Source organism: Flagellimonas abyssi, assembly GCF_019457905.1.
Classification (GTDB): Bacteria; Bacteroidota; Bacteroidia; order Flavobacteriales; family Flavobacteriaceae; genus Flagellimonas; species Flagellimonas abyssi.
On record NZ_JAHZSV010000033.1, the window covers coordinates 1 to 54,943 of the forward strand.

Sequence of the window (54,943 nt, forward strand, 5' to 3'; positions counted from 1 at the left end):
CGTTTGCTGACCTTAAGGCAGTACTTTCCCTATTTTGACAAGGAAATAAGAAAGACCGGGGTTACCCGACAGTTGCTCTGGGAGGAATATCATGCCAAGCACCCCGATGGCTTCAAACTCTCACAGTTCAAGTACTGGTACGCCGAATGGCGCAAGGAGACCTCTCCGGTAATGCACATGGAGCACAAGGCCGGTGACAAGCTGTTCATCGATTTCACGGGAAAGAAACTCCATATCGTCGACAGGGAGACCGGTGAACTGAGGGAACTGGAGGTGTTCGTTTGCATACTGGGTAGCAGCCAATACACTTATGTAGAGGCCTGTGCAAGCCAAAAACTGGAGGACTTCATCCGCTGCACCGAGAACTCCCTATGGTTCTACGGCGGCGTACCAAAGGCCCTGGTGCCCGACAACCTGAAGTCGGCGGTTACCAAGAGCAGCCGTTACGAGCCCAAGGTCAACGAGGTGTTCGCCGACTTTGCCGAACACTACGAAACGGCGGTACTGCCCACACGTACCTATAGGCCAAGGGACAAGGCCATAGTGGAGAACGCCGTGAAGATAATCTACACCAGGGTGTTCGCCCCTTTACGCAACCAGGTATTCCACAGCATAACGGATCTCAACATGGCGATAAGGGAACTGTTGGAAAAACACAATGCAATGTCGTTCAGGGGAAGGGAATATTCCAGGCGTTCGCTTTTCATGGAAATCGAGAAGGGAGAACTGATGCCCCTGCCAGGGAAACGCTATGAGGTAAAACGCTATGCCCAGGCCACCGTACACAAGAACAGCCATATCTATTTCGGGAAGGACAAGCATTATTACAGCGTGTCCTACAGACATATAGGCAAACAGGTCAAGCTGGTCTATACCGACAGTATCGTCGAGATCTACCATAAGCACGAAAGGTTCGCCGTACATACAAGGAACAGGAAAAAATACGGATATACCACCTTGGCCGACCATATGCCATCGCACCATCGTTTCGTAAGCGAGTGGAGCAGCGAAAGGTTCATCGATTGGGCGGGCAATATCGGCGAATACTGTAAAGGGTACATCATTGCCATCCTGGAAAAAAAGCAGCACCCCGAGCAATCCTACAAATCCTGCCTCGGCGTGCTCCACCTTGCCAAAAAGTACGGAAGGGAACGTCTTGACGGTGCCTGTAGGCGTGCCTCGGAATATGGGGCGTACAATTACAATATGGTAGAGCGCATCCTCAAAAAGGGATGGGACCAGATCGATGACCATAATGATGAAGGAACGAAAATGCCCGAACACAAGAACATAAGGGGCGGAAAATATTATGAATAAAAACACTTAAAACTGGACATATGAACAAAAAAACAATGCAATTGATGAAAGAAATGAGGTTCTTTGGAATGCACAGGGCCTTTGCAACAACAATGGAAACCGGAGGTGCCGATACCGACTATACCAATGACGAACTCATTGCCTATCTCATCCAGAGCGAATGGGACGACCGGCACAACCGTAGGATAGAGCGATTGACCAAGTCCGCAAGGTTCAGGTATATGGCCGTCATGGAAGCTATCGACTACCGACCGTCACGCCAACTGGACAAGAACCTGGTCCGGCGACTAGGCTCTTGCGACTTCATCCCAAAAAGGGAGAACATACTTATTACAGGTAGTACCGGTGTGGGAAAAAGTTATCTGGCCTCGGCCATTGGCCACCAGGCCTGCTCCTTGGGGCGAAAGGTCATGTACTTCAACACCGCCAAGCTCTTTACCCTGCTCAAGACATCAAAGGCCGACGGTTCCTATCCAAAACAGATAAACAAACTTGAAAAACAGGACTTGCTCATCTTGGACGACTTCGGCCTTAAACCATTGGACAACATCAACAGGCATGCGCTTATGGAGATCATCGAGGACCGTCACGGCAAAAGGTCCACTATTATAGCATCACAACTACCAGTCGAAGTATGGCATGACATCATAGGTGAAAAAACACTGGCCGATGCCATCCTCGACCGTTTGGTGCACACGGCACACAGAATCGACATAAAAGGAGAATCAATGAGAAGAAAATTGAAAAATAAAAACTAAGTTTAACCCAAGGATAGATCAAATCTAGGCAGTTCGTTTACCCTGGTCAGTTTCATCCGGCGAAGGTGGGTCAGTTTACCCGGCTTATCCACAGCTACCAAGAAATTTAATGACAACTTAAAATCTATAGCTAAAAAGGCGAAAATTGATAAGAAAATTACAATGCATATTGCGAGGCATACCTTTGGCAATATTGCTGGTGATACCATCCATCCCTTTATGCTGCAAAAATTGTATCGTCATAGCGATTTAAAAACCACATTGAACTATCAAGCTAATTTTATTCACAAAGAAGCAGATGATGCTTTGGATAGTGTGGTAAATTTTTGAACTATTATCAGCCATCTGCAAATATTTTAAAGTCATATTTCAACATATTCAATTGCCATTCCCTTACCTTTACCAACATAATTTTATGTTTATGGTGTTAAAGGTTAAATGGACTGAATTTAAAAGTAGTCTTGAAAATTTTCAGTCCGAAGGAAATGCGCTTATTAAAAAATATAAAGCAGCAAGAACTGAGGATTTATTAAATGAATTGAAAGAGGAAAAACAATCGTGGGAAAGCGATGTAATCAGTTATGTAAAGGCTTCTTTTGACCCTGAACACACCAATTTTGCATACGAGTTTAAGGCTCAACAAGGATATAATTTCGGAATGAAATTAGGTATCGACCAAAGAGTCAAAAACACTATTCAAACCATTAAAGATGAAATTAATGGGCTTGATTACTATTTAAAAATATTATTCATTTCAGATGCTATTGTGCGAGCTGATGACATTGATTTAGAAGAGCGTAAAAACCTTGATACCGAAGGCATTCTTGATCTTATACTTTCTAAACTATATGAACTGTATAATGATGGGAAATACTATTCTATTAAGTGGATTCTTGAAGGTAACGGCCTAAAGTTAGGTGGGCGTAGCGAAGATTGGGACTATGGTAGAATGCTTGAAGAACGAGGCCTTATTGAGACTATGAATGGTCGTGAGGTAAATGCCAAACTAAAACTTGAGGGAAAGTATGCCATTGAACAAGCCAGAAAATCCCAAGTGCCCGACTACTCAAAAATTAGCGATTCTGATGAAGAATTAAAAACACTTCTCAAAGAGGTACTTGCCGAAGTTAAAAGATCAGGATATGGTCAGCAAATCATCTTCGATGAGTTTGATGAGCTGCGCAAAGACATTCCGCATCTTAGCAAAAAATCGTTTGGTCAGTTATTAAAATCAAAACTTGGCGATTTGGTCGCAGCCAAAGCCTTTGACAAAGCTATCGCCAGCGACATATTCAAACAATTTACTAACCAAATATTTCCATTTTAACGTATGAGAATATGGGCAGGTATTAAAAATAGAATAGTTCAATTCTTCCGAAAAGAACCACCACCAGAATATGAGGTGACAGAATATGTGTTTTCGGATAGACAACCTCTTGATGGTTCTTCGACCATTTCATTTTTCGTAAACAATCCCAAGCCAGATGTAAGTGTTACCAGAACTTTTGATAGCGAAGACCAAGCCGTTAATTGGCTTATGGAAAATCGAGATTTCAAAAAGATGTTATTTAGTAATGTATTTCCATCCGCAAATTCGGTGAAATACCAATGTGGCGTTAAAGAACCTATCACAATCCCAAACAAAATGCCAGGGGATATTGACATTCTTCTGTATGAACAAGGAAAGGAACAAAATGCGGTTGGAATAGAATGTAAAATAGTAAAAACCGAATCGCTTGAAAATCAACCACCAAAAATAAACAAGATTACAAGCGTTCAAAAAAAGGGAACTATTCAGGCAAATGGATATACCGAAATTGGATTCAACAGGGTTTATCTGCTAATCATACTATTGGATGATGGCCGGCATTACAAAAACCCCAATGTTATGTTCAGAACTACACCTTTTAAATGGTTGAAAGAATTGTATGGTTTTGACTGGCAAACCCGAATGAGTGATGATATTGGAATTATTTACGTTCACATAAATCAATTTACTACTAACCATATAAATCAGACCAAAGGATTGGGATTGCGTGTAGAACGTGAAGCAATACCAATTTTACAACCTGAAGAACTAACTGATAAAATCAAAAAACTGGATTCATAGGATAATTTGAAACGTAAAGGAACTTGCAGGATATGCGGAAATCATAGTAAACTAACGTTTGAGCACGTTACACGAGAGTGTAAACTGAACTCTCTATAGTTTGCCTGATTCATTTTCTCAAGTGCTCGGTTCTTGCCTAAAACATTCCACCAACATCCCATAAAGTTCTGGATGTTTTCTTTTTAGTAAATCCGCTCGTTCAAAAAAATACTCTGAAGCAACCGCAAAGAATTCAGCTTGATTTGTTCCACCATATTTACGAATATCTGAATGGTTATCGTTAATCGCTTCCATTTCTTTATGGATTAAGTTTAACCAAGGTATGGCATATTGATGTTCCATTAGCCGCTCTGGCACACCGTCTGTTCTATCGTCCAACTTATCTATAAGGTGCACAAATTCGTGTATGCCAGTATTGCTTTTATCGGTTGTATTTTTAAAGCCGTGGTACAATGCTTTCTTGGAAAGTATCATCTGTTTCTCGAACCTTCCATTTCCAACTATTCCACCAATATTCCGTGAGTTATCCTTACTGCTAAATTGCATATCCTCATTAAAATTATCAGGATATAAAAGGATGCCACTTAAATTTGTGTAGTGCCATTCCTTGAAGCCAAAAACTGGAATGACGGCACTTGCTGCAATTAAAACCTTATCCAACTCTTCCAGTTCAAACTGCACAGCATCGATATAGACCTCACTTAAAAATAGCATCATTTTTTGCTGAAAAATTAGCTGTGCGTCTTTTGATAGATTTCTATAAAACAGCACATTATCCGTCAATAATTTATGCCAATGTTCTGGAAATGGCTTTACACTATGACGTTTTGCTTTTCTATAAAAATGAACAGCAAAAAGAACAATCACAACCGAAATAAAAATATAAGCCATATTAAAAACGTATTAATCTACAGGTTCGGCCTTAAATCCCACTTTTTGCAAAGTCGCCTTTACATCTTCTTCGGTTACACCATCGCTTTCAATGGTTAGGATTTTATCAGGATTAGAGGTATCTACTTCCCAACTTTCTACACCTTCTTGTTTGTTTAAAAAAGGGGTGACTTTTGATACGCACCCACCACAATTGATATTTGTTTTAAATTTTAAAGTTTTCATAGTATTGAATTTATTTATTATTAAAGTTTTACTCGTTTAAGTCTTAAGCTATTTGCAACTACGGATACACTACTGAATGCCATTGCTGCACCTGCAATCATCGGATCCAACAAAAACCCATTTACAGGATAAAGAACTCCCGCTGCAATTGGAATGCCAATAATGTTGTAAATAAATGCCCAGAATAAGTTCTGACGTATGCCCAACACGGTTCTTTTTGATAGTTCCAATGCTTTTGGGATAGATTGTAAATCTGATGTTATCAAGGTCATTTTTGCTACATCCATTGCGATATCCGAACCTTTGCCCATAGCAATACTCACATTGGCTTGCGCCAGGGCGTGCGAATCGTTGATACCATCGCCCACCATTGCTACTATCTTTCCGTCCGCCTGTAATTTTTCGACAAAAGCCGCTTTGTCCGAAGGCATCACTTCTCCTTGGTAATTTGTTATTCCTACTTGTTTTGCGACAGCAGATGCGGTTTTATTGTTATCTCCAGTAAGCATATAGACCTCAATGCCTCGTTCTTGAAGTGTTGCTATGGCCATTTTTGAAGTTTCCTTAATCTTGTCTGCAATGGCGAGTATCGCCAGCACTTGTTTTTCATTGCCAAAGAAAATGACGGTTTTCGCTTGCTCTTCGAGACTTTCTGCTGTTTGCATCAAGGAAGCATCGATTTGAATATTTTTCTCAAGCATTAGTTTATGGTTTCCAACATAGTATGGTGAACCATTTTCTGTTTGAGCTTTCACACCTTTTCCTGTAATACTTTCAAAAGAAGCAATTTCAGCTTTTTCAATATTTTCATCTTTTAAGTGATTGACTACAGCTTCCGCCAAAGGGTGTTCTGATTGTGCTTCAATAGCTAGAAGAACTTTTTTGTATTCGTTGATATCTTCGAGTTTATCCTTCCAAAATATATCAGTTACTAAAGGTTTTCCTTCTGTAATTGTACCTGTTTTATCAAGAATGACAGCATTCACTTTATGACCGAGTTCTAAACTTTCGGCATCCTTTATAAGGATATTATTTTCTGCGCCTTTACCAATTCCCACCATAATGGCGGTAGGTGTTGCCAATCCCAAAGCACAAGGACAGGCGATTACCAATACTGCTACAGAGGTCAATAAGGCTTGTGAAAAGGCATTATCGCCTCCTAAAGACATCCAGACAATGAAGGTTACAATGGAAATACCCAATACCACAGGAACGAAAATACCGGCAATCTTATCGACCAGTTTTTGAACGGGTGCCTTACTCCCTTGCGCTTGCTGAACCATTTTAATGATTTGGGAAAGCAGGGTTTCTCCACCTACTTTTTCAGCGGTAAATTGAAAACTTCCTTTTTGATTAACGGTACCAGCGAATACCTTTTCCCCTTGGGATTTCTGAACTGGAACGGGTTCTCCAGTAATCATACTTTCATCTACATATGAGCTTCCCTTGGAAACTTCGCCATCCACGGGAATCTTTTCTCCGGGACGCACCAAAATGGTCTGACCAACCTGTACGGATGAAATAGGGATTTCCCTCTCTTCCCCATTCTCAATAATTTTAAGGGTTTTAGGCTGAAGCCCCATTAGTTTTTTAATGGCTGAAGATGTATTTGATTTTGCCTTTTCTTCCAATAGTTTCCCCAAGGAAATAAAGGTGATAATCACGGTAGCCGCTTCGTAATATACGTGAGGCTCGATGCCACGACTTAACCAAAATTCAGGAAAAAAGGTATTGAATACACTAAAGAGGAAGGCGATTCCGGTACTCAACGCCACCAAGGTATCCATATTTGCTTTACCGTGTTTGGCCTGCTTGAAGGCATTGATGAAAAAACTGCGCCCAAACCAAAAAAGAATTGGAAAGGCCAATACCAATGAAATCCATTTGCCTGGTTCCCATTGCATATAGAACATTCCCAACACAAAAATGGGTAGCGTAAGTATCGCCGACCAGATGGTTCGGTTTTTTATGTCCTGATAATGCTTTTGCTGAAGTTCTTGCTGTACTTCCGAAGGGTCTTCGGCATCAATTATAATATCGTAACCGACCTCACGAAGCGCGTTTTGAAGTTGATTTGGACTCAACTCCTTGTCATATTCCACAAGAACGGAACTATTGGCAAAATTAACACTTGCATCAAACACACCTTCTGTGTGTTTTAATACAGATTCAACACTCGCTGCACAAGAGGCACAGGTCATTCCCGTAACTGGAAATGATTCTTTCACACCCTGTTTATGATTCTTCTTTTTGGTTTCAAATATGTTGATTGTCTCCATAAATCCGTTCTTATTTGTATGTTACAAATTTCAGGATTAAAAGACTGTAATGTGTTACGTTATATGCTGAATGATTTGTAGAATTTACTCTTCACGAATTATTACATACTACCCAATTGGAATAATTTATGTCTCTTATAATCATAATGGGGACGTGTCTATCGGTCTTTAGTATTTGTAATCAAATACCCTTTTGATTGGATGACCTTTTTTATCTCATCGATATTCGTTTTAGTGGTATCAAATTCAATAATTGAAGTCCCTTCTTCAAAAGACGTAGATACATTTGTAACCCCGTCAATTTTATTTACAGAATGGTTGATATTTTCTTCACAACCAGAGCATACCATCCCTTCAATATTCAACTTTACAGTTTGAATATCGGTATTGTTTGTTGCAACAATTCCTACTTTCTCCGTTGAATGAAATACTTGTGGATAATAAGAAACCAATGTCATTACAACAACAAACACTGTAACCAACCACAAATAGAATTTCGACTTAAAAAATGATGGCTTAGCCATATCACAGTTACCACAATCGTCCACCTTCTTTTTTTTATAAACCTGATAAAAGGCCAGTCCCAATGACAAAAATGCTATAACCAACAGATAAGGTTTCAAGGCAATAAGCCAAGAAAAATACACCGAGCTTCCACCAATACCAGCTACACTTGTAAGTAGCAAAGGACCCCAGCAGCATAGTTTAAGGGAAACTGCTGAAAATACAGCAGTCCCCATAGATGCCTTTTTGTTCAATTTATTAATTGCCATACCTAACAGTTTCCTATTCCAGCATTTACCAAATCATCTTTTGTGATTTCGATGTTGGTGCAGCAATTCAGAAGTTTTCCGTTAACAGCAATGGCAGGAACTCTTGTAACCCCATATTCCTTCATTTTTGAAACACAGATTTTACTTTCGCATTGCTCGGACAGATTATGAAGTGTGATTTCGCAGTCCTTTCCTGCTGTCTCCTTTACTAATTGTACCACAGGCTCGCATACCGGGCAACCTGCTGTAAAAATCTCAATTTGTCGTTTCATCTTATGTTATGTTTAAATTAATAATGGAACAAAGATGAGAACGTTAGGTAGGGGGTCACCAAACTTTTTTTAACCTTTTTTTTCGTTGTAGTTTTTTAATCGAGTTTCAATGGCTTGAATTTCTTTTAACTTGTTAGTTAAATCGGATAATTCTAAGTTTGGGAATTCACTTTTTAAATATTCAATTTTATCTTCATTGCCACAATTGCCTGGGCAAGAGTCCACGGCCTTTACAATTCCAATAGCAAGTGCTTTTCGATAGACTTCATCCAGCAGTAAGTAATGTGCTTTTTGAATCCCCTTATCAATGGATTTGAACTGTATGTTTATTTGTTCGGGGTCCTTTCCTTCATCAAGCATTTTAACAATGCCGTTTAATTGACCACTCAAAGTTTTTAATCTGGATTTAATATCCAAGATTAAATCAGTAGGTAATTTGTACTGTTCTCCTTTCATAACTCAAACTTAACTCGCGCAGCAACTTAATTTGGAAACATCTTTCCCAAAGGTAATCGCTGCCAGTTTAACAGATTCTCCTAAAGTTAAATATGGATAAAAGCTTTCTGCTAAATCTTTTACAGTGATTCCAAATTTAATAGCCATACTCAATTGTTGTATCAGTTCACCACCTTCAGGTGCAACTACTCTTGCGCCTATTAATTTATCGGTTTCAGTGTTGCGTATCAGTTTTATGAACCCTCTGGTATCTTGAGCTGCCAAGGCTCTTGGAACGTGAATTAAATCAAGTTTACTGACTTCAAAAGGAATTTCCTTTTTTTCTGCTTCAATTTCATCTATACCTGCTCCTGCGATTTGAGGGTCTGTAAATACTACCCAAGGTAATGATGAATAATCAATACTTGTTTTTGTTGATGAAAACGCATTGTGCACTGCTGTACTACCTTCGGTTGCTGCTGTATAAACAAATGCCGGTGTAATGGTGACATCTCCTGCTGCATAAATATTGGAAATATTGGTTTCCATTTTTTCATTTACAATAATATGGCCGCTTACTGTTAACTTTAGGCCGATATTCTCAAGCCCTAATTTAGAGGTGTTAGGCTTCGTCCCTGTAGCCACCACAATATGTCCTTTTTCAACAATTTGAGTTGTGGAACCATCAGGACAATTACAATGAATAATTGTATCGTTACCTTTCTTTTCAAATTTAAACGCTCTAAAGTTTGGAAGGATTTCAATCCCTTCACTTTTCATTTGTTCTACCAAAACATCTGTAATATCTTTTGTTTGACTGCGTAATGGCCTGTCGGTAAATTCAATGATACGTACTTTTACACCCAATCTGTTGTAAGCCATCGCAATTTCCAAACCAATATAACCAGCTCCCATAATGGTCAAACTTTCAGGTTTTTCCTCTAAATCGAACAAGGTCACATTGGTTAAATAACCAACCTCATTCAGTCCTTCAATATTTGGAATATTGGTAGTTGCTCCTGTTGCCATTAGAATGTTGGTTGCTGTGTAGGTGTCTTTTCCATCCACAAGGATTGTTTTATTATCAACAAGTTCAGCCCAACCTGTACGCATTATCAGGTTTTCAAAATCACTTACCACATCCATATATTTTTGTTGCTGAAGTGAAGCAACCAATGCTTTTTTATCTTTTATGGTTTGTGTAAAATCAATGTCTGCTCCTTTAGGTTTTATACCCTTAAAATTGGAATGCGTAGCGAGACGTACCGTTTCGGCAGCCCGAATAAGGTTTTTAGACGGTACACAACCCACATTTACGCAAGTGCCACCAAAATCTAATCCTGCATTTACCATAAGTGTTGTGAGCCCTAAACCTTCAGCTTTAATGGCTGCTGAAAATGCAGCTGAACCACCACCAATAATTATTAAATCGAATTGATTTTGGCCTTTGGAATTTACAGCGGAAACCTCTTCCTCGTCGACATTATTTACAACCGAATAATCACCAACGCTGTTTATAGCATCTATTACATTTGCCTTACTCATCTTATCAGCATCAAAATTAAATTCGCCTTTTCCGGTTTCGTGGTTAACTGTGGAACTTAAAACTCCTTCAGTTGCGTTCATATCCTTTTCGATATGTGTTGCACAACCTTCACAGGTCATACCCTCAATTTCCAATGTAATGGTTTCTCTATTTTGAGGCATTTTGATTTTCATTTTAGCTGTATTTTTCATTGAAATCGGTACTGTTTACTTATTAAAAATTAGACCTTCCCTTTAATTACTTCGGCCTTAAACCCTTTCTTTTCTATGATAAGTTTTAGGGCTTTGATACTTGTTTTTGAACCATCAAACTCAATAACAGCAATATCTCCAGGGTATTCAACCGAATGTTCCAAAACACCATCTACTTCCTTTAATGCATTATAAATAGCATTGGAACAACCAGCACAAGTAATGCCTGTAATTTTAAATTTCACCGTGGTTGCATTGTGTTTCTTTGAAGCTACTTCCACAACTTGATTTGTAACCTCCTTGCTTTGTGATTTGGCCTGAAAAGAAAACAGCATTAAAGCCAAAATAGGCACTATTGATAGTTTTTTCATAATGGGTAATTTTGCGTTTATTTATCTTTTATAACTTTGTATCCTGTTGAATTAATTGCCTTTTCAATAGCTACTTTAGAGGTTTTAGACTTATCAAACTCTACGATGGCATTTCCCTTTTCATACGAAGGGGTTACATTTATAATACCGTCCAATTCATTTACAGCGTGTTTTATGCTTTCTTCACAGCCAGCACAAGTCATTCCTTGAACATTAAAGTTTACAGTTTGAATATTTGATTGGTTTACAATGACCACTTCTTTTTTATTATCCGGATAAAAAATGGATGAATAATATGGAAATGCCAGCATTATAATTGCAAATGCTGTTACTATTCCCAAAAAGGTTTTTGACTGTATAAATTTTGATTTTCCTTCCTTACCGGCAGGCAGGTCGTCCGTATCGCATTCACAATCGATTTCTTTTTGAGGTTTTAGTTTTTGATACCAAGCAAAGCCGAGCACTAAAATTGTTAGCCCGATTAGATAAGGTCTAAAAGGCTCAAGCCAAGAAAATGTTGAGGCAATTCCACTTGTTCCCGCGATTAAAGCCAAAACGGGTGTAATACAACATAAAGAGGCTGTAATTGCAGTTAACAAACCTGCACCAATTAATTTGTTTTCACTTTTCATATCGTTTCTAAAACTTTGTTTTTATCGAGTATTTCAAAAAACGGATTTAATAATGTTGAATATTCAGGGGTTAGTGAGTAAAAAATCGTTTGAGCATCTCTTTCGGTTTCCAATAAATTTCTGTCCTTCATTTTTCTCAAATGTTGAGAGATAGCAGAAATATTCATTTCGAGAATATCACTTAAGTCGCAAACGCAAAGTCGTTTCTCCTCAAAGAGTAGGTAAAGAATTTTTAGCCGAACATTATTTCCGACTAAAGAAAGTCCATTTGCCAAATAGTCAAACGATTCATTTAATTCTGAAACTGTCTTTTTACAACGGTTTATCTGTTCAATATCTGCCTGTTGTCTAATGCAAGAATTATTTTTCATAAGGCAAAGTTACAATTATTTCTTATTTAAGCAAATACTTAAATACAAAAAAGAATGATATGTAAATTTTGATCATTATGTTCCTTTTGTTTTGATTTGTGTTTTGCAAAAACTAAAACTACCGAAATGTACATCTGTTCTTTTAGCTTGTAGGTGAAGGTATTGCTGGCTTTACAGTTAATTGTCTTTTAAAACTACAAAACAGAAAATTCTGTATGGTGTTGAATGGTGTTGTGTGGTCCTCTGATACACAGCGAATTTTGTCAAATCCTTTTTTTAATTCCGATGTTAATTCCTCTTCATTGTATTGTTTTATTTCAAGTCCGCTACATTTTTTTGGTCCGTTTTGTGAAAAGGTTCCTATTATTAAATAACCTCTTACAAATATTGTCGCTATGTTAGTATATTTTTTAATCTGGTCATCTGTTGTAAGAAAATGAAAAGTTGCTCTGTCGTGCCAAACATCGAAAGATGTATCTGGTTCAAATTCGGTAATGTCGCTTACAATCCAATTTACTTTACTTGCCTTTTCTCCCAGTCTTTTTTTAGCTTTCGCAATTGCTTTTTCTGAAATATCAAGTACAGTAATGTTATTATACCCTTCCTTAAGTAAATAGTCAACAAGTTTACTGTCGCCACCACCAATGTCTATAATTTTTGCCTTTTTATTTAGTTTGAACGAACGTATAAACTTCAGTGAAGTTTTTGGTATTTCTTGCGTCCAACTTACCTGGTCTGGATTTTTAGTTTCGTGAACTGTTTCCCAATGTTTCTTTCTGTCTAATTTCATTTTGATATCTAAATTCGGTTCATTGGTAAATCAATATATCATCTATTGATTTAAATATCCCTTTAATAGTGGTAAACACACCTTAAATCTCATCCAAGGATTTTCGGTTTTTGTCTACAGATTTCTTGAACTGCGTAGGTGTCATTCCAGTTACTTTTTTGAATTGATTGCTTAAGTACGCAACGCTACTATAATGTAATTGAAAAGCTATCTCACTCAAGGTTAATTCATCATAGACAATAAGTTCTTTTACACGTTCAATTTTTTGGTTGATGATGTATTGCTCGAACGTGATGCTTTCTACCGACGAGAATAGGGAACTTAAATATTTATAATCCAAGTTAAGTTCGCCAGTAACAATATCTGCCCATTTTAATTCGGTCTTTTCATTGGAATAATGTATTTTCTCAATTACCAAATTTTTCATTTGCTCGATAAGCAGACTTTTACGGTCGTCAATCAAACTAAATCCTGCATTTTGTAGCTTTTTTTGCAAAGATTTTTTTTCGAATTCATTGAGCATCGAAACCAATTCTACTTCTCCTAACTTGACAGCTTTGTAATCAATGTTCAATCCTACCAAAATTTGGGAAACTGCCGATATACATCTCGGACAGACCATATTTTTTATGTGGATGGTATTATTCATAGGTTGAACAAATGCCTAATAAAATCTAAATTTAGATATATGATTAGTATTACAGCAGCAATAAATAATCCTATCATCGCTGAAATTCCGATAACCTTATCTTTTTTTGTAATCGGATTTTTCTGTTTATATGTATTTTTCTTGTTTTTTCTTCTATTTCTTCTACTTTCACTCATCATCTTTCTCCTCTTTAAAATATTAAAGGCTGAAGAATCCGCTTTTACCAATTAACTCTAACCCTGATTATTTTAACGTATCTCTAACCTCACCACAGGTTAACATTGCTTCGCCATAATATGGGTTACGGACTTCTTCCTCTAAACTTATCCAGTACGCTCCCTTATTATTGTCTGCCATTGGACAAAACTGGATATAAACATTTTCATTGACCCCAAAGAGCTGTACACTACTTATCATATGCGCAGACAAATGCTTAAAATGCCCTCTTTGTTTTGAAATATCCGTATTACTTGAAATAGCATTTGCCGAAGTATTTAATTCCTTCTGAATGGTCATCCAATGGTTATGTGCTTTTTCATCAGACAACAACTTCATATCTACATTTTTCAGGGATTGTATTATTTGCATTCCTGCTTGTTGTGCATTTTTGGCATCATCATTAACCAAAGCATCTTTCAAAAGAATATAATCCTCAAACACCTGTTTTAACTGGCCTTGAAATTTGTTTGAAACAGCTATCCTTTCTTTCATTTCTGAATGGTCAGTATTCCCCTTACTATCATCAGAATTGTTTCCTTGCATACCTAAATGCCCTTCGTGACCGGTCATTGTTTTGCCACCAGCAGTGTTCATCATAGATTTTTTGCCTTGTAATTGTGCAGCAGCATCTACTGTAAACGTGCCATTAGTTACCACTTCATCACCATTTTGAAGACCTTCAATTATGGTATAGGTGTCTCCATTGGCATTACCGAGTAAGACCTCTCTCATTTCAAAAACAGCTTCGTTAGGATTAGTTTTAATATAAACTACAGAACGTTCACCAGTCCACATCACAGCTGTAGCAGGAACTGTTATTTTACTTGAAGTGCTTTCTTGAGCACCTTCAATTTTACCTTCGACAAACATACCTGGTTTAAATAGGTCGTTCTTATTATTAAGTACTGCTCTAACTACGACGGTACGTGTAGAAGAATTTAATAAAGGGTCAATAAATGAAACTTTTGCATCAAATACTTCATTGCGATACGCATTGGTAGTCACTTTAATGGTTTGACCAACTTTCAAGGAAGCAATCTGATTCTCATAGGCATCAAATTCTGCCCAAACCGTATTGAGGTTGGCTATTTTATATAAGGGCTGTCCTTGTTTTACATAGTCACCTTCTTCTACCATTTTATGGGTCACTGTTCCTGAAACTGTAGCAAAAACCGGAAAATATTCTTGCACTTTTCCAGCAGCTTCTATGGCATTAATTTGCTTTTCTGAAAGTTTCCATAATTTAAGCTTGTTTTTTACAGCCTTATACAATTCTGGTTGCGATTCTTTTATAGATGAGGCTGTAAGTAACTCTTGCTGAGCTGCAACTAAATCTGGTGAATATATGGTGGCCAAGCGTTGACCTGCACCAACACGTTCTCCAGTAGAATTAACATATAATTGTTCTATTCTACCACCAAAATAGGTTACTTGTACAGCATTGGATTCTTCATTGGCTTTTATCTTTCCAGATAACTTTAGAAAATTATTCCCGATTTCACCCTCACCAACAATGGATGTTTGAATGTTGGCCAATGCCATTGCATTATCTGTCATTTTAAACTGATCTGCCATAAGACCATCTGCTCCTGCTTCAGCAGGTATTAAATCCATTCCACAAATTGGGCAGTCACCAGGTTCTGGTTGCATAATCTGTGGATGCATAGAGCAAGTCCACATTTGATTAGAAGCAATTTCTTCTGAATGATTGTGATTCTCCGTAACCTCATTTGTTGCACTATCAGCAGAATCTCCACCAAAAATTAGAAAGCCACCCAATAGGCCAACAATCAACGCAACACCTATGTAAATGATGTTTTTATTCATAATATTTATTTTTTATTTTTTTTACTAATTTTTCTAATGGTCGGTGATGACGTATACCAGAGCAAAAATCCACTCAAAACAGTAATTAAGCCCAAAAGTGAAAATGCTCTTAAAACAATGGTGTTAAAGTTGTCCCTGCCTTCATAATCCATTGTATGTGTCATCCATAAAAAGTCAAACCAGCGCCACGCCCTGTGCCTCACCGTTTGGAATTTTGCATCTGTTATTGAAACGTAGGCTTTCAACGCTTCATCCGTATCATAAGAGATAACATAGGCTGGCAACAATTTTTCACGATATTCGTGATGGTCACCCACTTCACTTATCCGTTGGATATTGGCCACTTTTAAATTCTCCATCATCTGGTTTTTAGCAATGTACAAGGCTTCATCTTGAGAAATAGTCTTTTTCGCTTCGCCAGTTCTCGCATTATACAATTGCTGATTGTTAATCCAATAGTACGGTTCGTTATTGATATCCCTGATTTCTATATCACGAATGCCTTCATTACCTTTAATAAGTGAAGGACTAATAAGGTTGTCAAAGGTTTTTGGCGCATATTCCATATTACGGAATTGGTCGCCGTGAATGTCATCAATGTTTGTCCAACTGAAGTACATCCCGCTAATCGTCCATATCAAGAACTGAATACCTAAGAAAATACCTAAATAGCGATGAACTCTTCTTATTTTTAATGCTGTATGTCTATTTACCATATTACTGATTTACCTTAAAGTTGAATTTTATAGAGACCTTCTCCCAACTCAATGAAATTGCACCTTCATTGTCATTAATCTTGTTCACTTGATATTCCAAGTGTTCGGTAACTTCATCTGAAATGATGGGTTTAACTTTGAAGCGCAAGACATCATCCTTCTCCTCATACTCGTCCTTGCCATGTTGGTCCCAATTTGAATTAAAAATTATGGTCCATTCTTCTTTTGATGGAATAGTAAAAAACCCATATTTACCGGCAGGTAACATTTTACCATCAATAATTAAATCCTTATTAGTTTCTATCCAGGTAGCCATATGTGCACCCGCTTGCCACAACTGGTCATAAGCCAACAACCCACCAAAAATGATTCTATTTCTTACGCCTGGCGACGAATAATCGATATGAATATGGGCATCGCCTATCATTGCCATCGTTGATGTATGTGGGCTCAAAGGTTTCTTTTTATCTGGTTCTGCAGAAGTTTCTGTGGCTTTTTCCTCAACAACTACCTTTTTCACATCTTGTTTGCAAGAGACGATTAGCAAAACGATTAGTAATACAGAAAGGTGGATATTTTTTTTCATAAGATTTTACTTTGTATTTCTTGACGAAGAATGTGTTTTAATAATCTTCCATTTACCATCCATCTTTTTTAAGATTGACGTTGCCACTCCTTTTTTCTTTATCGTTCTACTTTCGCCTTTTTCATCTGGATTGAGCACGATAGTGTAGATGTAGGTTTCAGTAGTAAATGCATAAGGCAAATCTACTTCCGCATCAATTTCATAATCTGAAAATTCAAATTTCTTAAAATGCCCTAATTCTGGTCCTAAATGATGTTCTATGTAGTTTGCATAGGTACCCTCTATACCACCTGATTCAAATACTTCGGAATCCTTGGCAAATAACTCGAACGTACCTTCTGTCGTTAGGTTTTGCAGGGCATCTTTGTATGATTTCATTACTTTTAGAACAGCTTCTTTCTCTGTTCCTGAATCTGCGTTTTGGCTAAACAGTTGGCCTGTGGCAAACATAATTAGCATTAGGATTGTTGTTAGTTTTAGTGTTTTCATAATTTTGGTTTTATAATGTTTTATTTATTGACGTGTATTCTATTTATGTTGGCTATACCAAATACGAGTACCAAAAAGCTTAAAAAAACTTCCATCATCACTAAAAGTTTTCCCGAAATAGTTAATGGTACTACATCACCAAACCCAACCGATGAAAAAGTAATTAAGCTGAAATATATAAACTCGAAAAATTGAGGTATAAATGATCTGTTGAGTGATGTAGTTGATTTAAAATTTTCCGAACTTAAAATATATAATGCTTGGTAGTCTGCTGAAAACGAAAGAACAATCAAAATAATTAACACAGCAAATAATGTTAGAACGTGTGTAAGTTGATGACTTTCGCCTATTATTTTACTTAGCTGTATAAAAGTGAGCCTGACAATAAAAACCGTTTTCACCAAAGCCATACCAACAATTATAAGCGCAAGAAACTGGTTATCAGAATCTAAATCTGCCCATAAAGTATAACTTAATGATAGTGCAGTGATTACACTTGCAGTAAACAATACCTTTTTAAATAGTTGTTTGTAAAACCCTGTACTTTCAGATATTTCTATTATGTTTTCTTCAGCCATTTTTATTTATTTGCTTAACTAAATAATTGAAGTGCCAATGCACCACTAACTATTATAATAAGTATTGTATAGACTATATAATTAATCCATTTATTAGCAACCGATTTTTCAGTTGTTTGTTTGCAACCATCTTTGCAACAATCTTTCATCGTTTTTTTAAATTAAATTTTTATTTCTTCTTTAAATAGCACTTGACAATGAGAGTTAGACTCTATCCATCAATCAAAAAATTGGCCTCCCTCCCATAATCAAGCACTTTTTTATTAGCCTCTCTTTTTCATTTTCCATTTTTACCTGACTAAGGAAGAGAAGTGCTGTTAATCAATTATTAGGGAGAATTTAGTTCCCTTCCTTCTTCAGGCTGCTATTAATTATATCAAATCTTGCTTTTTAAAATTTGTTGTGCCTGACAAGGGAAGGAGTTAACACTAACCATCAACATTTTTTTCCTTCCCGTGACAGGACTTAATGACTATTAATATTTCCTTAAGACTGGAACCGTTCTGTTAACTAATAAACCAGAAAGATTCCAAAACTTAAGGAAGGGGATTATCTAATTAATAGTCTTTTTTACTTTACCACATTTAAGCATCTTACTGCCATAATATGGGTTTCTCACTTGGTCACTGCTACTCAACCAAGAGCTACCACCATCATACATTGGGCAAAACTGCTCGTACAGCGTGTTTTTTGTACCTGTAATTGCTATCAAATCTGACATATCCTTACTTAAGGTTTTAAAATGCTCTCTTTGATGGCCCATATCACTTTTTGCAATATGTTCGGCGTGCTCTGTGGCATCTTCAATTATGTCAGCTAATTCTTTTTGTTCTTCTGCCGTATACTTTGAAGCATCAAAGGCTTTTAGTGAAGCGGCCAATTTAGAGCCTTCTTGGGCTGCCTTTTTGGTATCATCTGCAACCAAGGCATCCTTTAGGTTGAAGTAATCATTTAATATTGCTTCAGCCTTTGTATCACTATTCATATTCATCATTTTACTATGGTCCATTTTACTATGGTCCATTTTCATTTTTTCCTTTTCCTGTGCATTGGTAAAAGAAACTGCTAACAATAGCATTGTTGCGATACTCATTTTTAAATTTTTCATTTTTATTGTTTTTAATTGTTATTGTTTATATACTATCTTTTAATTGTTCTATCCAACGGATTAGTTCCTGTTTTTCAGCTTCAGAAAAGCTTGCGTCTTTATGAATCAAAGTGTAAGAATATAAAGGCATTTCGTCACTTTCAATCTGTTTGATGATTGACCTTAACTTGCTCTTTTTTCTTCTGTTTGATAACGAATCCCATTCATTAAAATTCAATTCAGCCTTGCCTTCTTTTATATGGTCTTCCAGAAACCAAGCAACAGGCTGAACTTGGTTATACCAAGGGTATTGCGTATTATTGCTGTGACAATCATAGCAGGATACCTGTAACTTTTTTTGAATATTCTCTGGCACATTATTGACCAACATAAAATCGGTGGAAGGAACAGAATCACTTTGGTTGCGCGTTGTGGGCATAAATTGAATCCCCACAAACGCTACCAATAACACAATCGCTATGATTTTTACTACTTTCATTTAGTTAATTTCTCGCTGTACTTTACCGCATTTCAACATTTTGTCACCGAAATAAGGGTTTCTAATTTCTTCGTTCATACTAAGCCAAGCACCACCCTTATTGTTATCATACATTGGGCAAAATTGCTCGTATATTTTCATCTCTGTTCCAGTAATGGCAACCATATCTGTTACATCCTTACTTAAAATTTTAAAGTGCTCTCGTTGGTGTGCTATATCACTTTCTGCAATATGTTCTGCGTGTTCTACAGCATCCTCAACAATGTCCTTTAAATCAGATTGCTGGGCATCGGTATATTTTGAAATGTCAAGCTTGCCTAAGGATGTTGCGAGGATTGCACCCAACTCTTTGGCTTTAGCATTATCATCTGCAACCAACGCATTTTTAAGATTAAAGTAGTCCTTTAATACAGCTTGTGAATTACCATCGCCACTCATTGCCATTTCCTTCTTATCTCCATCGTGGTGTTCATCACTATTATCGTGATTCATTTTTGAATGGTCTTCATCAGCACTCATTTCAGAATGGTTCCCATCTGCATTATTTTGTTCATTTTTGTTGTCTTTGCAAGACATTGCTGTTAAGGTTATAAATGCTATTGCAACTATACCTAATGTTGATTTTAATTTGCTCATTTTGTTTTAATTTATGTTTGTGTTTATTTGTATTACTTTTTGAAATGTATTTTATAGTTTTTCAATTACGTTTTCTAGCATTGCAGTTATTTCATTGGCAACCTCATTCAACTTCTCATTCTCCACTGCCTGCATCGATGCCATTGGGTTTACTGCTGCTACTTCAATGGTGCCTGCTTCAATTTCCTGAACTATGACATTGCAAGGCAACATCGTTCCAATTTTATCTTCTGCTTGCAAAGCTTTGTGAGCATAGGGAGGATTGCAAGCCCCTAGAATCCTATACTTTTTGAAGTTTATATCCAGTTTGTTTTTTAAGGTCTCTTTGACGTCAATTTCTGTGAGTATGCCAAAACCTTCGTCTTTCAATCCTTGTGTCACTTTCTCTATGACCTCTTCGAAGGTTCCATTGATTGTTTTATTAAAATAATAGTTCATCTTTTTTTAATTTTTAGTTGTTTAAAATCTTGCTAATAGTCCACCACCCAATCCATATCGGTTATTGTAGTTAGCTTGGATTGAAAAATTGCGCGAAAGAATGTATGCAACCCCTACCAACCATTGTGTTTCGCTTTCAAATGATTTATTATTCTCTAAATCATTGACCCATCCAAAATCTGCTCTGTATTCGTATTCGCCTTCCAAAAAAATTCTTGGAAAAATCAATAATTCTCTGTCCAAACGTATTCTTGGGCGTAGCTGATGGTCCATACTCACATCTACATTAAATCTATAAGGCGTAAAATACTTTACACCAACCAATCCTACGGTATTAAATGTATCGTAAGAATCTGGTGTTGACGTTTCGGTATTTACTCCTGCATAAACACGTACCCAATCGTTCAGATACCTATTATAACTTATTTCGGCTTCAAGGTTTTGGTCGTAATCGAACTCTGCCCTTAATCCAAATTCGTTACGGATATTGCTCGATGTTAATAAGAGTTCATTAAAGTTTGAACCTATACGAGCCAATCCCCACGAATAATAATGGTCTGTCTCATCAACTAGTTTTTGAACCGGATAATCTGCCATTCTTTTGTCCCTTGGTGTGTCATAACTAAATACGCGTGCCATACCACCCATCATATGATACAGTATGTGACAGTGGAAGAACCAATCGCCATACTCTTCGTTATAAAATTCGATAACAACTTTTTGCATAGGCGGCACATTAACAGTATGTTTCAACGGGGAACGTTCTCCATTTTCGTTAATCACCCTAAAGTAATGCCCGTGAAGGTGCATTGGGTGGTGCATCATTGTCAGGTTATTGAGGGTAATTCTTGTTACCTCGCCACCCTTGATTTTTATTTTATCCGTTTCCGATAAGGGTACACCGTTCATACTCCAGACGTAACGCTGCATATTTCCAGTTAGGTTCAATAAAATGTCATTTACCGGTAAATCTGCTTTATATGTGGTGTTTTCTTTTGCCTTTAAAAAATCATAGTTGAAATAGGTCTTTCGGGTGTTGTAATCAAACGAAGAAGTGTCTTTTTGCATCATTTGGTCATTATGGTTCATATGGTCATCCATATTCATTTTATCATTCATTGCGCCATCCTTCGTAGAACTATTATCGTTCATATTCATTTGCCCATCTTTCATATCCATCTTCATCCCGTACTTCTGCATCAAAACTTCGGGTGTGTTTTTCTTTTTGTTGCCTACCATAGAGGGAGCTCCCATTTTCATATCCATTTTAGCCATTTGCTTCATCATTTCCACTTTATCTGGTCTGTCAATTCTTTCTGCGGGATAAAGTGTTCCTTGTCCTATACGTAAAGAGGTGTCCCCAGAACCATCCTGTGCCGTGGCAGTAATTTCTACTGTACCTTCTGGAATGGTGACAATTACATCATAGGTTTCAGCAATACCAAAAAGGAAGCGACTTTTTGATATAGGTTCCACATCTATACCATCACTTGAAACAACCATTGGGTTACCTCCTCCGAAATCCATCCAATAATAAGTAGATGCCGATGCATTGATAAAACGAAGCCTTACTTTTTCACCTGGTAGAAATTCTGGATAGTCTGCTTGTTTTTTACCATTTGTTAAAAATGCAGGGTAGTAGATATCTGCAATATCTGCGCCTTCCATACGGTCTCGCCAAAATTTGAACTGTGCTCCCAGAGCACCTTCTTTAATTACCCTACTCAACGGTACTGCTGTACCCTTTTTAACTTGATACCACTCGTTACCCCTCTTTAAGTTACGTAGTACATTCATTGGTTTTTCATTGGTCCAATCAGACAATACCACTACCAAATCTTTATCATAATCCAATGTTTTTTCTTTAGGCTGAATGATTATGGAGCCATACACACCCTTTTGCTCTTGTAACATTGTGTGTGAATGATACCAATAGGTTCCAGACTGATTGATTGGAATTCTGTATTGGAATGTCTCCCCTGGTTCAATAGGTGGTGTTGTTAAATATGGAACACCGTCATAGAAATTTGGAAGTATTAATCCGTGCCAATGCACTGATGTTTCCTCATCCATTTTATTAGTCACATTGATTATGGCAAGGTCTCCCTCGGTAAATTCCAAGACTGGACCAGGAATTTGGCCGTTTATGGTCATTGCATTGGCCGTTACGCCTCCAAGGGTCATCTCCTTTTGTTCTAGGGTAAGGTTATACTCTTTGACGGGTCGTCCTTCTTCTTTCCTGTCATCACCATTTGTGCCTACCTGGGCAAAAGTGAATGAGGTAAATAATAATAAGGTGATTGTTTTTAGTGTCTTCATAATTAATTACTTAAGTAGTTTATTATTGCTGACTGGATATAATAACTTTTGACCGATTCAATAAGGTTTATTTGAAACTTCAATTGTAATTCTTGTACGTCTAACACGTCATTAAAATTGATAGTACCTGTCTCATAATTTTTTATCAATATTTCTTCGGCATCATTTGCCTGTTTTAAATTATCGGTTTGTACATTAAATTTAATCCTCGTAGCATTTCTGTTATGTTGGGCTTGTGCCAAAAGCGTTTCAAGTTTGTTCAACCTGTCTTCCTTTTGAGATTTAATTTCCAATTGTCTTAATTCATTTTGCTTTGTGACAGATTTATACTTGTTATTAAATATTGGAATTGAGATAGATACCATCGGCATTACAATGTCTTTTCCGTTGTCAACAAAATTCATATCAGGACGTTCAGAAACTGGCACATAATCCAAACCAAAACCTATATTAGGTGCACTTTCTTTTTGGTTTAACAACTCCGATTGTTCAACCGATTCAAATAGCTTATCATACTTTATGAGTTCTGGGTTTAACTGAAGGTTTTCAGTTAAGATTAAAGCATCCTCATCTGGAATAAACATCTCTTCAACTACGGTTACTGCAATATCCTCATCCCGATTTAAAAGATTGTTGAAAGCTGTTTGTTCTGCCAAATAATCTTGCTCCAATACTTCTTTTTGCTGTACAAGTTCATTTTGCCTTATTTGCAGGCGAAGAACATCTACAGCAGATGCCTTACCAACTTCTACTGAAGTTAACGCCAAACGCTCATAGGTTTCTAAAAGCTCAATGTTCTTATCAAGCACTAATTGTTTTGCTCTGATGGCGTATAGCTCGTAATAAGATTGAGAAACTGCAAGTGCAAGTTTTCGCTTTGCAATCGCAATATCTACATATTGAGTTTCTGCCATTGAACTGGCATAATTTTCCCTTGCGGTAATAGTTCCAAACCAAGGCAGCATTTGTGATACCGAAAAGCGAGCACGTTGTGCACCTGTTCGGGTTTCGGGTTCGCTTACAAAATAACCTACTCCCACAACGGTATTTGGCAACCAATCTGCTTCATTAACTTTTTCTTCAGCTATATTATACCGCAATTCAAAAGCTTGAATCTCTGGATTATTCTTCTCAGCTTCCTGAATGTACGTTGTCAAATCTTGTGCATTCGTTTTGGCTAAAGCAAAAAAAGCAAGTACTATTACAATTACATATCTCATTTTGTAGCTCTTTTTAATTGAAATTCGTGTTTCCAGCTAAATAATACTGGTACAACAAATAGGGTTATAAGCGCAATTAACATTCCTCCAAAGGATGGAATTGCCATCGGAATCATAATATCACTACCTCGACCTGTTGATGTGAGTACAGGTAGTAAAGCAAGAATCGTGGTTGCCGTTGTCATTAAACAAGGTCGAATACGTTTTTCTCCTGCTTCGACTACGGATGCTCTAACCCCAGTTTTATCTGTTGGTTTGTTTTTATCAAATGTTTGAGTGAGATAAGTTGCCATTACCACACCATCATCTGTTGCAATACCAAACAGGGCAATAAAGCCCACCCACACAGCTACACTTAAATTTATAGTGTGCATTTGGAACAGGTCTCGCAGGTTTTCTCCGAAAAAACTAAAATTCAGGAACCAATCCTGTCCATAACCCCAAATCATTAAGAACCCACCTGCAAAGGCTACGGCAATACCAGTAAATACCATTAGCGATGTACTTACCGAACGAAACTGAAAATAAAGAATTAGGAATATGATAATGAGAGCTAATGGTACTACAACACTTAAAGTTTTTTCAGCCCTTAATTGGTTCTCATACGTTCCTGTAAATCGGTAGTTGATTCCTTTTGGCACAATTAACTCGCCGTCATCAATCTTTTGCTGAATTAGGGCTTGGGCATTCTCCACTACATCAACCTCTGCATAACCGTCCAGCTTATCAAAAAGCACATAGCCAACTAAAAAAGTGTCCTCACTTTTAATGACCTGAGGCCCTTGTTCGTATCTTATAGTAGCCAACTCACTTAACGGAACTGGACTTCCTTTTTCTACAGGCACATAAATATCTTTTAAATCGTTTGGATTTGCGCGTAATTCTCTGGGGTAGCGCACACGAATACCATAACGCTCCCTACCTTCTACTGTTTGCGAAAGCACCATACCACCTACAGAAACCTGTATAACTTGCTGTACTTGCTCTATGGTTATGCCATAGCGCGCAAGTCGTTCTCTATCAATATCAATAAGTAAATAAGGTTTCCCCACAATACGGTCGGCAAAGACAGCTTCGTCTTTAACGCCTTCGGCTTGTTTTAAGATATCTTCCAATTGTACCCCAAACGCCTCAATTTCTTTTAAATCCTGTCCTTTCACCTTAATGCCCATAGGTGCTCGCATACCAGTCTGTAGCATCACCAAGCGTGTTTCTATGGGTTGTAGCTTTGGTGCTGAAGTAACACCTGGAAGCTTTGTAACCCTTACGATTTCTTTCCAAATATCGTCTGGCGATTCAATTTCAGGTCGCCAATTTCTAAAGTACTCTCCATCGTCATCTGGAATGAGCTGTGAACTTGTCACAGAGAATGGGTCTGTAATTTTTGAGGCTTTATAGTCATCATCTTCTACTTCAATTTCGCTATTAGGGTTGGTTACTAAACTGCCATCCTTTAAAACAAATAAGCCGTCTTCGTTTACCTTAAAGCGTTGTCTTTTGCGATTTTCATTTAAAATATATTCAGATTTATATTGAATAACATTCTCATACATCGATAACGGTGCAGGGTCTAATGCTGATTCTGTACGCCCAGATTTACCGACTACAGTTTCAATTTCTGGAATGCTCGCAACGGCCATATCGAGTTGCTGTAGGACGCGTTTATTTTCCTCCACACCTGCGTGTGGCATTGAAGTGGGCATTAACAGGAATGAACCCTCATTGAGTGAAGGCATAAACTCTTTACCAGTATTACGCATAATCATCACTCCAAAAATTACAATGGCAGTTGGTATCGAAAGAAATAACAGCTTATTACGCAATGCCCAATTTAAAATTCGAACATAATAATTTCTAAAAAGTGTAAATACACCCAAAAGACCAAAACAGATAAGACCAACGAAGATTAAGTTTATAAGGATACTTCTATCTACTCCCAGTGGTCTCCAATATTCCGCCAATAGGAATATGATAGCAAAAGCCGAAACAAATATATTGATGATGTTGGCGCGTTTTGACGTAATCTTTTCCTTTAGTGAAAGGAAGCCAACAACGCCAAATGCAACTAATATTAATCCAAGCGGATAGCCTAAAATTAAAGATAAAACGCCAAAAACAATCAATGCTCCATTTAGCATATAACTAAAAGAAGTTTTTAAATTTCTCTTTTTAAATAAATAGGCCGCAAATGGTGGAATTAAAAATAGGGCAACAATAAGAGCTGCGGTGAGTGCTGCCGTTTTTGTAAATGCCAATGGCCTAAACAATTTCCCTTCTGCACCAATCATAGTAAATACAGGAATGAAACTAATAATAGTGGTCATTACTGCCGTTAAGATGGCGCCAGAAACTTCGGCAGTCGCATTATAAACTACCGTATTCATAGGTAGCTTTTCTTCATTTTCATCAATATGCCGCAAGACATTTTCCGAAAGGATAACGCCCACATCGACCATAGTTCCAATAGCAATTGCAATACCAGATAAGGCGACAATATTTGCATCTACATTGAACAGTTTCATAGAAATAAAGACCATCAAAACCGCAACAGGCAATAATCCGGAAATCAATACGGAAGCCCTTAAATTGAAGACCATTATGATAATCACAAAAATGGTTATCAATATCTCTAAAGTTAGCGCTTCATCAAGTGTGCCCAAGGTTTCTTGGATTAGTTCTGTTCTGTCATAAAAGGGTACGATGGTTAATTGCGAAGTCCTCCCATCGCTTAATGTTTTTGATGGAAGCCCAGAACTTAACTCGTTTATTTTTTCTTTAACATTGTTGATGACTTCCATAGGATTGGCCCCATAACGAGCCACTACAACACCACCAACAACCTCGGCTCCTTCCTTGTCCAATAAGCCTCTTCTTGTAGCAGGACCGTGTGTTACTTTCGCAATATCCTTTATACGGATGGATGTAAAATCTTTTGAAGTAACTACCGCGTTTTCTAAATCAGATAGTTTCTTAATATAACCCAATCCTCTTATAAGGTATTCAGCTTGGTTGATTTCAAGCGTTTGTGCACCAACATCTTTGTTGCTTTGTTTTACTGCTTTTACAACCTCACTCAAGCCTATGTTGTATTGCCGCATTAATTCGGGATTAACATCCACTTGATATTCCAAAACATATCCGCCGATGGAAGCCACTTCGGAAACACCACTCGCCGAAGACAGTGCGTATTTTACGTAGAAATCCTGAATGCTTCGTAATTCCTGTAAATCCCATCCACCTGTAACATTACCATCTTTATCACGTCCCTCAAGGGTGTACCAATATATTTGCCCTAATCCTGTGGCATCGGGACCTAGAGCTGGATTAACGCCTTCTGGTAGAAGTCCGGCTGGTAATGAGTTTAATTTTTCAAGTATTCGGCTTCTGCTCCAATAAAATTCAATATCTTCTTCGAAAATGATATAAATGCTCGAAAACCCGAACATAGATGAACTACGTATTGTTTTAACCCCTGGAATACCAAGAAGCGATGTGGTTAGAGGATAAGTAATTTGATCCTCAATATCTTGAGGGGAACGACCATCCCATTTAGTAAATACAATTTGTTGGTTTTCGCCAATATCTGGTATGGCATCTACGGCAACAGGGTCTCGAGGAAGTGAGCCTGTATTCCATTCAAACGGGGCGTTTACGACTCCCCAAGCAATAAAAAGTGCAAGTAGTAGAACGGCTACTAGCTTGTTCTCGATTAAAAATTTGATGCTTTTATTCAGCATGTGTATTGATTGTTAAACAGTTAAACATTGAATAAGATTCTGATGCAATCAGAAAATTAAACACAACGAAATGACCCCAGAATGGTTATAACCATTAGGATAATCTTTCCGATAGTTATCGGAAACTGTTTAAAATCAAATTAAATACGTCTCGTGCAGTTTTTGTATATCCCGTATGAGAAAGGGAACCGCATAATCTCTAAATGGTACAATGTGTGAATCAAGAGTCTCAAAGAGATTGATATAAGAATGTACAAAAGAGACAACAAAGACTTGTTGCTCAAAATTTAAGGTGTTAAAAGACATCTTCAGGTCGTCCTGACCTTCAACAACTAATTGCTTATCTGAACAGCAGGAATCATCCTGAACTTCACTTTGACAATCATTTTTGGATAGTTGCTTATCCATTCCGCAAGTTTCAACGTGCCCAAATAAAGAAGAATCCACTAAAGTATCGCCACAGTAATGACTATCAATAGTAAAAGAAACTGTTGACAATAGCACGATAAGTGCCAAACAAACGGATGATATTTTATGAAAAACTTTTTTCATTAATGTTGCAAATTTATAAAAAATTTATCTCAATTTGTTTATTTAACAATTTTTTTTGATTTATCAATGTTTATTTTGCACGAAACCGCTTAAATATTATTTGCAAATAAAATTCTTTTGCAGCTTCCTTTATATGATATAAATCATAGTTCTGTTGAACTTTTAGAATTATATTTGTACTGATTAATTTTGTTGTTTTTTTGTAAAAAACTGATAATAAAATAATTGAACAGTTGAATTTTATTTTCCAAAATCCTTTAATGTTAATCAAAATTTATTAATTTTTGTGAAATCTTTTTTTACTAAAATACTGTCCTTCTTTTTAGCAGTTTTTATACTGTTTTCCACCACATCCTTTACGGTAAATATGCACTTTTGCTGTAATAAAATGGTGGATTTGGCTTTTTTTAGTAAAGCAGAATCTTGTATGGAGACTGCACAGAAAAAAGATAATAATTCCAAGCAATGTACTACAATACAAGAGAAAGACTGTTGCGATAATAAGACCATCTTGAAAGAAGGAGATGACACCTTCAAGAAGGCCAATACAATTTCAGAGATTGAAACTTTAGTTTTCTTAAACAACTTCGTCTATTCTTATATCAACCTTTTTGAAGGTTTAGAGAAAAACACAGTTTCTTTTAAGGCTTATAGGCCACCTTTGCTATCCACAGACCTTGTAATCCTCAACGAGTCCTTTTTAATTTGATTTTCTACTTCGCAGGTTAAAATTAATCTGCATTGCCTCTATAGCCAATATTTCACTTCTGGCTAACATTTGTTGTACCCTATTCTCAACAACGCTACACAATATTAATCCTGTTAGGCTAAACCTATCAGACCATTGAGCTAAACTCAATGACAATACATTATATACTATGAACAAACCAAAAGAATTTTGGATTAAGAATATGGTCTGTAACCGCTGCTTAAAAGTAATTAAACAAGAATTACAAGAACTTGAAGTTACAGTGCTTTCCTTGGAATTAGGAAGGTTGCTGGTAGAAGCACAAAAAAAAACGAACAATGAAATTATCGATACCGTTACAAGTGTACTTCACGCCAATAATTTTGAAATTGTTCAGAATGAAGAAGAAATGCTCACAGAAAGAATCAAGATTATTCTAATAGAACAATTGCAAGAGCTACCGTTACATATTAAGGTAAAAACATCTGAACTATTGGCTTCAAGACTTCATAAAGATTACAAGACATTGAGCAGATTGTTTTCAGCAAATCAACAGACAACCATTGAAAAGTACTTTATCAAATTAAAAATAGAAAAAGTCAAAGAGCTCATTCAGCTTAAACAACATTCCTTTTCAGATATAGGATATTTATTGGACTACAGTAGTGTCAACCACCTGTCTAGACAGTTTAAGGAAGTGGTGGGAATGAGTATGACCGATTACAAAAACACAGGAAATTGGAAACGGAATTTCTATGATGAAATTATATAGATATCAACGAAAGTTATGCAGACAAAAGCTTAAGGCAATGGTTAATTTCATCAAATTAAATTAAACAAAATGAAAAAACTACTTATCACATTAGTATTAATTCCCTTTATAGGAATTGCACAAACCTTTGAAAATTTAGACTACATCTCGCCTTTTAGCAATGGCGTCGCTGCCATTAAAAAAGGGAACGAATGGGGTTTTATTGACCCAGAAGGAAATTTAATCGTTGATTTTCGAAATGATTTGGTGGCAACCAAAACAGACAATGCAAGCTACCCTATATTCAGTAACGGAAAATGCCTGATTGCAAACCAAAAAGATGGCGTGCTCTATTATGGCTATATCGATAAAACTGGAAAAACTGTCATCACTCCACAATTCCTCAATGCCAACAACTTTCAATATGGCAAAGCCTTGGTGTTAAAAGTTGAAAAAGAAACCATTGGCTATAATGACATTTTCAAAAAAGACGTGGTAAACTACCATTATTTTGAGCTTGTTATAGATGAGAATGGTAATACCATTGACCATTTAACGCAATTGGCCATTCACGTCTCGCCAAAAGATAAGAATGATAAAAATCCACCTGCCATCACATCAAAATTGATTTCGGAAAATTTGGTGGCAGTTAAAGGTAATAATAAGAAGTGGCGTATAAAAAAAATCTAATAATATTGAAAATACACATAACATATAAGAAATTCAAAAAGATTATAACCTTTTTAAAATCTGCGAATTAATAGTTGATAATCCATTCCCTCAACTATAAACATTTAGATTGTTGGGAATGGGTTTATAAAAATTAAAATAAATGTTTAACTCAAAAAATAAATTATGAAAACACTACTAATTGTTTTATCGGCAGTTGGGCTTTTAAGCTTAAACAGTTGCAAACAAGAAACAAACACTCAGGCACTAATGGAAAACCCTGAAACTCGCACAGAAGTTTTTAATGCCATTTCCAAAAATCACGACTATATGACCGAATTTATGGAAAGTATGCACGACAACCAACACGCAATGCAAATGATGCAGGGCAACAAAAAAATGATGAGCTCAATGATGCAAGGAGAAGGAATGCAAATGATGATGAAAGACAGTACAATGATGCACTCAATGATGGACGGAATGATGAATGACGGCAAAATGATGGGCACTATGATGAAAATGATGCACGAAAAAGGGATGATGAGCGAAGACTGTATGGAATCCTGCTCAAAGATGATGGGCGAAAAAGGAATGGATATGCAGGGTATGGACAAGATGGACGATATGGATAGTCCAACCAAAGGTGAGCATACCGAGCATCATTAATTTTAACTTTTAAAATAAACAACAATGAAAAATAATCACTGGATATGGATGGTCATCGGTTGTGGATTACCATTACTGTTTATCTTTTTTGCACCATCATTAGGTATAGGAAGCAGTTCGTCTCTATTCATCTTCATCCTCTTTATGTTTGCTTGTCACTTATTTATGCCTCACGGTTCACATCGCCACGGTGGGCACAATCATTCACAGAATAGACAAAGAGAAAACGAACACGGTAAAGATGTTTCAAAAACAGAACCAAAAGATGAACACAAAGGGCATCATCACCATTAAATACTAAATGATGAAACAAAAATTTCAAATAAGCGGAATCAGCTGCGGTGGATGTGTATCAAGAGTAAAAAAGACTTTAGAAGAACATCCCAATATAGAAAAAGCAGAGATCTTTTTGGCACCAAAAGGTGCTGCACTTATCACGATGAATGAAGCACTTTCTGTTGCCGAATTACAAAAGCAACTTGATGGGCTCAATGGTTATACAATTACAGAATTAAATTAACAACAACTTAAAACCAAAAATTATGCATTTTTACGAAGGACATTTTGGAGGTATGCACCTAATATGGTGGATTATATGGATTATTTTATTGGCTTGGATATTCTTTAACCCAGCAGATATCCCTTATCAAAAAACAAAGAAGGACAGCCCACTGGATATTCTTAAAAACCGCTTTGCAAAAGGCGAAATATCCAAGGAAGAATTTGAGGAATCAAAAAAGATATTAAAATCAGACAACTAACTCAAAACTTTAAAATTATGTATCGATTAAACGTAAAAAAACTCGGATTTGCTTTCGGTCTTACGGGGGCACTAATTTACTTAGGCTGTATGATAGTTATGTCAACAGCAGGTCGAGAAGCCACTATCGATTTTTTCAACAGCCTATTGCACGGTTTAGATACCACAAGCATTATCAGGATGGATGTGCCACTATGGGAAGCTGGTTTGGGAATAGTACAGATATTCATTTTAGGATGGCTAATAGGTGCCTGTATTGCGGCTTTTTATAATGCGCAAATAAAAGTCAAAAAATAAGAGAGTAAAATAAAATTTATGCAATATGTCTGGTTCATATGGTCTCTTATAATTCTTGCTCTTTGGGCAATAATCTATTTGTCAAAAAAGGGGTATAGAAAAGAAATGCTCAAAATGAGCCTTATTACGATGCCCTTTGGTTTAACAGAACCATTATTTGTACCAGAATATTGGATGCCACCTTCCTTATTCCATTTAGCGGAAAGAACAGGTTTTGATATTGAGAGCCTTATCTTCTCTTTTGCCATTGGCGGAATAGGGACGGTATTGTATAATCTGATATTCAAAAAAGGCTATATAGATATGCCTCATACCGAACGGAGCCACCAAAGACATAAGCTACATATTTATATACTTTTTGTTCCAGCCATTGTATTCGTCATATTTAGTCTTTTCACCACGCTTAACCACATCTATTGTGGCATCATTGCAATGTTTTTTGGTGGTTTGGCAACATTGTACTGTCGCCCAGATTTAAAAGGAAAGATATGGGTTGGAGGAATCTTGTTTACCATACTGTACTTCATTTATTTCGGAAGCATCCTTCCGTTTTATCCGCAATATGTGGAGCTGTACTGGAATCTGGACAACCTGACCCATATTCTTGTTTTGGGAATCCCAATTGAAGAGTTACTGTTCGCTTTCACCTTTGGTATGTATTGGTCTGGATTATATGAACACTTGTATTGGAGAAAACTTATAAAATCGAAAGAAATGTCAACCAACTAAAACATTCAAATTATGAAAATATTATTGGCCATAGATGGTTCAGATTTCAGTAAAGTAGCCATTCACGAACTTATAAAAATGACCCTATCCTCAAATAGTGAAATTCATATTATAAATGTTTATGAAGTTCCGAAAACAACCGGCCTGGGATTGCATACTATGGGCGGCAGGATAGGAAATTACATAGAAGAAATTAGAAGTAACGCTCAAAAATTGGGAAACAAAATCGTTTCAGAAGCTTTCGATAAAATCAAGGCCGAAAACAAGGCACTTTCCATAACCACAAGTGTTGTTAGTGGCCTGCCCAAAAGTACTATTTATGAAAAAGCAGAAGATTGGGGTGCAGATTTAATCGTAGTAGGCTCTCAGGGTCACGGTGCACTTTCACGCTTAGTATTGGGCTCTGTATCCCAATATTTGACCACAAATGCCAAATGTTCAGTACTCATTGCAAGAGATAGAAATAAAAAATGAAAGAAAAGCAAACACATAGCATTCCGTTGGAATCCACCTGTAAGATAACAGATGAAATCTGTCTTCCAGATACTAAATTACCTCGTGTGGTTATCGTTGGTGGAGGATTTGCAGGTTTGGCATTGGTTGAAAAACTGAAACACAAAGAAGTTCAAGTGGTTTTACTCGATAAAAATAACTTCCATCAATTTCAACCTTTATTATATCAAGTGGCAACGAGTGCGTTGGAACCTGATAGCATAGTATTTCCATTTAGAAAACAATTCAATGGTTACAAAAATGTAGTATTTCGTTTGGTCGAAGTAGAAGAAATTCAGCCCTCATTAAACACATTAATAACTTCTAAAGGAAAAGTTCACTATGACTATCTGGTAATTGCTTCAGGTACAACCACCAATTTTTTTGGGATGGATAAAGTAGCAGAAAACAGCTTGGGAATGAAGGATATCCGAGATTCCCTGAACATTCGCCATATGATGTTGCAAAATTTAGAACAGGCTGCCATTACCTGTGATGATGATGAACGGGATGCCCTAACAAATTTTGTAATTGTAGGTGGTGGTCCTGCCGGTGTAGAGATGGCAGGAGCATTGGCTGAATTCTGTAAATACATTCTACCCAAAGATTATCCAGAGTATCCTGCTTCCATTATGAACATTTATTTAATAGAAGCCATTGATGAGTTGTTAAGTACAATGTCTGATAAAGCATCTTCGAAAACCCTCAAATATTTAGAGGATTTAAATGTAAAGGTATTATTAAATGAAGCTGTAAGCAATTATGATGGAAAGGAAGTCACTACCAAAAGTGATAAGACCATATTGGCTAAAAACCTTATCTGGACGGCTGGCGTAAAAGGACAATTCCCAAATGGTATTGATGGAAAACACGTAGTCAGAGGCAACCGTATTAAAACCAATGCCAATTTAAAAGTAGAAGGCTACGAAAATATTTTTGCCATAGGTGATATCGCAGCACTCATTTCCAAAGAAACCCCAAAAGGACATCCACAAGTAGCACAGACCGCTATTCAACAAGGTAAATACCTGGGCGATTCGATATTAAATATCATAAATAACAAATCCATAAAACCTTTCAAATATAAAGATAAAGGTTCCTTAGCAACCGTAGGTAAACGCAAGGCAGTTGCCGATTTGGGCAAATTTAAATTTGCAGGCTATTTCGCCTGGTTGCTGTGGTCCGTTGTTCACTTGATGTCCATAAGTGGATTTAGAAATAGATTGATGGTTGGTTTTAATTGGGCGGTAAGTTATTTCACTTATGAAAAGAGCAACCGCCTGATTATTAGAAACTTTAAACCGAAATCTTCGATTAAAAACAGGGAAAAATAATTTTGAAATGAAAAACACCACAGATAAAAATAATAAGCTTTCCTTATTAGGTTCCATATCTCTTGGTACAGGCGTAATGATTGGTGCTGGCATATTTGTCCTTATGGGGCAAATAGCAGAGTTGGTGGGTGATCTATTTCCCATTGCATTTATTGCAGGTGCTGTTGTGGTGGGTTTTAGCTCATATTCCTATGTCAAGTTTTCAAATGCTTTTCCATCGTCTGGAGGTGTGGTTAAATTCCTTAACAAATCCTATGGACCTGGAACAACAACAGGGTTTTATTCTTTGCTGATGTACGTATCAATGGTAGTTTCCGAAAGTCTGGTGGCGGGCACTTTTGGAGCATATACGTTGAGACTATTTCCCGAGTCCTATGCAGGTTATGCCTCTACCCTGGGTGTTGGGCTAATTGTTGTTGCTTATATAGTGAACATCCTGGGCAATAAGGTTATTGGTGCCACCGCGACATTTACCGCTATTATAAAGGTAGTGGGAATAGCAATTTTAGCTATTGCCGGCCTTGCAATTTCAGGTTTTGCCGATATTACGGGAAACTATATTCCCAAAAATACTGAGACATTACCACAAGGCTTCGGATTTGTGGCCGCTTTGGCGTTATCTATCCTTGCTTATAAAGGCTTTACCACTATCACGAACCAAGGGGACGATATTAAAAACCCGCATAAAAATCTTGGTAGGTCTATCGTGTTTTCCATACTTATCTGCACACTGATATATGTAGCCTTGGCATTAGCTGTTGCGGGAGGTTTAAGCATTCCTGAAATAATCGAAGCTAAAGATTATGCCCTTGCAGCCGCCGCAAAACCTGTTTTTGGGGAATGGGGTTCCTGGATTACCATTGGCATTGCCATTATTGCCACGGTTTCTGGGGTCATTGCCAGTATCTTTTCCTCTTCACGCTTGTTGGCAATGCTCAGCAATATGAAACAGGTGCCTTCTTTAACCAAACTTGGTAGCTTAAAAAATCCAGCACTCATATTTACCGTTTCCCTTGCCATTTTATTGACAATCCTGTTTGATTTAACAAGAATTGCATCCATTGGGGCTATATTTTACCTCGTTATGGATATCGCAATTCATTGGGGGCTTTTCCGCAATCTTAGAAAAGAAGTGGATTTTAAACCAATTATCCCCGTGATTGCCATTATACTGGATGTTGCAGTACTCTCGGCCTTTATTTATATAAAATATCTGAACGATCCTTTGGTTCTTATTGTCGCGGCAATTGGGATTGTTCTAATACTTGTGGCGGAACGCCTTTTTATGATTTCACATACAGACGATGAAGGTAATATGCCGATGGGAATGAAGAATACAAGTGACAAAAACAATAAAACATAATTAATTAAAAACAATTTATATGAAAAATGTAGCAGTTATAGGTTACGGAGTCATTGGAAAAAGAGTGGCCGATGCCATCAACTTACAAGACGATATGAAGCTTTCAGGTGTTTGCGATATCATCAGCGATTGGCGTATTCAAAATGCAGTAAGAAAGAATTACAACATATACGCAGCAACTCAAGATGCAGCTGATAATATGAAATCTGAAGGGATTTCTGTTAAAGGCAATATGCAGGAACTTTTAAAGAAATCAGACCTTGTTGTGGACTGTACGCCTAAAAAGATTGCTGCTCAAAATGTAGCGATTTATAAAGAACAGAATATAAAGTTTATTTTGCACGGTGGCGAAAAACACGAAACCACAGGGCATTCCTTTAGTGCAGAAAATAATTACAAATCCGCTCTAAACTTGAATGCGACAAGAGTAGTTTCGTGTAATACTACGTCTATTTTAAGAACCTTGACCGCTTTAAAAAGAGCCGATTTATTGGATTATGCCAGAGGTACACTTTTAAGAAGAGCTACAGACCCTTGGGAAAGTCATTTAGGTGGTATTATGAATACGATGGTTCCCGAAAAAGATATCCCAAGCCATCAAGGTCCAGATGCTAAAAGTGTTGACCCAGAATTGGATGTCATCACCGCAGCGGTAAAAGTACCCGAAACATTGAGCCATATGCACTACTGGAATGTGAAATTGAAAAAGCAGGCGACAAAGGAAGAAGTGCTAAATGCTTTCAAAACTTCAAGTCGTATTAAACTAATTCGGTATGACCAAGGCTTGGTTTCTAACAACACCATTAAGGAAATGTTTCTGGATATGGGAAGACCTTGGGGCGATATGTATGAAGTTGCTCTTTGGGAAGATATGCTGAAAGTAGATGGCGACGAACTTTTCTATGCTTATATAGTCGATAATCAAGCTATTGTAATCCCGGAAACAATTGATGCTATTAGGGCATTAACTGGAATTGAAACAGATGGTACAAAATCCATAGCCAAAACAAATGAAAGTTTAGGAATCCATTAAATACTATCAAGATGAAAACAGACAAGAATATAGTAGAACTTTTAGGAGAAAAAGCAGACTTCTATTTAGAACACGTTTGTGAAAAAATAACAAAAGATGAGTTACAAACACCAAGCACAAATAGTATAGACAAGGTGTTTGGCAATAGCAACAGAAATTCACAGGTACTTCGTAGCCTTTCCCAATTATACAATCACGGAAATCTGGCAGGAACTGGTTATTTAAGTATCCTTCCTGTTGACCAAGGTATTGAGCATAGCGCGGCCTTTTCATTCTATAAAAACCCAGATTATTTCGACCCAGAGAACATTATAAAACTCGCCCTTGAGGCCGGTTGTAATGGGGTGGCTTCCACGTTTGGGGTTTTGGGTTTGAATGCCCGAAAATATGCCCATAAAATCCCTTTTATCGTTAAGATTAACCACAATGAACTGCTTACCTACCCGAACAAATATGACCAAACACTCTTTGGTAAGGTAAAAACCGCTTGGGATATGGGAGCAATTGCCGTAGGAGCTACGATTTATTTTGGTTCAGCGGAAAGTAACAGACAACTCAAAGAAATAGCAGAGGCTTTTGAAGAAGCTCATAATCTTGGTATGGCTACCATTTTATGGTGCTATACACGAAATGAAGCTTTTAAAACCGATAAAGAAGATTATCACGCATCGGCCGATGTAACCGGACAAGCCAATCATATTGGAGTAACGATACAGGCAGACATCATCAAACAAAAATTACCTACCAATAATTTTGGTTTCAAAGAGATAGGATTTGGAAAATATGATGATGAAATGTATAAAACCCTTACCACAGACCACCCTATTGACCTTTGCAGGTTGCAAGTAGCCAATTGCTATATGGGTAAAATAGGGCTGATTAATTCAGGTGGTGGTTCCAAAGGCAAATCAGATTTGTCCGAAGCTGTAACAACTGCCGTTATCAATAAAAGGGCTGGTGGTTCTGGGCTGATAATGGGAAGAAAAGCATTTCAAAAACCCTTTAGCGAAGGCGTAAGAGTATTACAATCCGTTCAGGAAGTGTATCTGGATAATAAAATTAATATAGCATAATCAACAGAATGTTTGACACAGAGATAAAATCATTAAAATCACTTAACCACTACCTCCTTAAACTGGTAGAAAGCCGTCTATGGCTTAAAGTAATCATTGCCTTGTTTTTAGGTGTTGGATTTGGTCTGCTATTGAGCCCACAAAATGGATGGATTTCTAAAGAAACAGCAGATATCGCGGGGAATTGGCTGGCATTGCCTGGTGTCCTGTTTCTGAAACTGGTTCAAATGATTATGATTCCGTTGATTGTGGCTTCCATCATTACTGGAATAGCAAGTAATGATAAGGACAATCTAAAAAAATTAGGTGGTGGGGTTTTGTTATATTTTCTAGGTACTACGATAGTTTCGGTAAGTTTGGGTGTCATACTATCTCAACTTTTTAGACCTGGTCGCTTTTTACATCAACAGGCTCTAGCTGAACATAATGAAATTACAGCTGTTCCAACGGAAAATCCAGAGCTTTCCTTCGGAATTGAAACGATTCCTGATGCCATCTCAAACTTACTTCCCGAAAACCCGTTGGCATCTATGGTAAGTGGTGAAATGTTAAGCATTGTAATTTTCACAATCATTATTGGTGTAGCTGTGCTATCACTTGAAAATGCCTTACTGCGCCCAGTGAAGCTGCTTCTAAGTGCCATTCAGGAAGTCTGTATGACAGTAGTAAAATGGTCAATGCTTCTAGTGCCTATTGCTGTTTTCGGACTTATGGCGCAGCTCACCTCTAGCGTTGGTTTGAGTTCTCTATCTGGCCTCACCTACTATGTGGGTGTCGTCTTGCTCGGTCTGTTATTCTTAGTGATTTTCTATTTAGGGCTAATTGTGCTTCTTGGAAAATCAAACCCTATGCATTTCCTGAAAAAAATAAGGGATGTTCAGCTATTGGCTTTTTCAACCACAAGCTCTGCCGCTGTGATGCCACTTTCTCTTCAAACAGCCGAAGAAAAACTAAAGGTGGACAAGACCATTAGCAATTTTATCATTCCCATTGGCGCAACCGTCAATATGGATGGTACTGCACTCTATCAAACGATAACAACCCTTTTTATAGCCCAAGCCTATGGACTGGAAATGAGTTTGCTCAATATTATTGTGGTCATTGTAACTATCGTTGCTGCTTCAATCGGCACACCTGCCATTCCCGGAGGTGGTGTGGTGATACTCGCTTCTGTTTTGGGAAGTGTCGGTATTCCAGCCGAAGGCATCATCATTATCATTGGTGTAGAAAGATTGTTGGGAATGTTCAGGACTGCTGTAAACGTAACGGGTGACCTTACAGCTTGTATGGTTTTTAATAGGTTGTATGGTATAAAAAATACTGAAATTCTTAAAAAAGAAGCTTTATAACTATGGATAGTACTATAAAACATATAGGTGTATTTACCTCTGGAGGTGATAGTCCAGGGATGAATGCAGCCTTGTACGCCATTACAAAAACGGCTGAAGTAAATGGTATAAACGTAAGCGGCTTTCGAAAAGGATATGAAGGATTGATAGACGGTGACTTGGTTCAATTAAAATCACACGAATTACAAAAACTGACCCAAAAGGGTGGCACTATCCTTAAGACAGCCCGAAGCAAACGTTTTCTCGAACTGGAAGGTCGAAAAAAAGCCTTGCAAACTCTAAATGTAAACAAAATAGACGCTTTAATTGCCATTGGTGGTGATGGTACATTTAAAGGATTACTTGCTTTTTCAGAGATATGCGATATCCCATTCATAGGGATTCCCGGAACTATTGATAACGATATTTCGGGTACGGATTACACCCTTGGTTTTGATTCCGCAGTTAACACAGCCATTGAAAATATTGATAAAATAAGGGATACTGCCGAATCCCATAACCGTGTGTTCATTGTTGAAGTAATGGGAAGGGATTCGGGTTACATCGGTATTCATTCTGGATTGATGGTTGGTGCGGACGCCATATTAATTCCGGAGAGCGGTACGGACTTTATTAACCTTTTGGGTAAGGTGAAAAATTACGATAGCGAGGATGCTTTTCTAATCGTAGTTTCTGAAGGTGACGAAATTGGTGCCGAACTTGTTTCTTCAAAAATAAAGGAAGTCAACCCCAATGTCGATTTACGAATTACAAAACTTGGGCACGTACAGCGTGGTGGAAATTCTTCTGCTTTGGATAGAATGTTGGGCATTAGACTTGGAGTGGCGGCTGTGAAAACACTTTTACAAGGTAAAAAAAATGTAATGGTAGGAGTCTTAAATAATCAATTGCATCTAACCCCTTTTGAAGTGGTGGTCAAGCAACATCAAGTAGATAATGAATTGTATGAACTTTTAGAATTATTTGGAAAGTAAGAAATGATAGAAGCCTTTAAAAATATCAACCCTTTCATCCTTGGATTGCTCATCAGTCTGGGCATTGGCCTTATTCTTGGGCTGGAACGTGAATATGATAAATTGAAGGAAGAACAAGGCTTTGCAGGTATAAGAACCTTCCCAATTGTTGCCATTATTGGTTTTATATTGGGAAATCTTTCCCCAACCTATACACCTTGGTTGGTCATTATCATTGCGGCAGCATTTCTTTTGTTTCTGTCTTTGAGTCATCTTTCCATAGTACAAAAGCATATTATGACTGGTATTACCACCAATATGGCCTTGTTCGCTACGCTAATTTTGGGTGTTATGGTTGCCAATCATTTGCATAAGGAAGCAGTTGCGACCGCAGTAGTCGTGGTTACGCTGTTATCATTGAAAACGACCTTTAATACATTCATTAAGAATATTACTTCTGAAGAGCTCTTTGCTTTTATTAAGTTTTCAATTATTGCGCTTCTTATTTTGCCTTTCTTACCAAATCAAGATTATGGTCCAGAGGGATTACTTAACCCTTTTGAGATTGGAGCGATAATAGTGATAGTGTCATTTCTGAATTTCATTGGTTACTTTCTTGTAAAATATGTAGGTTCTAAACGTGGTATTCTGCTCACTGCTATTTTAGGCGGATTGATTTCAAGTACCGCAGTAGCTTGGATATATGCTTCGCGAAGTAAGGAATCGCCAGAACTTTCAAAAGAATATGCTGCGGGTATCATTATAGCTTCCGCAATTATGTTTCCCAGACTTGCGATTCTGGCCTATATTTTCAATAGTGCCATACTTTTAAATTTAGTCATTCCATTTACTATTCTTACCCTTATCTGCTTGATAAGCGCACTCTTATTCATCAAAAAGAATACAGATGTCACAAAAACAGCTATCAATCTGGGTAATCCGCTCAATATTTGGAACGCCCTTGGGTTTGGTGGTATTTATGTGGTCATCCTGTTTGCAGTTTTTTATGGAAATCAATTTTTTGGCGAAAGCGGTTTATACTATTCAGCCCTAATTGCAGGATTGGCAGATACGGATGCAATAACTATTAGTATGGCAAAATTTGGGTCATTGGAAGAAAAACTCACGCTGGCCACCAATGTCATTATAACAGCAACCATAAGCAATATGATTGTAAAACTTGGTATTACCTATTTCAAAGGTTCTAAAAAGACCGGGAAACTCGTGATGCTAATTTTTGGAACTGTTGTCATCGTAGGGTTAGTATATATTTTAATACAGTTAGGAAATTAAAAAAAGTGAAATGAAAACAACAGTATTCAGCACGCATAAGTTTGAAGAGCCGTATCTCGTAAAAGCGAATGATGGCAAGCATCAATTAAAGCTGCTTGAGAGTCGTTTAACTCAAGAAACTGCTATTCTCGCAACGGGTTCTAAAGCAGTAAGTCTATTTACGGGCGATGATGCCTCGGCACACATTCTTGAAAAATTCAATGCTTTTGGCATAAAATATATTGCTCTGCGTTCAGCAGGATTCAATCACGTGGATTTAGCAAAAGCAGCTGAACTGGATATGAAGGTGGCACGTGTTCCAGCCTATTCCCCTTATGCCATTGCAGAGCATACAATGGCGCTCATACTTGCATTAAACCGAAAATTGATTAAAGCACACAACAGGGTTCGTGACCAGAATTTCTCATTGAACGGTCTTACCGGTTTCGACCTCAATGGAAAAACCGTCGGCGTTATCGGGACTGGAAAAATTGGGTCTGTATTGGTAAAAATACTACACGGTTTTGGTTGTAAAATACTTGTTCAGGATGTCATTGAGGATGAAAATTTAATCAAGTTTTACAATGTAATCTATACCAATTGTGAAACTATTTGTAAGCAGTCCGATATCATAAGCTTACACGTACCACTAACGTCTTCAACGAAACACTTGATTGATGCAAAACATATTTCATTAATGAAGCAAGGCGTAATGCTTATCAATACAAGTCGTGGTGGATTGGTCGATACCAAAGCTGTTATCGAAGGATTGAAAACTAAAAAAATTGGGTATTTCGGAATAGATGTGTATGAGGAAGAAGAAGGATTGTTCTTTGAAGACCATTCCGATGACATTTTGCAAGACGATGTCATTGCACGCTTAATGACTTTTAATAATGTTTTAATTACCAGTCATCAGGCCTTTTTAACCGAAACTGCATTGACAAATATTGCTGAAACCACAATATATAATCTGGATTGTTTTGAAAAAGGCAAAGTTTCAGGAAACGAAGTTTCTTGATTAAGAAGCAAAAAATAGTAGTAACACTTAAATCTTAAAATTATGAAACGAGTAAAAAATAAAGTAGCCATTGTCACAGGAGGAGCATCTGGTTTGGGAAAATCAAGTGCTAAACTATTGGCACGAGAAGGAGCAAAAATAGTCGTGTCCGATATAGACGAAGAAGGTGGTAAAAAAGTAGTTCAACAAATAAAAGAAGACGGTGGTGAGGCCATATTCATTAAACAAGATGTTGCCAAAGAAGATGAATGGAAAAACGTTATTGAAACTACCCTTGAAACTTATGGGAAATTACACATTTTAGCAAATTCTGCTGGAATAGGGCTCGGAGGAACAGTTGAAGATGTAACCCTTGAAGATTGGAAAAACCTTATAGATATAAACCTAAATGGCACTTTTTTAGGCACCAAATATGGTATAAAAGGTATGAGGAAAACAGATGAAGGTGGTTCCATCATTAACTTCTCTTCCATTGAAGGACTTATCGGTGACCCCAATTTACCTGCGTATAACGCAAGTAAAGGCGGTGTTACCATTTTCACTAAATCTGCCGCCCTACATTGTGCTAAACAAGGCTATGGCATCCGTATCAATTCTATCCATCCTGCTTATATCTGGACCCCAATGGTAGAGAATTTTCTCAAGGCTCAAGGTGACGTAGAAGAAGGCAAAAAACAATTGGAAAGTTTACATCCAATTGGTCATTTGGGAGAACCTGACGATATAGGGTACGGAGTTGTATATCTGGCCTCTGATGAATCCAAATTTATGACCGGTTCCGAACTGGTTATCGATGGTGGCTATACCGCCCAATAAGAAAAACAATAAAACTAAAATTATGAAAAACATACTCGTACCTACCGATTTCTCGAAAAACTGCACTAAAGCAGCAAATCTTGGTATCGAAATAGCCAAACTATACGATGCAGAGATACACTTTTTACATCAAATGACTACCCCTGTTGATTGGGTAAAACTGGATAAACAAAAAGAAAAAAGGTATCCCGAAACTTTAAAGGAAATTGGAGTCGTTAAATCAAAATTGCGGGAACTGGAAAAAAAGGCTGAGCACGAAGGTCTTAAATGTCGAACTTTTCTTCAATTTGATTCGGGACAGAAAGATATTTTAGAACATTCTGGTCATTTCCATCACGATTTCATCGTTACCGGCAGCAGTGGAACCAAAGGTGTCATTAGAGAAATTACGGGTAGTAATGTTGAAAAAATAGTTCGAAAAGCCAATGCACCCATTATCGTTGTCAAAGAAGAGGATGTAACGTTTCCCTTCAAGGACATTCTATTTGTTTCTTCTTTTGAAGAGGATGTCACGCATCCATTTCAAGAAATCTTGTCAATAGCCAAAAAATGCGATGCTAAAATCCATTTGTTACGAGTAAACACAGAAACTGACTTTAATAGCATAGAGCTTGGCTTAAATCCTGTAAAGGAATTTCTTGAAAAATTCCCCAATCTGAAGAACTTCTCAATGAGCGTCCATAATGAGTCTTCCGTAGAGGCAGGCATCAATACATTTTTAAAACATCAGCCCGCAGATTTAATTGCAATGAGCACCCACGGAAAAACGGGATTTTTGAGCCTATTTTCAAAAAGTATTGCCGAAGGTGTTACAAACCATTCTTCTCTACCTGTAATGACCATACATATTAAAAAATGAAAAATCCAATCAACATAGTAAAGTATTCAGGTGATGTGGTAGCCTTTGATGTAGATAAGCTTATCAATTCCTTAAGGCGTTCACAAGCGAGCGAAGAATTAATTCAGCAAATAGTTGAACAAGTCGAAGGTCAACTCTATGATGGAATTACCACAAAAAAAATCTATCAGATGGCATTTAAAATGCTTAAGCGTAAATCTCGTGTAAGTGCCTCAAAATACAAGCTAAAAAAAGCGATAATGGAATTAGGGCCATCAGGATTTCCTTTTGAAAAATTTGTTGGTAAGATTTTAGAGATGGAAGGCTTTAGCACAAATGTGGGAGTTATTGTTCAAGGTAATTGTGTACAGCACGAAGTTGATGTTATCGCCCAAAAAGAAAACAAACACTATATGATTGAATGCAAATACCATAGCGACCAAGGCAGATTTTGTAATGTAAAAATCCCATTATATATCCATTCACGGTTTTTGGACGTAGAAAAGCAATGGGAACACCAAAAAGGTCACGAGGCTAAACTTCATAAAGGAGCTGTGTACACCAATACGCGTTTCACAACCGATGCCATTCAGTACGGGAAATGTGTTGGAATGCTTTTAAGCAGTTGGGATTATCCAAGAGGAAATGGTCTCAAGGACAGAATAGATAAATCTGGGCTACATCCCTTAACCGCTTTAACAACACTTACTAAAGCTGAAAAAACAAAATTATTAGATGAAGGCATCGTACTCTGTAAAGAGCTTCACGAAACCCCAAAAATTTTAGAACAAGTAGGAGTGCCAAAATCAAGACACAAAAAGGTTCTCGAAGATTCAAGAGAATTATGTGGAATTCATTAGAGCACTACTTAAATTTTTAATCTAAATAAATAGGACAAATGAAAACAGAAGAACTGAAAGAACAGAACCGTATAGATTTAGAGCCATTTTACCAAGCATTGGAAGATGATTCTAAACTACTTGAAGAAGCCCTCGAAATATTATTGGGTATGGTACACTTCGAGCCTAAATCCGTAAAGAAGTTGGCACTCGTAATAAAAGAGGATTCCCGCAATCTATATAACGAAATAGCGGAATTGAGCAAATCGAACCAAGACAAAGGAAATACGCCTTCCTGTTGTGGTGGACATTAATAAATACTATAACGATGAAAAACAAAAAAATAAACATCCACTTTTTGGGAGCGGCAGGCACCGTGACTGGCTCAAAATATTTGGTGGATACAGGAGATAGAAAGATACTTATAGACTGTGGCCTCTTCCAAGGGTTAAAGGAATTACGCCTTAAAAACTGGGAGTACCCACCTGTTAATGTAGGTGATATTGATGCTGTTTTGCTTACCCACGGTCATATGGACCATACAGGTTATTTACCCAGATTGGTAAAACAAGGCTTCAATGGTCCCATTTATGGTACGAATCCTACTTTGGACATTGCAAAAATCATTTTGAATGATAGTGCAAAAATACAGGAGCAAGAAGCCGAACGTGCCAATAAGGAAGGCTATTCCAAACATAGTCCCGCAGAACCATTATACGATTTAAAGGATGTAGAAAAAACTATCCCACACTTTAAAGGAATTCCACAATCACAATGGATTCCGTTATTTGATGGTATTAGGGCTCGCTTCCAATACAACGGACATATTCTGGGTGCAACCTATATTGAGTTGGATGTGCACGGAAAACGTTTTGTCTTTTCAGGAGACATTGGTAGAACCAATGATTTATTGCTCTATCCACCCCTTAAACCAAAAAAAGCGGATGTGCTTTTCATTGAATCCACTTATGGTGGAAGGTTTCATCCCGATGAAATAGAAGCACTTCCACATATTGAAAAATTAGTAAATGATACCATCAACAGAGATGGTAGCTTATTTGTCCCAAGCTTTTCGGTAGAACGTGCCCAGCTAATGATGCTCATCTTTTGGAAATTATTGAAAGAAAAGAAAATCCCCAGAGTACAAATGATTATGGACAGCCCGATGGGTGCCAACGTATTGGAACTGTTTCATAGAACTCGGGATTGGCACAGATTGGAAGACAACGAATGTGACGAAATGTGCTCACACTTTACAGTTGTTAGCAGTTATCGTGAAACAATGGAATTAAGAACAGATTACAAACCAAAAATCGTGATTGCAGGAAGCGGAATGCTCACAGGGGGAAGAATGCTAAACTATCTTGAAACACAGGCACAAAATCCAAATAACACCTTACTTTTTGTAGGCTATCAAGCTGAAGGCACTCGTGGCAGAAAATTATTGGAAGGTGAAAAAGAACTAAAAGTATATGGAAAATGGGTGCCGTTTAAAATGCAAGTAGTAGAAATTGAAGGGCTTTCGGCACACGCAGACCACGCAGAACTTATGGACTGGATGGATAAGATAAAAAACAAACCCGAACGTATTTTCATTGTACACGGTGAAAAAGAGAGTGCAGAAGCATTGCAAAAAGGCATCAAGGAAACCTATGGGTGGGATGCAGAAATTCCGCAATTATACACCATCGAAGAAATAGAATAAATCGAAAAATCACAACAACCAATAAAATATGGACACACACTCAAACATATTAAAATATAAACATCTCGGAATCTATACCCAAAACGAAAATGTAGTGTATATGCGCGAAGATTGCCACGTCTGTATTTCAGAAGGGTTTGAGGCACTTACCCGAATAAGAATATCCAATGCAAATACATCAATCGTAGCAAGTCTTAATGTCCTGAATTCTGATATTCTGTTGCCTAATGAAATCGGACTATCAGATGCTGCCGCGAAAAAACTCAATGTTTCCCCAAACGATACATTATATGTTTCCCATTTAGAGCCTATTGAATCCTTAAGCCACGTCAGGGCAAAAATCTATAACAAAAAACTGGATTATAAGGCCTATAACAACATCATAACCGATATCGTGGAAGGCGATTATTCCAACATCCACCTTTCGGCATTTATTACTGCCTGTGCTGGCGACCGAATGGATATTGATGAAATATCCGACCTAACGAAAGCAATGATTGCTTCCGGAAAGCAACTGAACTGGAACAAGGATATCGTGGTCGACAAACATTGTATTGGCGGATTGCCTGGCAATAGGACAACACCATTGGTAGTTGCCATTGTTGCCGCGTATGGGCTTACTATGCCAAAAACATCCTCACGGGCAATCACTTCGCCAGCAGGCACAGCAGATACAATGGAAGTACTGACCAATGTTACGCTCTCTTCCGAGGAAATAAAGACCGTAGTAGAAAAAGAAGGCGGATGTTTTGTTTGGGGCGGTACAGCGCAGTTAAGTCCTGCCGATGATGTGCTCATTAAAATTGAAAAAGCCTTGGATATTGATAGCGAAGGTCAGCTCATCGCTTCAGTACTCTCTAAAAAGGCAGCAGCTGGTTCTACTCACGTGGTCATTGATATTCCCGTGGGAGAAACCGCCAAGGTTCGCAGTACCGAAATGGCAGAAAAACTAAAAAATCATATGGAAACCGTTGGAACTGCTGTTGGGTTGAATGTAAAAGTTGTAGTTACGGATGGCACGCAGCCTGTTGGAAGGGGTATCGGTCCAACTTTAGAAGCCATAGATATATTAAAAGTTTTGAAAAATGAGGAAGATGCACCTAAAGACTTAACAGAAAGAGCATTGCTTTTAGCTACTGAACTATTAGAACTTTCTGGAAAAGTAGAAAAAGGAAAGGGACAGGAAACCGCACATAAAATTCTCAAATCTGGAAAAGCATATGAAAAATTCGTAGCCATTTGTAAGGCGCAAGGTCAATTTTCAAAACCAGTTTTAGCACCTTATAAAATTGAAATTAAAGCTGAAAAGTCAGGCGTTTTGCAACGAATTGATAACCGTAAAATTGCAAAACTGGCCAAGCTTTCTGGAGCACCACAATCTAAATCGGCAGGGATTCTTCTAAATGTGCATTTGGGAGAACAAATCGAAGAGAACCAACTGCTTTATACCATATATGCTGAATCCAAAGGTGAACTTAATTATGCCTTGGAATATGAAAACAACCATAACGACATCATAACTATAAATTAAAGAACATACTATGAAAACAATATTATTCAGTCTTCCCGGAAATGAAGAACTCACAGAACTAATGGCTACAAAAATGGATGCTGAAGTGGGTCAAGCCACATTAAGGAAATTCCCTGACGGGGAATCATACACGCGCATATTGTCTGATGTTAAAGATAAATGTGTGGTACTGGTATGCACCTTGCACGAACCGGACGAAAAACTGTTGTCACTATATTTTTTAAGCCACACAGCCAAATCATTAGGAGCTATGTGTACCTGTTTGGTAGCACCCTATTTGGCGTATATGCGGCAGGACAAAGTATTTAATGAAGGAGAAGGAGTGACTTCCGGTTTCTTCGGAAAATTGATTTCTGGTTTCGCCGATAGCATTACCACAGTTGACCCTCACTTGCACAGAATTAGTTCGTTGGGAGAAGTGTATCAAATTCCAAATAAAGTGATTCACGCTGCCGACGCAATTTCAGAATGGATTAAAGAAAATATCGAAAACCCGGTACTTATCGGACCTGATTCTGAAAGTGAACAATGGGTATCAGAAGTCGCCAAAAATGCAGGAGCACCATTTACGGTATTACAAAAGGTGCGTCACGGTGACCGTGATGTAGAAGTCTCTGTTCCCGATGTGGATATATATAAAGATGCTACACCCATTTTGGTAGATGATATTATTTCCACAGCCCGAACAATGATTGAAACCGTACAACATCTTAAAAAAGCAGGAATGAAACCACCTATTTGTGTAGGCATTCACGCCGTTTTTTCAGGAAATGCCTATCAAGATTTATTGGATTCCGGAGTAGAAAAAATAGTGACTTGTAATACCATCCCACACTCTTCAAATGGAATAGATTTAAGTGATATTATGGCAAAAGAGGTAAAAAAATTAATGCACCATATATGAAAAAACAAGGCTTTATAGTACTAATCACTTTATTCAGCATCACAATGACTGGACAAACTGAAATGCTTATTGGGCAGATTTCAGGTAGAGTTGTTGTTCGAGAAAATTTTGATGAAGAAGGCTCTTTTTTAAACAAACAAACTTTTGAAGCTGGTGAAACAATAAAGAAAAATGGATACTATGAAATTGAGGTGGTTACGGAATTGTTCGATGAAGACAAAAAATCGACCGATAAATACACCACAACTTATCGTTGCAAGCCTGATGAAGCAAGTATAATGGTAATGGCTTTCCCGTTTTCCAGCCCAAAATCAAAGGAGACCGAAATTAATACCACCTCTAAAAAATTTAAAGACCTCTATGATTTGGACAATCTTGAAGATATAGAATTAGAAATGAGTTTTGATTCGGGCTTGTTGAATTTTTTTGGCTCAAAAAGTACCATAAAAATTTACGACCGAAAATTTAATAATAGCGAAAATAATATTAATTCAAAAATTAACATTAAGGCCTATGCCTTGGGAATTCGCATTAAGCAACTCAATTATACTGTTAACGAGAAATTAAATGCACAAGGTCTATTGACCTTTCAAAAATTTACCGAAGAAGACAACAGTTATTTTACAATGACTTATAAATAAAAATAAATGAAAAATTATAACACCCTTTCAGAAGCTATTAACGATTTGCAGACAAACGAATACCCTTATGATTTCAACTTAAAACCTGAATGTCTGGAATGTGCTTCCCTGAAAATTGAGATTCGACCAGAAGATTTTAAAGTGGATAAAATATATCGCTTTGAAGGAATGAGCAGTACCGATGATAACAGCATTTTATATGCAATATCTTCCAAAAAAGAGCTTAAAGGTCTTTTAGTAGATGCTTATGGCGTCTATGCCGAAAACATATCGGAAGCAATGAGAAAAAAATTACGATAACACTTAAACAAGACAATAATGGAAAATCACGAACACCACAATCACGAAGAAATGGACCATTCAAAAATGGACCACTCTAAGAAAAAACAAAAAAAAGCAGACCATTCTAAAATGAATCATGGAGATGGAGACCATTCAGGTCACAATCCGGGACACGGTCAAATGGGTCACGACCATCATAAAATGATGATTGCAGACTTTAGAAAACGGTTTTGGGTAACACTTGTGCTTACCATTCCCATATTGTTTTTCTCGCCAATGATTCAGGAATTTTTTGGTTATGAATTTTTACTTCCAGGAAATCCATATATCCTTTTTGCACTTTCCACTGTTGTATATTTTTATGGTGGTTGGCCATTTTTAAAAGGGTTTTGGTCTGAAGTCAAAAAAGGTGCACCAGGAATGATGACTTTGATTTCTATGGCAATTTCTGTAGCATATTTTTATAGTACTGCTACCGTTTTTGGTTTAAGAGGTGAAGACTTTTTCTGGGAACTATCAACACTTATATCCATAATGTTGCTTGGCCATTGGATAGAAATGAAAAGTGTGTTAGGTGCGTCAAAAGCCTTACAGTTGTTGGTGAGTATGATGCCTGCAGAAGCGCATAGGGTAAAAGGCGACACCATAGAAGACATCCCTCTCGAAGATTTACTGAAGGATGATGTGATTTTGGTAAAACCAGGTGAAAAAGTTCCGGCTGACGGAATAATAGTAGACGGTTCCAGTTACCTAAATGAATCTATGCTCACAGGTGAATCTAAACCTGTAAAAAAAGATGAAAACGATAAGGTTATTGGTGGTTCGGTAAATGGCAATAGTACCTTAAAAGTAAAAGTTGAACATACTGGAAAGGATAGCTATCTCAACAAGGTTATCAAAATGGTTGAAGAAGCACAAAAAACCAAATCCAAGATGCAAAACCTTTCAGATAGGGCTGCAAAATGGTTAACCTATATCGCTTTGGCTATTGGTTTTGGAACATTAGCAGTATGGTTGATTTTAGGCTTTCCGTTTGTCTATGCTTTAGAAAGAATGGTTACCGTTATGGTTATTGCTTGTCCACACGCATTAGGGCTTGCTATTCCATTGGTGGTTGCGATTTCTACGGCAGTATCTGCTCAAAATGGATTGCTTATTCGAAATAGAACTGCGTTTGAAGAGTCCAGAAAAATTTCAGCTTTGCTTTTTGATAAAACAGGAACACTAACCAAAGGTGATTTTGGTGTCACTCGAATCGAGTCTGTTAACGAGACTTATTCAACAGAGGAAATTTTAAGACTTTCAAGTGCATTGGAACAAAGTTCTGAACATCCAATAGCTGTTGGGATTATTAAAAAAGTAAAAGAAGATAACATAACCATTCCAAAACCTGAAAACTTTAATGCAATTACAGGTAAGGGTGTAGAGGCAAATGTTGAAGGCAAAGAAGTTAAGGTAGTAAGTCCTGGCTATTTAAGAGATGAAAAAATAGACATCCCAAAAGACGCTTATAGTGATGCCGCTGAAACTGTCGTGTTTGTATTAATTGATGGGAAACTGGCAGGTTACATTGCGCTTGCTGATGAAATAAGACCGGAATCTGCCGAGGCAATCAAAATATTTAAAAAGAATAACATTAAAGTTCTAATGGCAACTGGCGATAATGAAAAAACCGCTAAGGCTGTGAGTGAAAAACTTGGATTGGATGGTTACTACGCCGAGGTATTGCCACATCAAAAAGTTGAAATTGTAGAAGAGTTACAGAACAAAGGTGATTTTGTAGCTATGACGGGTGATGGTGTTAATGATGCGCCCGCTCTCGCAAAAGCCGATGTAGGAATTGCAGTAGGCTCAGGTACAGATGTAGCAGCTGAAACTGCCGATATTATTCTGGTCAACAGTAATCCACAGGATATTGCCAATTTAATTCTCTTTGGGAAAGCCACCTACAATAAAATGATTCAGAATTTGATTTGGGCTACAGGATATAATGTCGTGGCTATTCCTTTAGCAGCCGGTGTATTATATTCTTCAGGTTTTGTTTTAGGTCCTGCGGTTGGTGCGGTATTTATGAGCTTAAGTACTATTATAGTAGCTATTAATGCGCAATTATTAAAGCGAAAAATCGGTAAAAAATAAATGGACAAAAAAGAAAAACTCAACAGGATATCTTTAATCCTGTTGAGTTTATTTGTAGTGATGTTGGGTTATGGTATTTTATTGCCAACCCTTCCCTACTATACCGAAAGATTAGCTTTAGGAGATAACCTAGATACTGATTCGATTAACTTTCATATTGGTTTTTTGACCAGTATTTATCCGCTCTTCCAGCTTCTTTTCGTTGTACTCTGGGGCAGGCTATCCGATAAATACGGCCGTAAACCCATTATCATTGTTGGGCTAATCGGCTTTGTAATTATGCAATTACTTACCGGTCTTGCTACATCATTGACGATGCTATATGTTGCTCGCATCTTTGGTGGTATTTTCACGTCATCAGTTATTCCAGTTAGCAACGCATATTTGAGCGACATTACTTCTGAAAAACGAAGAACAAAAATAATGGGTTGGTCGGGTGTTGCCATTAGCTCTGGTGTTATTTTTGGCCCTGTCATTGGTGGCTTTCTGTCTCAAACTGACCTTCATTTAAAATATACGATAGGTCTGCTGCATTTAGACCGATTTTCAGTACCCTTTTTGTTTGCCGCTCTTCTAGGACTTATAGTCTTATTTGTAGTAGCAAAATGGTTAAAAAACACCACTCGCGTACATACGTTCACAACACAAAAAGCGAGCTTGCGATTCACATTTACCAAATATTTTGTCGTATTACTGGGTCTGTCGTTTGTCATCCAATTTGTAGTAACGCTGTTTGAAACTGTCTTTTCAATATATGGGAAAGATGAATTAGGATTTAACAGTAACCAAATAGGTATTGGTTTTATGCTATGTGGTTCAATAATGGCTGTTTTACAACCTTTGTTCGCTACTTACGGAGAGAAGTTTTTATCCACAAAGAAACAAATTGCATTAGGGTTGTTTATATCTGGATTATCCTTAATTGTCTTTCCCTTTTTTAAGAATGAATACTTGGTATATGTGTTAATCGTTGTTTTCGCTGCTGGAGGTGCTATGGTAACCCCAAATTTACTTTCTGCGGTCTCATTAATATCAAAGCAAAATACTGGCAGGAACATTTCTATTCAGAGCTCTACTAATAGCGTTGGTCAAATTCTAGGGCCTGTTTTAGGGACTTGGTTACTCGCAGGTGGTTTTTACTACCCTTTTATAATTGCTGGCAGCATTGTCTTGGCTGTTATTGGTTTTTTATTCTTTTTCAAAAATCCACCATAAGAAAATAAGCACATAAGCTATTAAATTTATCTGACGATCCGTAGGTTGGCCAAAGGCTGCCCGCCATTTACAACTTCTTTCTTTTCGTTTGTTTCCAGAACAGATTTTAACTGGGCCATATCCTTGCTTATCTTCTTCTCCACTACCCTTGCATACTTTTGGGTCGTCGAAAGTTTGGTATGCCCCAATAGCTTGGATACCGTTTCCAAGGGGACATTGTTCATCAGGGTAATAGTGGTCGCAAAAGTGTGTCTGGCCACATGAAAGGTCAGGTGCTTTTTGATTCCGGCATTGCTTGCAATAATCTTTAGGTATTTGTTTACTTTTTGATTGGAATAGACCGGTAAAAGGGTATGCCCATTTTTGACATCGGGAAAATCCGAATACTTATCCAATATCCCCTTGGCCTGGGATAGAAGTGGAACCCTCACCGGGGTCTTGGTCTTTTTCCGTTTGACATTGATCCACTCCTCCCCATCGATACCCGTTACAATATCGCCCCGTTTGAGGAGCTTGACCTCAATATAGCTGAGACCTGTATAACATGCAAAAAGAAAAATATCCTTTACAATGCCCTTGCCGCTATCCCTGATTCCAACAGAAGCCAAGCGTTGAATTTCGGCCTCTTCCAGAAAATCACTGTCGTAATCCTCAAACTTCATGTTGTACTGGTTGAAGGGGTTTTGGGGGATGCACCTGAACTTAAAGGCTATGCCCACCAATTTCTTGAACCGCTCCATGTGCTTCATGATACCATTGTTGGTCAGTGGCTGAGCCTTATTGATCGGAGTACAATTTCTAAGGAAATTCTCAAATTCAACAACGAAGGTATAATCGATGAAGGACAGCCTGATGTCCTGTGAGTTGAACTTTTTCTTTACGAACCGTTTTAGGTAGGTTTCCGTTGCCCCATAATTCTTAGAAGTGCCGGGTTCAAGTTTTGGCATTTCCTTGTCACGGTGGTACTTGATAATATCTTCAAGAGTCCTTAATGTCCTATCCTCTCCGAGATAACGCAGTTTAATGGCGTTGGAGGTGATTACCATACCTTCGGAATACAGTTGCCTATG

General features: G+C 37.5%; 59 protein-coding genes and 1 pseudogene. 34 read left to right on the forward strand and 26 right to left on the reverse strand.

The window, feature by feature from the left end:
• The 5 genes and pseudogenes from istA to K1F36_RS16805 all read left to right on the forward strand — a co-directional run.
• Positions 1-1,317: IS21 family transposase (gene istA / locus K1F36_RS16785; RefSeq protein WP_220114874.1), on the forward strand; the 1,317-nt coding region annotated here is incomplete at its 5' end.
• Positions 1,318-1,337: 20 nt separating this feature from the next.
• Positions 1,338-2,075, forward strand: a complete 738-nt coding sequence (istB, locus tag K1F36_RS16790; RefSeq protein WP_166247880.1) for an IS21-like element helper ATPase IstB — start codon at positions 1,338-1,340, stop codon at positions 2,073-2,075.
• Positions 2,076-2,165: 90 nt separating this feature from the next.
• A pseudogene (locus K1F36_RS16795) lies at positions 2,166-2,405 on the forward strand (tyrosine-type recombinase/integrase); the annotation flags it as partial.
• A gap of 85 nt (positions 2,406-2,490) precedes the next feature.
• A complete protein-coding gene (locus K1F36_RS16800; RefSeq protein WP_121666296.1) occupies positions 2,491-3,402 on the forward strand; it encodes a hypothetical protein in 912 nt (303 codons plus the stop codon).
• A gap of 3 nt (positions 3,403-3,405) precedes the next feature.
• Entirely contained in the window at positions 3,406-4,185 is a 780-nt protein-coding gene (locus tag K1F36_RS16805) for a hypothetical protein (protein ID WP_013072778.1), read from the forward strand.
• 117 nt (positions 4,186-4,302) lie between these two features.
• Here K1F36_RS16805 and K1F36_RS16810 read toward each other — a convergent pair whose 3' ends face one another.
• The 25 genes from K1F36_RS16810 to K1F36_RS16930 form a co-directional block, all read right to left on the reverse strand.
• Complete coding sequence (locus tag K1F36_RS16810) at positions 4,303-5,076, reverse strand: M90 family metallopeptidase (protein ID WP_110473885.1); 774 nt, start codon at positions 5,074-5,076, stop codon at positions 4,303-4,305.
• 12 nt (positions 5,077-5,088) lie between these two features.
• Complete coding sequence (locus K1F36_RS16815) at positions 5,089-5,301, reverse strand: heavy-metal-associated domain-containing protein (RefSeq protein WP_008616468.1); 213 nt, start codon at positions 5,299-5,301, stop codon at positions 5,089-5,091.
• Positions 5,302-5,321: 20 nt separating this feature from the next.
• Positions 5,322-7,580 carry a heavy metal translocating P-type ATPase gene (locus K1F36_RS16820; RefSeq protein WP_127137391.1) on the reverse strand — a complete coding sequence of 753 codons (2,259 nt, stop codon included), beginning with the start codon at positions 7,578-7,580 and terminating at the stop codon, positions 5,322-5,324.
• A gap of 158 nt (positions 7,581-7,738) precedes the next feature.
• Positions 7,739-8,353, reverse strand: a complete 615-nt coding sequence (merTP, locus tag K1F36_RS16825) for a mercuric transport protein MerTP (protein WP_127137392.1) — start codon at positions 8,351-8,353, stop codon at positions 7,739-7,741.
• Between the two features lie 2 nt (positions 8,354-8,355).
• Positions 8,356-8,625, reverse strand: a complete 270-nt coding sequence (locus tag K1F36_RS16830) for a thioredoxin family protein (protein WP_127137393.1) — start codon at positions 8,623-8,625, stop codon at positions 8,356-8,358.
• 69 nt (positions 8,626-8,694) lie between these two features.
• Entirely contained in the window at positions 8,695-9,081 is a 387-nt protein-coding gene (locus K1F36_RS16835) for a metal-sensing transcriptional repressor (RefSeq protein WP_127137394.1), read from the reverse strand.
• A 9-nt stretch (positions 9,082-9,090) separates the two neighbouring features.
• Entirely contained in the window at positions 9,091-10,797 is a 1,707-nt protein-coding gene (gene merA / locus K1F36_RS16840; RefSeq protein WP_205780334.1) for a mercury(II) reductase, read from the reverse strand.
• A 29-nt stretch (positions 10,798-10,826) separates the two neighbouring features.
• Positions 10,827-11,168 carry a heavy-metal-associated domain-containing protein gene (locus K1F36_RS16845; protein WP_099543538.1) on the reverse strand — a complete coding sequence of 114 codons (342 nt, stop codon included), beginning with the start codon at positions 11,166-11,168 and terminating at the stop codon, positions 10,827-10,829.
• Positions 11,169-11,185: 17 nt separating this feature from the next.
• Positions 11,186-11,800: a mercuric transport protein MerTP gene (gene merTP, locus K1F36_RS16850; RefSeq protein WP_127137395.1), complete on the reverse strand. Its 615-nt coding sequence runs from the start codon at positions 11,798-11,800 to the stop codon at positions 11,186-11,188.
• The gene (locus K1F36_RS16855) at positions 11,797-12,171 is read right to left on the reverse strand and encodes an ArsR/SmtB family transcription factor (RefSeq protein WP_008992796.1); all 375 of its coding nucleotides are present in this window, start codon (positions 12,169-12,171) and stop codon (positions 11,797-11,799) included. Before K1F36_RS16855 ends, merTP (K1F36_RS16850) begins: the two co-directional genes overlap by 4 nt.
• A gap of 142 nt (positions 12,172-12,313) precedes the next feature.
• Positions 12,314-12,961, reverse strand: coding sequence for a class I SAM-dependent methyltransferase (locus K1F36_RS16860; protein WP_008992797.1), 648 nt, complete (start codon positions 12,959-12,961; stop codon positions 12,314-12,316).
• Positions 12,962-13,043: 82 nt separating this feature from the next.
• Positions 13,044-13,610: a helix-turn-helix domain-containing protein gene (locus K1F36_RS16865; RefSeq protein WP_127137396.1), complete on the reverse strand. Its 567-nt coding sequence runs from the start codon at positions 13,608-13,610 to the stop codon at positions 13,044-13,046.
• Positions 13,611-13,853: 243 nt separating this feature from the next.
• The gene (locus K1F36_RS16870) at positions 13,854-15,656 is read right to left on the reverse strand and encodes an efflux RND transporter periplasmic adaptor subunit (RefSeq protein ID WP_220114875.1); all 1,803 of its coding nucleotides are present in this window, start codon (positions 15,654-15,656) and stop codon (positions 13,854-13,856) included.
• 5 nt (positions 15,657-15,661) lie between these two features.
• A complete protein-coding gene (locus tag K1F36_RS16875; RefSeq protein ID WP_127137398.1) occupies positions 15,662-16,372 on the reverse strand; it encodes a PepSY domain-containing protein in 711 nt (236 codons plus the stop codon).
• A gap of 1 nt (position 16,373) precedes the next feature.
• A complete protein-coding gene (locus K1F36_RS16880; protein WP_127137399.1) occupies positions 16,374-16,958 on the reverse strand; it encodes a DUF2911 domain-containing protein in 585 nt (194 codons plus the stop codon).
• A gap of 6 nt (positions 16,959-16,964) precedes the next feature.
• Entirely contained in the window at positions 16,965-17,447 is a 483-nt protein-coding gene (locus tag K1F36_RS16885; protein ID WP_127137400.1) for a YybH family protein, read from the reverse strand.
• A gap of 20 nt (positions 17,448-17,467) precedes the next feature.
• Positions 17,468-18,025 (reverse strand): potassium channel family protein, encoded by a 558-nt coding sequence (locus K1F36_RS16890; RefSeq protein WP_220114876.1) that lies wholly within the window; start codon positions 18,023-18,025, stop codon positions 17,468-17,470.
• Between the two features lie 553 nt (positions 18,026-18,578).
• A complete protein-coding gene (locus K1F36_RS16895; protein ID WP_127137402.1) occupies positions 18,579-19,133 on the reverse strand; it encodes a DUF3347 domain-containing protein in 555 nt (184 codons plus the stop codon).
• Positions 19,134-19,158: 25 nt separating this feature from the next.
• A complete protein-coding gene (locus K1F36_RS16900) occupies positions 19,159-19,611 on the reverse strand; it encodes a heme-binding domain-containing protein (RefSeq protein WP_127137403.1) in 453 nt (150 codons plus the stop codon).
• The gene (locus K1F36_RS16905; RefSeq protein ID WP_127137404.1) at positions 19,612-20,247 is read right to left on the reverse strand and encodes a DUF3347 domain-containing protein; all 636 of its coding nucleotides are present in this window, start codon (positions 20,245-20,247) and stop codon (positions 19,612-19,614) included.
• A 51-nt stretch (positions 20,248-20,298) separates the two neighbouring features.
• Positions 20,299-20,685 (reverse strand): DUF302 domain-containing protein, encoded by a 387-nt coding sequence (locus K1F36_RS16910; protein ID WP_127137405.1) that lies wholly within the window; start codon positions 20,683-20,685, stop codon positions 20,299-20,301.
• Positions 20,686-20,706: 21 nt separating this feature from the next.
• Positions 20,707-23,004, reverse strand: coding sequence for a multicopper oxidase domain-containing protein (locus K1F36_RS16915; protein ID WP_127137406.1), 2,298 nt, complete (start codon positions 23,002-23,004; stop codon positions 20,707-20,709).
• A 2-nt stretch (positions 23,005-23,006) separates the two neighbouring features.
• Positions 23,007-24,224: a TolC family protein gene (locus K1F36_RS16920; protein WP_127137407.1), complete on the reverse strand. Its 1,218-nt coding sequence runs from the start codon at positions 24,222-24,224 to the stop codon at positions 23,007-23,009.
• Positions 24,221-27,961 carry an efflux RND transporter permease subunit gene (locus K1F36_RS16925; protein ID WP_127137408.1) on the reverse strand — a complete coding sequence of 1,247 codons (3,741 nt, stop codon included), beginning with the start codon at positions 27,959-27,961 and terminating at the stop codon, positions 24,221-24,223. The genes K1F36_RS16920 and K1F36_RS16925 overlap by 4 nt, the downstream gene beginning before the upstream one ends.
• A 135-nt stretch (positions 27,962-28,096) precedes the next feature.
• A complete protein-coding gene (locus K1F36_RS16930; RefSeq protein WP_008616438.1) occupies positions 28,097-28,513 on the reverse strand; it encodes an HYC_CC_PP family protein in 417 nt (138 codons plus the stop codon).
• 286 nt (positions 28,514-28,799) lie between these two features.
• On the opposite strand from K1F36_RS16930, the gene K1F36_RS16935 reads away from it, so the two are divergent.
• The 29 genes from K1F36_RS16935 (at position 28,800) to K1F36_RS17075 (ending at position 53,873) form a co-directional block, all read left to right on the forward strand.
• Positions 28,800-29,222, forward strand: a complete 423-nt coding sequence (locus K1F36_RS16935) for an HYC_CC_PP family protein (protein WP_040459986.1) — start codon at positions 28,800-28,802, stop codon at positions 29,220-29,222.
• Positions 29,223-29,391: 169 nt separating this feature from the next.
• Positions 29,392-29,973: a helix-turn-helix domain-containing protein gene (locus K1F36_RS16940; protein ID WP_070237422.1), complete on the forward strand. Its 582-nt coding sequence runs from the start codon at positions 29,392-29,394 to the stop codon at positions 29,971-29,973.
• Positions 29,974-30,042: 69 nt separating this feature from the next.
• On the forward strand, positions 30,043-30,642 hold the full coding sequence (locus K1F36_RS16945) for a WG repeat-containing protein (protein ID WP_008991348.1): 600 nt from the start codon (positions 30,043-30,045) through the stop codon (positions 30,640-30,642).
• A gap of 165 nt (positions 30,643-30,807) precedes the next feature.
• Complete coding sequence (locus K1F36_RS16950; protein ID WP_008616430.1) at positions 30,808-31,287, forward strand: hypothetical protein; 480 nt, start codon at positions 30,808-30,810, stop codon at positions 31,285-31,287.
• 24 nt (positions 31,288-31,311) lie between these two features.
• Positions 31,312-31,581 carry a hypothetical protein gene (locus K1F36_RS16955; RefSeq protein WP_008616429.1) on the forward strand — a complete coding sequence of 90 codons (270 nt, stop codon included), beginning with the start codon at positions 31,312-31,314 and terminating at the stop codon, positions 31,579-31,581.
• 7 nt (positions 31,582-31,588) lie between these two features.
• Complete coding sequence (locus K1F36_RS16960) at positions 31,589-31,807, forward strand: heavy-metal-associated domain-containing protein (RefSeq protein ID WP_008616428.1); 219 nt, start codon at positions 31,589-31,591, stop codon at positions 31,805-31,807.
• Between the two features lie 22 nt (positions 31,808-31,829).
• A complete protein-coding gene (locus tag K1F36_RS16965; protein ID WP_127137409.1) occupies positions 31,830-32,048 on the forward strand; it encodes an SHOCT domain-containing protein in 219 nt (72 codons plus the stop codon).
• A 17-nt stretch (positions 32,049-32,065) separates the two neighbouring features.
• Positions 32,066-32,344: a DUF5676 family membrane protein gene (locus tag K1F36_RS16970; protein ID WP_008616426.1), complete on the forward strand. Its 279-nt coding sequence runs from the start codon at positions 32,066-32,068 to the stop codon at positions 32,342-32,344.
• Positions 32,345-32,458: 114 nt separating this feature from the next.
• The gene (locus tag K1F36_RS16975) at positions 32,459-33,073 is read left to right on the forward strand and encodes a lycopene cyclase domain-containing protein (protein ID WP_228122685.1); all 615 of its coding nucleotides are present in this window, start codon (positions 32,459-32,461) and stop codon (positions 33,071-33,073) included.
• A gap of 12 nt (positions 33,074-33,085) precedes the next feature.
• Entirely contained in the window at positions 33,086-33,547 is a 462-nt protein-coding gene (locus K1F36_RS16980; RefSeq protein ID WP_127137410.1) for a universal stress protein, read from the forward strand.
• Positions 33,544-34,899, forward strand: a complete 1,356-nt coding sequence (locus K1F36_RS16985) for an NAD(P)/FAD-dependent oxidoreductase (protein ID WP_127137411.1) — start codon at positions 33,544-33,546, stop codon at positions 34,897-34,899. The genes K1F36_RS16980 and K1F36_RS16985 overlap by 4 nt, the downstream gene beginning before the upstream one ends.
• Positions 34,900-34,906: 7 nt before the next feature.
• The gene (locus tag K1F36_RS16990; RefSeq protein WP_127137412.1) at positions 34,907-36,262 is read left to right on the forward strand and encodes an APC family permease; all 1,356 of its coding nucleotides are present in this window, start codon (positions 34,907-34,909) and stop codon (positions 36,260-36,262) included.
• 19 nt (positions 36,263-36,281) lie between these two features.
• Positions 36,282-37,295 (forward strand): type II glyceraldehyde-3-phosphate dehydrogenase, encoded by a 1,014-nt coding sequence (locus K1F36_RS16995; protein ID WP_127137413.1) that lies wholly within the window; start codon positions 36,282-36,284, stop codon positions 37,293-37,295.
• Between the two features lie 11 nt (positions 37,296-37,306).
• Positions 37,307-38,368 (forward strand): class I fructose-bisphosphate aldolase, encoded by a 1,062-nt coding sequence (locus K1F36_RS17000; RefSeq protein WP_127137414.1) that lies wholly within the window; start codon positions 37,307-37,309, stop codon positions 38,366-38,368.
• Between the two features lie 8 nt (positions 38,369-38,376).
• A complete protein-coding gene (locus tag K1F36_RS17005) occupies positions 38,377-39,717 on the forward strand; it encodes a dicarboxylate/amino acid:cation symporter (RefSeq protein WP_220114877.1) in 1,341 nt (446 codons plus the stop codon).
• A 2-nt stretch (positions 39,718-39,719) separates the two neighbouring features.
• Positions 39,720-40,691 carry an ATP-dependent 6-phosphofructokinase gene (locus K1F36_RS17010; RefSeq protein WP_127137416.1) on the forward strand — a complete coding sequence of 324 codons (972 nt, stop codon included), beginning with the start codon at positions 39,720-39,722 and terminating at the stop codon, positions 40,689-40,691.
• Positions 40,692-40,694: 3 nt separating this feature from the next.
• The gene (locus K1F36_RS17015) at positions 40,695-41,963 is read left to right on the forward strand and encodes an MgtC/SapB family protein (protein ID WP_127137417.1); all 1,269 of its coding nucleotides are present in this window, start codon (positions 40,695-40,697) and stop codon (positions 41,961-41,963) included.
• A 10-nt stretch (positions 41,964-41,973) separates the two neighbouring features.
• Positions 41,974-42,963, forward strand: coding sequence for a 2-hydroxyacid dehydrogenase (locus K1F36_RS17020; protein WP_009778886.1), 990 nt, complete (start codon positions 41,974-41,976; stop codon positions 42,961-42,963).
• A gap of 42 nt (positions 42,964-43,005) precedes the next feature.
• On the forward strand, positions 43,006-43,779 hold the full coding sequence (locus K1F36_RS17025; protein ID WP_009778885.1) for an SDR family oxidoreductase: 774 nt from the start codon (positions 43,006-43,008) through the stop codon (positions 43,777-43,779).
• 22 nt (positions 43,780-43,801) lie between these two features.
• On the forward strand, positions 43,802-44,638 hold the full coding sequence (locus K1F36_RS17030; protein ID WP_117159490.1) for a universal stress protein: 837 nt from the start codon (positions 43,802-43,804) through the stop codon (positions 44,636-44,638).
• On the forward strand, positions 44,635-45,477 hold the full coding sequence (locus K1F36_RS17035) for an ATP cone domain-containing protein (protein ID WP_127137418.1): 843 nt from the start codon (positions 44,635-44,637) through the stop codon (positions 45,475-45,477). The genes K1F36_RS17030 and K1F36_RS17035 overlap by 4 nt, the downstream gene beginning before the upstream one ends.
• Before the next feature lie 38 nt (positions 45,478-45,515).
• The gene (locus K1F36_RS17040; protein WP_009778882.1) at positions 45,516-45,770 is read left to right on the forward strand and encodes a hypothetical protein; all 255 of its coding nucleotides are present in this window, start codon (positions 45,516-45,518) and stop codon (positions 45,768-45,770) included.
• A gap of 14 nt (positions 45,771-45,784) precedes the next feature.
• On the forward strand, positions 45,785-47,161 hold the full coding sequence (locus tag K1F36_RS17045) for an MBL fold metallo-hydrolase RNA specificity domain-containing protein (RefSeq protein WP_127137419.1): 1,377 nt from the start codon (positions 45,785-45,787) through the stop codon (positions 47,159-47,161).
• A 28-nt stretch (positions 47,162-47,189) separates the two neighbouring features.
• The gene (locus tag K1F36_RS17050) at positions 47,190-48,692 is read left to right on the forward strand and encodes a thymidine phosphorylase family protein (RefSeq protein ID WP_008616398.1); all 1,503 of its coding nucleotides are present in this window, start codon (positions 47,190-47,192) and stop codon (positions 48,690-48,692) included.
• Between the two features lie 10 nt (positions 48,693-48,702).
• Positions 48,703-49,596, forward strand: a complete 894-nt coding sequence (locus tag K1F36_RS17055) for a ribose-phosphate pyrophosphokinase (protein WP_008616396.1) — start codon at positions 48,703-48,705, stop codon at positions 49,594-49,596.
• Positions 49,593-50,237, forward strand: a complete 645-nt coding sequence (locus K1F36_RS17060; RefSeq protein ID WP_127137420.1) for a hypothetical protein — start codon at positions 49,593-49,595, stop codon at positions 50,235-50,237. Before K1F36_RS17055 ends, K1F36_RS17060 begins: the two co-directional genes overlap by 4 nt.
• A 6-nt stretch (positions 50,238-50,243) precedes the next feature.
• Positions 50,244-50,537, forward strand: coding sequence for a hypothetical protein (locus tag K1F36_RS17065; RefSeq protein WP_009778877.1), 294 nt, complete (start codon positions 50,244-50,246; stop codon positions 50,535-50,537).
• An 18-nt stretch (positions 50,538-50,555) separates the two neighbouring features.
• Positions 50,556-52,658, forward strand: a complete 2,103-nt coding sequence (locus K1F36_RS17070) for a copper-translocating P-type ATPase (RefSeq protein WP_127137421.1) — start codon at positions 50,556-50,558, stop codon at positions 52,656-52,658.
• A complete protein-coding gene (locus K1F36_RS17075) occupies positions 52,659-53,873 on the forward strand; it encodes an MFS transporter (RefSeq protein WP_127137422.1) in 1,215 nt (404 codons plus the stop codon). It abuts the gene before it with no gap.
• 26 nt (positions 53,874-53,899) lie between these two features.
• On the opposite strand, the gene K1F36_RS17080 is transcribed toward K1F36_RS17075, so the two are convergent.
• Positions 53,900-54,943, reverse strand: a 1,044-nt coding sequence (locus tag K1F36_RS17080; RefSeq protein WP_220114878.1) for a site-specific integrase, incomplete at its 5' end; no start/stop codon positions are given.

Excerpts from the sequence above, each read along its gene's own strand:
- K1F36_RS16855 (WP_008992796.1), bottom strand. The coding sequence starts at position 12,171 with ATGAAAAATAATTCTTGCATTAGACAACAGGCAGATATTGAACAGATA.
- K1F36_RS17010 (WP_127137416.1), top strand. The coding sequence starts at position 39,720 with ATGGATAGTACTATAAAACATATAGGTGTATTTACCTCTGGAGGTGAT.
- K1F36_RS16930 (WP_008616438.1), bottom strand. The coding sequence starts at position 28,513 with ATGAAAAAAGTTTTTCATAAAATATCATCCGTTTGTTTGGCACTTATC.
- K1F36_RS17055 (WP_008616396.1), top strand. The coding sequence starts at position 48,703 with ATGAAAACAATATTATTCAGTCTTCCCGGAAATGAAGAACTCACAGAA.
- K1F36_RS16970 (WP_008616426.1), top strand. The coding sequence starts at position 32,066 with ATGTATCGATTAAACGTAAAAAAACTCGGATTTGCTTTCGGTCTTACG.
- K1F36_RS16940 (WP_070237422.1), top strand. The coding sequence starts at position 29,392 with ATGAACAAACCAAAAGAATTTTGGATTAAGAATATGGTCTGTAACCGC.
- K1F36_RS16880 (WP_127137399.1), bottom strand. The coding sequence starts at position 16,958 with ATGAAAAAAAATATCCACCTTTCTGTATTACTAATCGTTTTGCTAATC.
- K1F36_RS16990 (WP_127137412.1), top strand. The coding sequence starts at position 34,907 with ATGAAAAACACCACAGATAAAAATAATAAGCTTTCCTTATTAGGTTCC.
- K1F36_RS17000 (WP_127137414.1), top strand. The coding sequence starts at position 37,307 with ATGAAAACAGACAAGAATATAGTAGAACTTTTAGGAGAAAAAGCAGAC.
- K1F36_RS17040 (WP_009778882.1), top strand. The coding sequence starts at position 45,516 with ATGAAAACAGAAGAACTGAAAGAACAGAACCGTATAGATTTAGAGCCA.
- K1F36_RS16805 (WP_013072778.1), top strand. The coding sequence starts at position 3,406 with ATGAGAATATGGGCAGGTATTAAAAATAGAATAGTTCAATTCTTCCGA.
- K1F36_RS17045 (WP_127137419.1), top strand. The coding sequence starts at position 45,785 with ATGAAAAACAAAAAAATAAACATCCACTTTTTGGGAGCGGCAGGCACC.
- K1F36_RS16870 (WP_220114875.1), bottom strand. The coding sequence starts at position 15,656 with ATGAATAAAAACATCATTTACATAGGTGTTGCGTTGATTGTTGGCCTA.
- K1F36_RS17035 (WP_127137418.1), top strand. The coding sequence starts at position 44,635 with ATGAAAAATCCAATCAACATAGTAAAGTATTCAGGTGATGTGGTAGCC.
- K1F36_RS17020 (WP_009778886.1), top strand. The coding sequence starts at position 41,974 with ATGAAAACAACAGTATTCAGCACGCATAAGTTTGAAGAGCCGTATCTC.
- K1F36_RS16860 (WP_008992797.1), bottom strand. The coding sequence starts at position 12,961 with ATGAAATTAGACAGAAAGAAACATTGGGAAACAGTTCACGAAACTAAA.
- K1F36_RS16865 (WP_127137396.1), bottom strand. The coding sequence starts at position 13,610 with ATGAATAATACCATCCACATAAAAAATATGGTCTGTCCGAGATGTATA.
- K1F36_RS16920 (WP_127137407.1), bottom strand. The coding sequence starts at position 24,224 with ATGAGATATGTAATTGTAATAGTACTTGCTTTTTTTGCTTTAGCCAAA.
- K1F36_RS17050 (WP_008616398.1), top strand. The coding sequence starts at position 47,190 with ATGGACACACACTCAAACATATTAAAATATAAACATCTCGGAATCTAT.
- K1F36_RS16955 (WP_008616429.1), top strand. The coding sequence starts at position 31,312 with ATGAAAAATAATCACTGGATATGGATGGTCATCGGTTGTGGATTACCA.
- K1F36_RS16830 (WP_127137393.1), bottom strand. The coding sequence starts at position 8,625 with ATGAAACGACAAATTGAGATTTTTACAGCAGGTTGCCCGGTATGCGAG.
- K1F36_RS17025 (WP_009778885.1), top strand. The coding sequence starts at position 43,006 with ATGAAACGAGTAAAAAATAAAGTAGCCATTGTCACAGGAGGAGCATCT.
- K1F36_RS16950 (WP_008616430.1), top strand. The coding sequence starts at position 30,808 with ATGAAAACACTACTAATTGTTTTATCGGCAGTTGGGCTTTTAAGCTTA.
- K1F36_RS16845 (WP_099543538.1), bottom strand. The coding sequence starts at position 11,168 with ATGAAAAAACTATCAATAGTGCCTATTTTGGCTTTAATGCTGTTTTCT.
- K1F36_RS17065 (WP_009778877.1), top strand. The coding sequence starts at position 50,244 with ATGAAAAATTATAACACCCTTTCAGAAGCTATTAACGATTTGCAGACA.
- K1F36_RS16975 (WP_228122685.1), top strand. The coding sequence starts at position 32,459 with ATGAGCCTTATTACGATGCCCTTTGGTTTAACAGAACCATTATTTGTA.
- K1F36_RS17005 (WP_220114877.1), top strand. The coding sequence starts at position 38,377 with ATGTTTGACACAGAGATAAAATCATTAAAATCACTTAACCACTACCTC.
- K1F36_RS16835 (WP_127137394.1), bottom strand. The coding sequence starts at position 9,081 with ATGAAAGGAGAACAGTACAAATTACCTACTGATTTAATCTTGGATATT.
- K1F36_RS17030 (WP_117159490.1), top strand. The coding sequence starts at position 43,802 with ATGAAAAACATACTCGTACCTACCGATTTCTCGAAAAACTGCACTAAA.
- K1F36_RS17070 (WP_127137421.1), top strand. The coding sequence starts at position 50,556 with ATGGAAAATCACGAACACCACAATCACGAAGAAATGGACCATTCAAAA.
- merTP (WP_127137395.1), bottom strand. The coding sequence starts at position 11,800 with ATGAAAAGTGAAAACAAATTAATTGGTGCAGGTTTGTTAACTGCAATT.
- K1F36_RS16905 (WP_127137404.1), bottom strand. The coding sequence starts at position 20,247 with ATGAGCAAATTAAAATCAACATTAGGTATAGTTGCAATAGCATTTATA.
- K1F36_RS17075 (WP_127137422.1), top strand. The coding sequence starts at position 52,659 with ATGGACAAAAAAGAAAAACTCAACAGGATATCTTTAATCCTGTTGAGT.
- K1F36_RS16810 (WP_110473885.1), bottom strand. The coding sequence starts at position 5,076 with ATGGCTTATATTTTTATTTCGGTTGTGATTGTTCTTTTTGCTGTTCAT.
- K1F36_RS16820 (WP_127137391.1), bottom strand. The coding sequence starts at position 7,580 with ATGGAGACAATCAACATATTTGAAACCAAAAAGAAGAATCATAAACAG.
- K1F36_RS16815 (WP_008616468.1), bottom strand. The coding sequence starts at position 5,301 with ATGAAAACTTTAAAATTTAAAACAAATATCAATTGTGGTGGGTGCGTA.
- merTP (WP_127137392.1), bottom strand. The coding sequence starts at position 8,353 with ATGGCAATTAATAAATTGAACAAAAAGGCATCTATGGGGACTGCTGTA.
- K1F36_RS16895 (WP_127137402.1), bottom strand. The coding sequence starts at position 19,133 with ATGAAAAATTTAAAAATGAGTATCGCAACAATGCTATTGTTAGCAGTT.
- K1F36_RS16875 (WP_127137398.1), bottom strand. The coding sequence starts at position 16,372 with ATGGTAAATAGACATACAGCATTAAAAATAAGAAGAGTTCATCGCTAT.
- K1F36_RS17060 (WP_127137420.1), top strand. The coding sequence starts at position 49,593 with ATGAAAAAACAAGGCTTTATAGTACTAATCACTTTATTCAGCATCACA.
- K1F36_RS16890 (WP_220114876.1), bottom strand. The coding sequence starts at position 18,025 with ATGGCTGAAGAAAACATAATAGAAATATCTGAAAGTACAGGGTTTTAC.
- K1F36_RS16900 (WP_127137403.1), bottom strand. The coding sequence starts at position 19,611 with ATGAAAGTAGTAAAAATCATAGCGATTGTGTTATTGGTAGCGTTTGTG.
- K1F36_RS16980 (WP_127137410.1), top strand. The coding sequence starts at position 33,086 with ATGAAAATATTATTGGCCATAGATGGTTCAGATTTCAGTAAAGTAGCC.
- K1F36_RS16800 (WP_121666296.1), top strand. The coding sequence starts at position 2,491 with ATGTTTATGGTGTTAAAGGTTAAATGGACTGAATTTAAAAGTAGTCTT.
- K1F36_RS16915 (WP_127137406.1), bottom strand. The coding sequence starts at position 23,004 with ATGAAGACACTAAAAACAATCACCTTATTATTATTTACCTCATTCACT.
- K1F36_RS16945 (WP_008991348.1), top strand. The coding sequence starts at position 30,043 with ATGAAAAAACTACTTATCACATTAGTATTAATTCCCTTTATAGGAATT.
- K1F36_RS16985 (WP_127137411.1), top strand. The coding sequence starts at position 33,544 with ATGAAAGAAAAGCAAACACATAGCATTCCGTTGGAATCCACCTGTAAG.
- K1F36_RS16995 (WP_127137413.1), top strand. The coding sequence starts at position 36,282 with ATGAAAAATGTAGCAGTTATAGGTTACGGAGTCATTGGAAAAAGAGTG.
- K1F36_RS16885 (WP_127137400.1), bottom strand. The coding sequence starts at position 17,447 with ATGAAAACACTAAAACTAACAACAATCCTAATGCTAATTATGTTTGCC.
- K1F36_RS16965 (WP_127137409.1), top strand. The coding sequence starts at position 31,830 with ATGCATTTTTACGAAGGACATTTTGGAGGTATGCACCTAATATGGTGG.
- K1F36_RS16925 (WP_127137408.1), bottom strand. The coding sequence starts at position 27,961 with ATGCTGAATAAAAGCATCAAATTTTTAATCGAGAACAAGCTAGTAGCC.
- K1F36_RS16960 (WP_008616428.1), top strand. The coding sequence starts at position 31,589 with ATGATGAAACAAAAATTTCAAATAAGCGGAATCAGCTGCGGTGGATGT.
- merA (WP_205780334.1), bottom strand. The coding sequence starts at position 10,797 with ATGAAAAATACAGCTAAAATGAAAATCAAAATGCCTCAAAATAGAGAA.
- K1F36_RS17015 (WP_127137417.1), top strand. The coding sequence starts at position 40,695 with ATGATAGAAGCCTTTAAAAATATCAACCCTTTCATCCTTGGATTGCTC.
- K1F36_RS16910 (WP_127137405.1), bottom strand. The coding sequence starts at position 20,685 with ATGAACTATTATTTTAATAAAACAATCAATGGAACCTTCGAAGAGGTC.
- istB (WP_166247880.1), top strand. The coding sequence starts at position 1,338 with ATGAACAAAAAAACAATGCAATTGATGAAAGAAATGAGGTTCTTTGGA.